This window comes from Xanthomonas hortorum pv. cynarae, from assembly GCF_002939985.1.
GTDB lineage: Bacteria > Pseudomonadota > Gammaproteobacteria > Xanthomonadales > Xanthomonadaceae > Xanthomonas > Xanthomonas hortorum_D.
In genome coordinates this window covers 1-57671 of sequence record NZ_MDFM01000006.1, presented here as the reverse complement: position 1 = coordinate 57671, position 57671 = coordinate 1, and the positions used below count along the sequence as shown (strand labels likewise).

The following is a 57671-nucleotide window of genomic DNA, read 5'->3' as shown; positions in this document are numbered from 1 at the left end:
GTTGTCGCGCCAGCCGGGCAGCAGGGCATCCAGCGGACCCGGTTCGATCACCGCACCGGAGAGGATATGCGCGCCGATGGTGCTGGATTTTTCGATCACGCACACGCTGATGGCCGGATCGAGCTGCTTGAGCCGGATCGCAAATGCCAACCCGGCCGGACCGGCGCCGACGGTGACGACGTCGTACTCCATCACGTCGCGCTCGACCGTCTCTGACGCATGTGCGCCGACTCCCGCTTCCGACATTGCTCCGCTCCCGTTGGCTCGATGGCTAACGCGCATTTTCCGGGATTCGATGTGACGGCGGCAAATCGGATCGATTCATCCGGATTGCGCGGTGCCTCTCAGCGTGTGCGTGCTAGCGTTTGCCGCATGAAGATTCGGGTTGCACTGCCGCAAGCGGAGATCGCCTGGTGTCGCGGCTGGTTACAGGCGGCGCAGGCCGATATGCTGATGCAGGCGCTCTTGCAGGATGTGCGGTGGGAAGTGCACCGCATCCGGATGTTCGGGCGGATGGTGGATTCGCCGCGACTGAGCAGTTGGATCGGCGATGCGGAGGCGAGTTATCGCTATTCGGGCACCCGGTTTGCGCCGCAGCCGTGGCTGGAGGCGCTGCAGCCAGTGCGCACGCGCCTGCAGGATGAAACCGGGCATCCGTTCAACAGCGTGCTGGTCAACCGCTACCGCAGCGGCAACGATGCGATGGGCTGGCACAGCGACGACGAACCGGAGCTGGGCGCGCAGCCGCTGATCGCCTCAGTGAGCCTGGGCGCGACGCGGCGGTTTGCGTTCAAGCATCGCGACGATGCGGCGTTGAAGCAGACGCTGGAGCTGGGCCATGGCGATCTGCTGCTGATGGGCGGCGATACCCAACGCCATTACAAACACGCCTTGCCGCGAACTGCGCGCCCGGTGGGGGAGCGGATCAACCTTACCTTTCGTCAGATCGCGATGCGCGTACCCGGTGATTAAGAGCGGCTAACAAAACGTAGCGAGCGGTCGGCTGGCGGTGAGTGCAGTGGTTTTGTCGTCCGCAACTTTGTGGATGCATTCAGAAGTGCAGGTCAAATGCTGAGTGAGTCGATGGCGAGGTGCCCTCACCGCTCGCGGGACACGCCGTGAACCCGTCCATGGGGGCTCGGTGGCGGCATCCATGCCGCCACACGGTCCCGCAATCGGTGAGGACAGCGCACCAGAAAGTGGGTCGGTAGCTTTGTGAAAGGCGGACCATCTCGCTGGTTGCATTAGCTTGCTGATGCGGGCCACAANCACGTTATGCATTGCTTGCACCCTTGCACACCGACCATCTCGACTGGTCCTTGCCCGCCCACCGTCGCGGGACCTTACGCGGCATGGATGCCGCGTAAGAGCTTACAAGGACGTACTTGCAGCGTGTCCTGCGATGGTGGGCGGGCAAGGGCCCTGCAGCCAGCGAGCAGATCAACCGCTTTGCAATTGATTTATCAGCACTGCCCAATCAATTCGAGACGCTGAGATTTCGCGTGTTGCGGTTGCTTAGCGATCTTCAAGCCTAGTCAATCTAGAGCGCGGTGCCCTCATCGCTCGCGGGACACGCCGTGAACCCGTCCCTGGGGGCTCGGTGGCGGCATCCATGCCGCCACACTGTCCCGCAAGCGGTGAGGACACCGCACCAGACAGTTGGTCGGTGGTCGCGTGCAAAGCTTCTGTCGCTTTGCGCTTACAACGAACGCTGCAAGTTCTGGCTATCCTGCTGACCGGTGATCAGCGTCCAACCCACCAGCTCGGTGGTGACCTGCGTCATTGCCTGCTCGAAAGCTGCGGCAACCGTTGCGGTGTCGGTACCCGTGGACGGGCGTGCAACCAGGAAGGTGCGCGAGGCCACCACGCGCTGATCGGCGGCGTGCAGCAGTTTGGCGTTGAGTTCGATGGTGGCCGAGGGCAGCGATTGGCCCGCATAGTCCGACTCGAAGCGGCGCAGGTCGATGACCAGCTTGTAGTCGGAGCGGATGCCGGTGCCGATGCGGGCGACCGCCGCGATCTTGCCGGAGTCTTCGAACGCGCGCACCACGCTGTCTTCCAGCATGTCGGTGGCCGGCTGTGCCCAGCCTGCGCCGTGATAGACCTGCAATTCACCCGGGGTGGGGCGCACGTTGATGCGCGGGCTGTCGATGACGCGCGCGGCGCTAGGCTTGGCAACCGAGAGTTGCCAGCTGACTTGCGGCCAGGACGGGTTCGGCGTGATCCGCACGGTGGGTGCATAGATCGTGGCCGGTTTCTGGTCGCCGCCGGTCAGCAGCGAGCAGCCGCCCAGCGTCAGCAACGAGACGCACAACAAGGGACGCAACAGGCGCATGGCAGTCATTTCGGTTCGAACTCCTTGGGTGCGTCGCGGCCGAGCAGGTAGCGCGCAGGATTATTGTCCAGTTTGTCGCTGACCCGGCGCAGGTCGCGGATCAGACCGCGCAATTCGGTCAGCGTGGGCCCAAGTTGGCCGAGGCCATCGTTGGCGAAACTATTGATGGCCGCGCGGTTCTCGCCAAGGATGTTGTCGGCGTTGCCGGCGGCCGAATCCAGCTTGACCAGGGTGGCATCGAGCTTGGCCAGGATGCCCGGCAACTGCTGCACCAGGTTCTGGTCCAGCCGCTTGATGGTGCCGTTGGTGGTGGTCAGGGTGGTGTCCAGATTGCGTGCGGCATCGCGTGCGCTGACGATCAGCGCCTGCATGCCTTCGTCGCGGTCGGCGATGCCGCTGCTGATCTTTTCCAGGTTCTGCAAGGTGGCGGTGATGCTGGCCACGTTCTTGTCCGAGAGCATCTGGTCCATGCGCTCGACGATGCGGTTGGCGGTGTCGGTGATGTTCTGCAATGCCGACGGCGTGGTCTGGATGATCGGCGCGTCGCTCTTGTCGATGGTGGTCAGCGAAGGTGCTTCGGGCGTGCCGCCGGAGAGCTGGATGATCGACGGGCCGGTCAGGCTGGTGATGGCCAGCTTGGCGCGCGTATCGCTCTTGATCGGCGTGGTGGAGTTCACCCGCACGTGCGCCACGACCTGGCGCGGGTCGTTCGGCGCCAGCGTCAGCTCGGTGATCGAGCCGACCGCGATGCCGTTGTATTGCACCGGGCTGCCGACCGTCAGGCCGGTCACTGCCTCGCGAAACACCACGCGGTATTGCTGCCAGGTGCGGTCGGAGGAATATTTGGCCGCCCACAGCCCGAACAGCAGCAAGGCCAGGCCTGCCACGATGGTGAAGGCGCCGATCAGGACGTAATTGGCTTTGGTTTCCATGCTCAGGCGGTCTCGGTGGAGTCGGTCTTGGCCGCGCGCGCGGCGCGGGCGCGCGGACCGTGGAAGTATTCCTGGATCCAGGGGTGGTCGAGCTGTTCGACTTCGGCCAGCGGTGCGTTGGCGATCACCTTGCGATCGGCCAGCACCGCGATGCGGTCGCAGATGGCGTACAGCGTATCCAGGTCGTGGGTGATCAGGAACACGGTCAGGCCCAGCGCCTGCTGCAAGGTCCGGATCAAACGGTCGAAGGCGGCCGCGCCGATCGGGTCCAGGCCAGCGGTGGGTTCGTCCAGAAACAGCAGCGGCGGGTCCAGCGCCAGTGCACGCGCCAGCCCGGCGCGCTTGCGCATGCCGCCGGACAATTGCGAAGGCAGCTTGTCCAGCGCATCGGCTGGCAGGCCAGCCAGCTTGATCTTCAGCAGCGCCAGTTCGAAATACCAGCGCTCCGGGAACTCGCCGTGATGCTCTTTCAGCGGCACCTGCACGTTCTCGCCAACGGTCATCGACGAGAACAGCGCGCCGTCCTGAAACAGCACGCCGGTGTTGCGGGTGATGTGCTGACGGTCGACAAAGCGGCCCGAGCGCGCATCCGCGCCCAGCACCTGGATGCTGCCGGCGTCCGGCTCCCGCAGGCCCAGGATGCTGCGCATCAGCACCGACTTGCCGGTGCCCGAGCCGCCGACCACGCCCAGGATTTCGCCGCGGCGCACATCCAGATCCAGCTCCTCGTGCACGACCTGGCTGCCGAAGCGATTGGTCAGACCGCGCACCGAGATCGCCAGCTGGTCGTCGTCGGTATCGATCTCGGTGCCGGGATTGGGGATTTGGGATTGGGGATTGGTCACAGCAGGCTTCTCCCGAGCGCGGAAAGGCCCGCGCTTGTGCTTTGAACGAATTCCGAATCCCGAATGTCGAATCTCGGCTTCATCACCACCCCATCTTCATGAACCACAGCGCGGCGATCGCGTCGAGGATGATGACCAAGGAAATCGTCTGCACCACCGAGGAGGTGGTGCGCTCGCCAACCGACTGCGCAGTGCCGCTGACCTTCAAGCCTTCCAGACAGCCGATCAGGCCGATCACCAGCGCAAACAGCGGCGCTTTGGACAGCCCGACCAGAAAATGCCGCAACTGGATGGTGTCGTGCATGCGCGCCAGATACATCTGCGGCGGAATATCCAGATCGAACGCACCCACCGTCACACCACCGGCCAGGCCGGCGATCATCGCGATGAAGGTCAGCAGCGGCAGGGTGAAGATCAGCGCCAGCAGGCGTGGAATCACCAGCAGGTCGATCGGGTCCAGGCCCAGGGTGCGGATGGCATCCACTTCCTCGCGCGATTTCATTGCACCGATCTGCGCGGTAAAGGCGCTGGCGGTGCGCCCGGCCAAGACAATCGCGGTCAGCAGCACCGCGAACTCGCGCAGGAAGGCGATCGAGACAAGCTCCACCACATAAATTTCCGCGCCGAAGTCGCGCAGGATGGTCGAGCCCAGGAACGCGATCACCGCGCCCACCAGATACGACAGCAGCACCACCAGCGGTACCGCGTCCAGGCCGACCTGTTCCATGTGGTGCACGGTGGAGGTCAGGCGGAAGCGGCGCGGCTCGTGGATCAGCCGCGCGATCTTGACCAGGTTCTCGCCCAGAAAGCTGTTCAGCTCCAGAATGCCCTGGCCAACGCCATGCGTGGTGCGGCCCAGACGGTCCAGCGCGGCGACAAAACCATAGTCGCGTTTGGGTTTGGGGCGCTCGTCGTTGAGTTCTTCGATGGTGCACACCAGGGCCTGGTGCTCATCGCGGAAATCGATCGCGTCTTCCTTCAAACCCATGCGGCTGGCGAAGCGCAGCAACTGCAGCACGCCGGCCGAATCCAGTTGCGCGATGCCGCGCGCGTCGATACGACGAATGCCATCGGGCACGGCCTGCAGCAGTTCTGCCTGCGGCAATGCGGTCGCCAGGACCCAACTGCCGGCAAGGCGGACCTGTGCGTGATCCTGCGAGTCTTGTTCGATGCGTGGAGGTTGCGGTTTGATCATGGGTGGCCTGTCCGTGGCGCCAGCATACCGCGCCCGGCGTGAGCGAATGTTGGGGACGCTTCGCACCTGTGGCTCCGGCATGGGCGATCGGGGCGCCGGCCACGCGCACTGCGGCATACACTGGCGGTCTCGCCAGACGGCGTTGCTCCGATCCGACCCGCTACGCATGTCCGCCGCCACCCTCGTCCAACCGTCCGCCAGCGCCACCTACGCGCAGCGCGTCGCCTTCGTTTCGGAAATCGCCGGGCGCCTGCATACCTACGGCACCACCGCGCAGCGGCTGGAGGCCGCGGTGGTCGGGCTGTCGCAGAAGCTGGGGCTGGACTGCGAGCCCTGGTCCAATCCCACCGGGATTATCTTGAGCTTCAGCGACCCGACCAAGTCGATCGGCTCCAGCGACATCACGCGGGTGATCCGGCTGGCCCCGGGCGAGAACGATCTGTACAAACTCAGCGTGGCCGATTACATCGCCGACAGCGTGGCCAATGGACGCATGAGCATCGCGCAGGGGCACACGGCGCTGCGTCGGCTGGACCGCGAGGTCGACCGGCGTGGCAAGACCATGCAGGTGCTGGCCTTCGGGCTGGCCGCAGCCGGCGTTGCCGGGCTGTGGAAATTGCCCTGGCTGGATATCGCCACCGCTGGCGCGATCGGTATGTCGATCGGGCTGCTGACCCAATACACCGATAAACGCCCGGCCACCAAGGAGGCCGGAGAAGCATTGGCCGGCTTGCTGGCCGGGGTGGTGGCGACGGTGGTCGGCTCGCTGCTCGGCCCGTTGAATCTCAATACGGTGATCATCGCCTCGCTGGTGGTGCTGCTGCCCGGCATGTCGCTGACCAATGCCTTCAACGAGCTGGCCAGCCAGCACTGGGTCTCAGGAACCGCGCGCCTGGCCGGCGCGGTGACCACGGTGCTCAAGCTCACCGTCGGTGCGGTGATCGCGGTGACGCTGACGCAGCTGGTCGGCTTGCAGCCACAGCTCGCCGCGGTGCGTCCGCAGGCCAGTTGGGTGGAATGGGCTTCGCTGCTGGTGGCCGCTTATGCGTTTGCAGTGTTGTTCAAGGCCAGTCGACGCGATTATCCCTGGATCATGGCTGCAGCCATGTCCGGTTGTGTCATTGCGCGTTATGCGGGGCATGCCTGGGGCGGCCCGGCCGGCGTATTCGCCTCGGCCATGGCATTGACTGCCGCCGGTAATCTATTTGGGCGGGTGGTGCAAAGACCCGGTGCATTGATTCGTTTGCCGGGCATCATCATGCTGGTTCCGGGTAGTACCAGCCTGCGCGGATTTCTCACCCTGGTGCAGCAACAGGATGTCAGTGTCGGGCAAGCGGCACTATTGGCAGTGACCAATATCGTGATGGCATTGATGGCCGGATTGCTGTTCGGCAATCTGTTGATTCCGGCCCGCAAGAATTTATGAGGTTCAGGAAACGCGCGCAATAAAAACGCCGGCAATGCCGGCGTTTTTATTGGTTTGAATCAAGCGGCCTTGGACTTCTTGGTGGCGCGCTTGGTGACAACTTTACGTGCCGAGGTCTTCTTGGCCGGGGTCTTCTTGCCGCCGACCTTGCTGATCAGAAAGTCTTCGACTTTCTTGCCGGCGGCGGTCAATTCGGCCAGCCAGCGCGGCTGCTTGCCACGGCCGGTCCAGGCTTCCTGGGGATTGGCCGGGTTGCGATACTTCGGCGGCACCTTGCCCAGCTTGCGGCCGGCGCGCGGGCCCGGCTTGGCAGCGGCAGCGGGGCGACCCGGACCAGCGCTGGCAGTGGCGGAAGCGCCAAACAATTCTGCAATGGAATAACCATGCGCTTTTGCGGCGCGGGTCAGCTGGGTGCGGACCTTTGCGATCGGGGTGCGCTTGGCAACCACCGTCTGCTGCTTCTTCGCATTCTTGATCAGTGCACCCAACTGCTTGGCCGACAGGCCGCTAAGATCGATCGACATCACTACTCCGGAAAATGAGAGAGAAAAGAATGCCGGTCCGTGGCAGCGCTGGCCATCATAATGTCAGAAAACCCGCGTGACAAATGCGCCGAAGTAATTCGGCGCCTTGTGTTCATCTGTTTGAAGCGGGTTCGGGGTGTTTGATCAACGTTCCAGGCGGGAGAATAACCCGGCCTTATCCAGGTTTTCTGCTGCCTCGGCGGTGCGGGCGCGATATTCAAATGTGCCGGCCGCCAATCCGCGTTCTGAGACAACCACTCGATGCGGAATGCCCAATAGTTCCATATCGGCAAACATGGCGCCCGGACGCAAGCCGCGATCGTCCAGTGCGGCTTCGATCCCTGCGGCAATCAATTCGTCCAACAGCGCGCCGGCTGCGGCAATCACCTGCGGGTCCTGTTTCGGGTTGATCACGCACACCACCACCTGCCACGGCGCCATCGGCGCGGGCCAGATGATGCCGGCCTCGTCGTGGTTCTGTTCGATCGCCGCAGCCACGATGCGCGAAATCCCGATGCCGTAGCAGCCCATCTTCATCACCGCGAGCTTGCCGTTCTCGTCGATCACGGTGGCCTGCAATGCCTGCGCGTACTGGCTGCCAAGCTGGAACACATGGCCCACTTCGATGCCACGGGCCAGCCGCAGCTCGCCGCCATCGGCTGCGCGCTCGCCTTCGACGACGTTGCGCACATCGGCCACCGTGTCCGGCTCGGGCAGGTCGCGGCCCCAGTTGACGCCAGCCAGGTGCGCGCCGGGCACATTGGCGCCCACCACGAAATCGGCCAGGGCTGCGACATCGCGGTCGGCTACCACGCGCACCGGGCGCGCGGTGTTCACCGGGCCCAGGAAGCCGGGCTCGCAGCCGAGGTGGTCGCGGATTTCGGCCTCAGTGGCCATCCGGTAACCGGCAAGCCCGGCGACCTTGCCCAGCTTGATTTCGTTGACCGCGTGGTCGCCACGCACCAGTACCAGCACAAAGCCGGCCTCGGTCATCACCGCCACCGACTTGACCGTGCGCTGCAGCGCGATGCCCAGCAACTGGGCGACGTCTTCGCAGGTCTTCTGGGTGGGCGTTGCGACCTGGCGCATCGCCTCGCCAGCTTCGGCGCGCGGGGCGGGCAGGGCGGCACTGGCAGTTTCCACGTTGGCGGCGTAATCGGAAGCCGTGGAGAACGCCAGCGAGTCTTCGCCGGAGGCGGCGATGACGTGGAATTCCTGCGAGGCGTCACCGCCGATGGCGCCGGAATCGGCCTGCACGGCGCGGAATTCCAGCCCCAGGCGGGTAAAGATGCGGGTGTAGGCCGCGCGCATGTTGTCGTACTCGCGCGCCATGTCCTCGTCGGTGAGGTGGAACGAATAGGCGTCTTTCATCAGGAATTCGCGCGCACGCATCACCCCGAAGCGCGGGCGGATTTCATCGCGGAACTTGGTCTGGATCTGATAGAAATTCAGCGGCAGCTGCTTGTAGCTGTTGATCTCCTGGCGCGCGAACTCGGCCGCAGCTTCCTCGGCGGTGGGGCTGTAGCAGAACTCCTGTTCCTTACGGTCCTTGATCTTGAGCAACTGCCCGCCGAACTTTTCCCAACGGCCGGTGGCGTCCCACAACTCGCGCGGCTGGATGGTGGGGAACAGCACTTCCACCGCCCCGGCGCGGTTCATCTCTTCGCGCACGATGGCCTCGACCTTGCGCAACACGCGCAGGCCCAGCGGCGACCAGGTGTACAGCCCGGAGGCCAGCTTGCGGATCATGCCCGCGCGCAGCATCAGACGGTGGCTGACCAGCTCGGCGTCGGCCGGGGTTTCCTTGGTGGTGTGCAGGTGGAACTGGGAAAGACGCATCGGGCTTCGCTTGGGCGGAAAGCCCATAGTTTGCCAGTGTCGCGCCCTGGCGGTCATCGGCGAGGGCGCTGCGCCGTCTCGGCAGGGCGGGAAAGACCGGTGCGTGACCGGTCTGGCCAAGTGTTCTTGGCCCAAAGAGGTGTGGCCGGCGTTTTGGCGCGGCCGGTGCTGAAATCGGCGTGTGCCCTGCGTAGACGGTGGTTGGTGCGCAGCGTCCACCCAATTGAGGGCGGCCACGTGTTTTGGACTCAGGTGCCCGGGCCGCTGCTGGTCGGGGCCGGCTTGCAATAGGCCTTGGCGGCCGCTTCGGCGAGGTTGCGCTGCGCGGTGCGGGCGTCCGGGTCCAGCGGGGTGCCGGGCTTGCCGTCGGCGCCAGCGCCCATGGTCACCTCGCCCTTGCCGCTGAGCAGCTCCAGGTTGCGACGTGCGGTGAGGCAATCGGCCGATTCGGGCGTGGCGGTCTCCGGCGCGGCGATGGCGGCGGTGCCGCTGCGCGCGTCGATCCGGCGCGATTCGTAGCGCTGGCCGGACGGCGGCGGGGTTTCGGTGTAGTGAGTCACGCCCTTGGCGTCCTTCCACTTATAAAGATCGGTCGCGCCGGCGCCGGCGCTGACCAGCATCAACAGGGCGCAAAGCCCGGACGACAGCTGCATGTGGCTTCCCCTGGATGATTCCCGCGGCGATTGCAGCATCCGCGGCCTACGCTGGCAAGTGATGCCGCCCGGCGTACGCGTCAAGGGCAGGGCGCGCTACCGCCGAACGGACCTCAGGCCCTACACTTGCCGGATGGATGAAATGAGACCGCCCCCGCGCTCGCGCACGATTTACCTGCTGCCGAACCTGTTCACCACCGCCGGGCTGTTTTCCGGTTTTTACGCCATCATCGCCGCCGCCAATGGGCAATTCGTCCAGGCAGCCATGGCGGTGTTCGTGGCTGCGGTGATGGACGGGCTGGACGGCCGGGTCGCGCGCCTGACCAATACCAGCAGCGAATTCGGCGTGCAGTACGATTCGCTGGCCGATCTGGTCAGCTTCGGCATGGCCCCGGCATTGGTGATGTACCACTGGTCGCTGTCGGCGCTGAAGTACGACAGCAACGTGATGGGCCGGGTCGGCTGGTCGGCTGCCTTTCTATATGCGGCCTGCGCGGCATTGCGGCTGGCCCGCTTCAACACGCAAGTAGGCGTGGTCGACAAACGCTGGTTCATCGGCCTGGCCAGTCCGGCGGCTGCCGGCTTGATGATGGCGTTCGTGTGGGCGTTTGCTGACGACAGCCTGGGCTTCGATGGCGAGCAGCTGCGCTATCTGGCGTTGGCGATCACGGTGGTTTCTGCCTTGTTGATGGTCAGCCGAATCCGCTTCTGGAGCTTCAAGGGCGGTGCGCGTGGGCCGCGTGCCGACCGCGTGCCGTTCCTGGCGCTGGCGATCGCCACGGTGGTGATCGCGCTGCTGGTGATCGACCTGGCCCGTTCGCTGCTGGTGATCGGTGTGCTGTATGCGCTGTCCGGCCCGGTGATGTGGCTGTGGCGGCGCTGGCGGCGCGTCCCCGAGCTGCCATGAGCCCGGCTGTGATGAGCAACCTGTCATGAGCGTGCTGTCATGAGGGAGATGGCGTCCGAGCCGATGTGGTCCGATCTGCAGGTCTCGTATCTGCAGGCGTTGGGGCACACCGTGTATCTGGACCGTGACACGGTGGATGCGCTGCCTGCGCTGGCCGATGTGGTAGAGCGCGCGCCGGTAGCCGCGCCGATGCGCGTCGAGCGGGCGGTGCAGGCGCCATCGGTGGCGCACGCTGCGGCGCCTGTCGCACGTCGCACCGCACCGGCTGCACCCGCCGAGGCGCCACGTGCGCCAAACACCGCGCCGTCGGCCGCGCCGCCGCGGCGCAGTCGTGTCGGCCTGCCGGATCGTTTGCAGATCGCGTTGCTGCGCGCTTCCGGCTGCAACCCCGGCGACCCGAACACCCAGGCCTTGATGGCCACCTGGCCGCTGGCCGAGTTGCGTGGCAACCCGGCAGCCAAGCGCGCGCTGTGGCCGCAGTTGCGTGCGCTACGGCGGCGTCAGGACCCGGCGTGAGCGCATTGAACGCACCCCTGCCCACAGCGCTGCGCGCGATGCGCGAGAGCGATCTGGACGTGGTGATGGAGATCGAGCATCGCGCCTATCCGTTTCCGTGGACGCGCAACATCTTTCGCGACTGCCTGCAGGCCGGCTACCCCGGCTGGGTGATGGAGCAGGGTGGCCAGGTCATCGGCTACGGCGTGATCAGCATTGCCGCCGACGAGGCGCACGTGCTCAACGTCTGCATCGCGCCAGAAGCCCAATCGCAAGGCCATGGCCGCGTATTGCTGCGCGCACTGATCAAGGGTGCCTGCGATCGCGGCGCGCGGCGTGCGTTTCTGGAAGTACGCCCGTCCAACCCCTCGGCGATCGCGCTGTATCACTCCGAAGGCTTCAACGAAATCGGGCGGCGCCCACGCTACTACCCCTCCAACACCGGGCGCGAGGATGCATTGGTGATGGCGATCGAGTTGTTCTTCGAAGGGTTCTCCTGAGCGCCATTGGCAGTTGCTGACCGCGTTCGTCGATGGACTGCGTTGGTGACGCTTGATGTGATGCGTGCTGATGGCCGCGTGCATCCATTGCTGTTGCGCTGCAGCTCACGTGCGCAATGTCCATCGCAGCAACAGGCTGCGCTTGCGATCGGGTGCCGTTGCCGCATGCCGCCACCGACGATGTCGCCGCCCGCAATCAATCGCTTGCCGTCGCTCTGACTCAGGCTGTCGCGTGGTTGCAATCGATGGCATTGCGATGTGCGCAATTGCTGCATCCGATTGATTGCCCGTCGTGCGCGTGGTCCAACGTGCAGCGTGGCGTGCCGCGTTGATCGATGGCGGTATTTTCGCCGTACTCCAATTTTCTTTTTTGGTTGCGCTGATCGCATAAGCCCGATCGCAGTGCACGCGTTGCGTTGTCGATACGTCGCATCGCAACACGCATAAACATCGAGGAAAACACACAGCACGTGATCGCAGCGGCACACCGTACTGGACCTGCGTCCATCTGCATAGCGACTCGAATCATGCTGCGCTGCAGTGTCCTTGTCGCTGTCTCTGCGTGTCTTGAGTGCAGCGTTTTGTCTTCTCTTGGATGTCCCGCAACCGTTTGCGTGACTGCGCGTGCACATCGATGCATCGGCTAGATACAGGCCATTGCGATGCTCCTAGTATCGGCTTCGCGGAACTGAACATTACAGATATGAAAAGTATGTTCCGCGCCTTTTAGACGAGGGGTGTGCCGCCGCGCGGCGCATCGAACCTATCCGAGGGAGACATCAAGATGAAGCCGAAATTTTCAACGGCGGCCGCCGCGTCGCTGTTTGTCGGGTCGTTGCTGGTCGTTGGCGTTGCCTGCGCCGATCCTGCACTGGAAGTTGCAACCACTGGTTGGGCAACACAGAACGGTGGGACCAAAGGCGGCTCCAAAGCGGCCGCTGCCAACATCTACACGGTCAAGAATGCCGTCGAGCTGAAGAACGCGCTGAAGGCCAGCGTGGGCAGCAACGGACGCGTCATCAAGATCAGCGGCATCATCGATGTCAGTGAAGGCAAGCCCTACACCAAGACCTCGGATATGAAGGCGCGCGCGCGTCTGGACGTGCCGACCAAGACCACGTTGATCGGCATCACCAGCAACGCGGAAATTCGTGAGGGCTATTTCTACGTCAAGGCCAACGACGTCATCATTCGCAATCTCACCATCGAAAATCCGTGGGATCCGGAACCGGTCTGGGATCCGGACGATGGCAGCGCCGGCAACTGGAATGCCGAGTACGACGGCTTGACGGTGGAAGGTGCCACCAACGTGTGGGTGGACCATGTCACCTTCACCGATGGTCGCCGTACCGACGATCAGAACGGCACCGCCAATGGCCGCCCCAAGCAGCATCACGATGGCGCGATGGACGTCAAGAAAGGCGCCAACTTCGTGACGATTTCCTACTCGGCGTTCAAGTCGCACGAGAAGAACGATCTGATCGGTTCCAGCGACAGCGCCTCCAGTACCGACAGCGGCAAGCTCAAGGTGACCATCCACAACACCTTGTTCGAAAACATCTCCGCACGTGCGCCGCGGGTGCGCTTCGGCCAGGTGCATCTGTACAACAACTACCACGTTGGCAGCACCACCCATCCGGTCTACAAGTTCTCGCACGCGCATGGTGTGGGCAAGGAATCGAAGATATTCTCCGAGCGCAATGCGTTCGATATCAGCGGTGTGAGCGGCTGCGACAAGATCGCGGCCGATTACGGCGGCAGCGTGTACCGCGATCAGGGCTCGCTGCTCAATGGCAAGGCGCTGACCTGCACGTGGAATACCAACATCGGTTGGACGCCGCTGTACACCTACAACCTGCTGTCGGCCGACAAGGTCGCTGCAGACGTCAAGGCAAAGGCCGGCGCAGGCAAGCTGTAACGCGTCTGCGCCAGGCAATGCTGCGATGACTGCAGCATTGCATGAGCTCCTACAACGCCCGCAGCGATGCGGCGTTGTGCGTTTGCGCGATGTCTTCATTGATGTCTCGATGTTCCGCGACATCGGCTGCGTCTGCAACGCAATGAGAGTGCGGGGTATTGCCGAGCTACATCGGTGTGGGCGCGGACGCCTGGATCAAAGGTTATCTCCTATTGAAGGGCAACGATGTCATCATCCGCAACCTCAATATCGCGAAAATCCCTGGGATCCGGAACCGTTTTTGGGATTCGACCGATGGCAAGCTGGGTAACTGGAATTCGGAGTTCGATGGCCTGGCTGTCTAAGGTGCGATGTGGGTGCATCGATTGCAGAGCGACAAGGCTGTGACTTCGTAGCTTAGCCCTTGCCCGCCCACCATCGCGGGACACGCTGCAAGTACGTCCGTGTAGGCTCTTACGCGGCATCCATGCCGCATAAGGTCCCGCGACGGTGGGCGGGCAAGGACCAGCCGAGATGGTCGGTGTGCATGGTGCAAGCAATACACGATGCATGGTGTTCGGATAACTGTGGGTTCGGTTAGCGTTTCCAACGCAAGCCGAGCAACCAACAAGCTTTTTAGAAAGCAACCGACCAACTTCCTGGTGCGGTGTCCTCGTCGGTTGCGGGACCGTGTGGCGGCATGGATGCCGCCACCGAGCCTACATGGACGTACTTGCGGCGTGTCCCGCGAGCGGCGAGGGCACCGCGCGCTCGACCATCTGATCGGTCGTTTCTTCGAATACCGACTGCGGTCGCCTGGTAGCGGCGCAGTCAGGTGATCTATTGCGCTAGATCTTGGCGCGTTGCTCGCGCAAACCGGTCAACTGCGTGGTCCAGTCGTTCAAGCGCGCGCGTTCCTGTTCGACCACTACGGCCGGTGCGTTTTCCACGAACGTGGCGTTGCCGAGCTTGCCATTGCACTTGCCGATTTCGCCTTCCACACGCTTGATTTCCTTGTCCAGACGCGTGCGTTCGGCATCCATGTCGACCAGGCCTTCCAGCGGCACCAGCAGCGTGAGCTCGCCGACGATGGCGGCGGCCGATGGCGGTGCCTCCTGACCGGCGTCCAGCCAGTCGATCGTCTCCAACCTGAGCAGGAACGACAGCTGCGAGGCAAAGCGGGCAACGCGGGTGCGATCGTCCTGCGTGCCGGCCTGCAACAGCAGGCGTACCTGCTTGGAGGGCGGCACGTTCAACTCGCTGCGCACGCGGCGCAGCGCCGACACCATCGACTTCAGCCACTCGACATCGGCCTCCGCGCTGGCATAGCCGTGGGTGTCGATATCGCCGGCCTGCGGGAACGCCTGCAACGAGATCGTCGCGGCGGTGATGCCCAGGCGCGGTGCGACCTGCTGCCACAGTTCTTCGGTGACGAACGGCGTGAGTGGGTGCAACAGACGCAGCAATGCTTCGAGTACATAGAGCAGAGTGTGACGCGTGCTGGCGGCATCTTCTGCGTGCTCAATCGCTTCCGGCGTGCTGCCTGCAGCGGCCAGCGTGCTGTCCTGCACCGCGCCGTTGAGTGCGGGCTTGGCCAGTTCAAGGAACCAATCGCAGAACGCGTTCCAGGCGAATTCGTACAGCGACTGCGTGAGCAGATCGAAACGGTAGTTGGCGTAGTGCGCGTGGGTTTCTGCGGTGACCTTGTCCAGGCGCGCCAGGATCCACTGCTCTGCTTCGGTGCGCGGCTGCGGCACGCCGTTGAAACGCGCGCCCTCGGTGTTCATCAGCACAAAGCGCGTGGCATTCCACAGCTTGTTGCAGAAGTTCTTGTAGCCTTCGGCGCGGCCCAGGTCGAACTTGATGTCGCGGCCATGCGTGGCGAGCGCGGCGATGGTGAAGCGCAGTGCATCCGCACCGTGGGCGATGATGCCGTCCGGGAATTCCTTGCGCGTGGCTTTTTCGATCTTGGGCGCATCCTTGGGCTTCATCAGGCCGGTAGTGCGCTTGGCGACCAGCGCCTCGATGCTGATGCCGTCGATGATATCGAGCGGATCCAGGACGTTGCCCTTGGATTTGGACATCTTCTGGCCTTGCGCATCGCGAATCAGGCCGGTGATATAGACATCGCGGAACGGCACCTGGCCGGTGAAGCTGTCGGTGGCCATGATCATGCGCGCCACCCAGAAGAAGATGATGTCGAAACCGGTGACCAGCACCGACGACGGCAGATAGCGCTCGAAACCGCGCTCAATCTGCGCATTCGCGTCCGGCCAGCCCAAAGTAGAGAACGGCCACAACTGTGATGAGAACCAGGTCTCTAGGACGTCGCTGTCCTGAGTGAATCCATTCGCCAGTATTTGCTCCAGACGGGCTTTCTCGGTTGATGAGATCACATCTTCGCGCTGATCGAGCGCCGCCTGGAGGATCAGCTTCTGTTGCTCATTGATCTGGTGCTCAAGTTTCCCGCGTACTTCCGCTTCGCTTCGGCCGACGTGAGCTTTGCCGGTGTGGTCGAACCACGCCGGAATGCGGTGGCCCCACCACAGCTGACGGCTGATGCACCAATCCTGGATGTTCTCCATCCAATGGCGATAGGTGTTGATCCAGTTCGGCGGCACGAATTTGATCTGGCCGCTTTCTACCAGCTCCAGGCCACGTTTGGCCAGTGCGTCCATTTTCACGAACCACTGGTCGGTGAGATAGGGCTCGATCACCTGGCCGGTACGGTCGCCGCGCGGTACCTGCAGTTTGTGCGGTTTGGTTTCGGCCAACAGCCCCGCGTCTTCAAGATCCGCGAGGATCAACTTACGGGCGTCGTAGCGGTCTAGTCCCCGATAGTTCTCGGGAATGACTTCCAATCCGTGAGCGTCCCTGACGCCCAATGCGAAAGGCGCAGTGCGATCGGAGCCCTGAATGACGTGCTGACCTGAGCCACCAATGATCTTGGCTTCCGGAGTCAAAATATTGATCAACGGCAAATCATGCCGCACGCCCACCGCGTAATCGTTGAAATCATGCGCAGGCGTGACCTTGACAACGCCGGTGCCGAAGGCACGGTCGACGTAATCGTCGGTGATCACCGGCACTTGCCTGCCGGTCAGCGGCAGCACGATGCGGGCGTTGTGCAGCGTGGCGTAGCGCGCATCGTCCGGGTGCACCATCACGGCGGTGTCGCCCAGCATGGTTTCCGGGCGCGTGGTGGCCACCACCAGATAATCGCGGGTTTCGCGCAGCGTCTCGTTGCCGTCGGCATCGTGCTCGACGTGCTCGTAGGTCACGCCATCGGCCAGCGGATAGCGGATCGACCACAGGAAGCCGTCTTCTTCGACGTTTTCCACTTCCAGATCGGAGATGGCGGTTTTCAGTACCGGGTCCCAGTTGACCAGGCGCTGGCCGCGATAGATCAGGCCCTGCTCGTACCAGCGCACGAACGCCTCATTGACCGCGGCCGAGGGTTGCGGGTCCATCGTGAAGGTGCTGCGCGACCAGTCGCTGGAGGTGCCCAGGCGACGCATCTGGCGCTCGATGGTGTCGCCGGATTCGGCTTTCCATTCCCACACCTTGGCGATGAAGCCCTCGCGCCCGAGCGAGTCGCGGGTTTCGCCGTTGCCTTCCAGCGCCAGATTGCGCGACACCACCATCTCGGTCGCGATGCCGGCGTGGTCGGTGCCCACCTGCCACAGCGTGTCGAAGCCGCGCATGCGGTGATAGCGCACCAGCGCATCCATCAGCGTCTGCTGAAACGCATGGCCCATGTGCAGCGTGCCGGTCACGTTCGGCGGCGGCAGCAACACCGTATACGGCTCCCCCTTGCCAGACGGCACGAAATAACCGGCGGCCTCCCACTGCGCGTACAGGCGCGATTCGAAGGAAGAGGGGTCGTAGCTGGAGGCGAGGGTGGTCATAGAGGGGCTGGGATTCGTTGATTCGGGATTCGGGATTTGTTGATGCGTGGTGCCAGCAGAGATCATTGGCAATCCATTGCATCAACCTCAGCGGTGGCGCTGTGGAACGGAGATTGGCTGTTGGGATGCGTCGTTGGAAAGGACTTGTGGATGCGCGCAAAACCGCTCCTGCGAATCCCCAATCCCAACTCCCCAATCCCAGCCCCTCTCACATGTCGTACTTGGTCAGTGCCAGGCCCAGGGCCTTGTACTGTTTCCAGCGTTCGCGCAGCGGTTCGCGGGCGGCGGGGTCGGCGGGGACCACTTCCAGCACGCGGTCGCAGGCGCCCAGGTAAGGATCGTCGCGCAGGTTGATCACCAGCGGGCGCGAGGGCGCGGTGAACTCGGGGGCGGCAATCAGCACCGGGGCGAGTTCATCCTCTTCGTCGGTGCCGGCGATCTGATGCGGGATATAGGCCTCGTCGTCGAACGCCCACAGCAGGTCGTCCAGCGCTTCGGCCTGTTCGGCATCGCGCGCCAGGATCAGCGTGGACAGATTGGCGTCGTAAGCCTTGCGCGCCAGCTCACAGACCAGCCGCAGCGGTTCGTTGAGGAAGCGCGGTTTGGCGATCAGGTAGAAGTCGGCACGGGGCATCAGGGCAGGGATTCGTTGAGGGGGATTCGGGATTGGCAACAGCAGGTCATGGCCGTCCGCGTGCTGCTACGGCCGGCGGGATGCGTGTGCTTTGCACGCATCCCGAATCTCCACTCCCCAATCACGCTGCGCCGCTTGCGGCGCGGTCCAGCAACCACTGCGTCAGCAGCCCGACCGGGCGACCGGTGGCCATGCCGCGCTTGCCTTCGTCGCTGGCCACGCCGGCGATATCCAGATGCGCCCAGCGTTGGTTTTCGGTGAAGCGCGACAGGAAGCAGCCGGCCGTGATCGCGCCGCCCCAGCGGCCGCCGATGTTGTAGACGTCGGCGAAGGTGGAATCCAGCAGGCCCTGGTATTCGTCCCACAGCGGCAGGCGCCAGGCGCGGTCGAACACGTGCTCGCCGGCGGCCAGCAGTTCGTTGGCCAGATCGTCGTGCTTGCTCATCAGGCCGGCGGTCTGGTGGCCGAGCGCCACCATGCAGGCGCCGGTCAGCGTAGCCACGTCCACCAGTGCTTCGGGGTTGAAGCGCTCGGCATAGGTCAGCGCATCGCACAGGATCAGGCGGCCTTCGGCGTCGGTGTTGCCGACCTCGATGGTCTTGCCGGACATGCTGGTGATCACATCGGAGGGGCGATAGGCATTGCCGTCGATGGCGTTTTCCACCGCCGGCACCACCACCACCAGGTTGATCGGCAGCTCGGCCTTGACCGTGGCGACGAAGGTGCCGATGACGTTGGCGCCGCCGCACATGTCGTACTTCATTTCCTCGATGCCGCCCTGCGTCTTGAGGTTGACGCCGCCGGTGTCGAAGGTGATGCCCTTGCCGACCAGCACGTAGGGACGCGCGTCGCCGCCGCCGTTCCACTTCAGCACGATCAGGTGCGGGCGGTTGGCCGAGCCACGCGCCACCGACAGCAGCGAGCCCATGCCGAGCGCTTCCATCTGCGCCTCGTCCAGGATCTCGGCTTCGGCGCCGGGGAACTTGCCGGCGAATGCGGCGGCGGTCTCGGCCAGGTAGGCCGGGGTGCAGTAGTTCGGCGGCAGGTTGCCCAACTCGCGGGCGAATTCCACGCCCTCGGCGGTGGCCACGCCAACCGCCAGTGCGCGGGCGTCGTCGCCGGCAATTGCCAGGGTGGTCAAGCCGGTCTCGTCGACCGTCTTCTTGCCCAGCGTGGCGGTGTAGCGGTAAGCGGCGTGGTCGCTGACGACGATCGCCTGGCGGATGTTCCAGGCGCTATCGCGCGCCTTGATCGGCAATTCGGTCAGGGTGAGCAGGGCGGTGCCGACCGGGCCGGTCTTCAGCGCGCGGGTCGCATCGCCGATCGCCTTGAGGTAAGGCGCCACGCCGAACTTGCCGGCATCGCCCAGCCCGACCACCAGTACGCGCGGGGCGGCCACGCCGGGCAGGTCGTGCAGCAGGCTGGTGCTACCGGTCTTGGAGGCCACATCGCCGCGTGCGACCAGTGCCGTCAAACGGCCCTGGCTGGCGCTGTCCAGCGCCTGGGCGGCGGGCGAAAGGGTCTTGTCGGCGAACACGCCAACCACGATGCAGTCGACGTGGGCGCTTGCCGGCGCGTCTTGGTTCAGGGTGAATTGCAGGGCCATTGATCAGATTCCGTAGGCAAATCCGTACAATCGCGGACTGTTTACGCCAACCTGACTAGGCTGGCGACGCCGCGAACGAATCCGAGAGTTTAAAACAAGCCCACCCCATGCCGAAGCTCGATCGATACCTGCTTAGCGATTTCACCCAGAGCTTCCTGGCCACCTTGATCGTGCTGCTGGTCGTCAGCGTGGGCGGTGTGCTGGTGGATATCCTCGGCAATATCGCCGATGGCCGCATCCCTGCTCGCTTGTTGCTGTCTCAGGTGGGCCTGCAATTTGTGGCCTACCTGCCGATCATCCTGCCGTTGGCGCTCATGCTCGGCCTGCTGCTGGCACTGGCGAGGCTGTACCGCGATTCAGAAATGGCCGTGATCACCGCCATTGGCGTCGGCCCGCGGCGCATGTTGCGCCCGATCCTGATGCTGGTGGTGCCGGTGGTGGTGCTGATCGGGCTGTGCTCGCTGTGGCTGGGCCCGTGGGCCAGCCGTACCGCCGAGACCATGCTGGAAGACGCCAACCGCAGCGTGCTGATGGCCGGCCTGGAGTCGGGCAAGTTCACCCCGCTGTCCGGCGGTGGGGTGGTCTATCTCACCACGATCTCGGCCGACGGCAAGGGCCTGGGCAAGGTGTTCATGCAGCGCCAGAAGGACGACCGCATCGATGTGGTCACCGCCGAGCGTGGCGCGATGTTCTTCGAAGGCAAGGCCAACCGCTACCTGCGCCTGGAGGACGGTTACCGCATCGAAGGCCCGGCCGCCGGCAACACCCTGGACTACCGTTTGATGAAGTTCGCCAGCAACGACGTGGCCCTGCCCGACCGCAGCCAGGTGCACGACGCCAACGATCCGGAAGTGATGTGGACCACGCAGCTGCTGTCGGACGAACGCCCGGCCGCGCGCGCGCAGCTGCATGAGCGTCTGGCGCCGCCGCTGCTGGCACTGGCGTTCGCGCTGCTGACCCTGCCGCTATCGCGCAGTGCGCCGCGGCAGCAGCGCTACGGCCGGATCATGCTGGCGTTCCTGGCGTACATGGTGGGTACCAACCTGATGATCATCGGCACCCAGTGGATCGCCAACGGCAAGACGCCGGCCGCGCTCGGCCTGTGGTGGCTGACGCTGCCATTGCTGGCAGTGGCGATCTGGGCGTATGCACGCGATGGCCGCGTGCGTCGGCCGAGGGCGCGCGCATGAGGCTGATGCCACGGGTACACGATTGGTACGTCGGGCGCGCGGTGCTGTTCACCGTGCTGCTGACCTGGGCCGTGCTGCTGGGGCTGGATCTGGTCAACGCGTTTGCCAGCGAGGCCAAGAACATTGGCCAGGGGAGCTATACCTTTGGTCATGCGTTCGCTTATGTGGCGTACACGGTGCCGCGGCGGGCCTACACCTTGTTCCCCACTGCGGCGGTGATCGGTGCGTTGATGGGGCTGGGCCAGTTGGCGGCCACCTCCGAGCTGACCGCCTTGCGTGCGCTGGGCGTGTCGCGCAAGCGGATGTCGGCCTCGGTGGTCGCGGCGATGGCGTTGCTGACCGCCGGCATGGTGATCAGCGGCGAGACGGTGGGGCCGTGGGCGCAGAACCAGGCCGATACCCTCAAGACCAGCGCCCGCTACAACAGCGATATGGCAATGGCGCGCTATTCGGGCCTATGGGCGCGCGAAGGCGACACCTTCCTCAATGCGCTGAGCGGCGAAGAGAAGCTGCTCGACGGCGGCGGTACCGCGCTGGATCTGCACGATGTGCGGCTGTATCACCTCGATGCCAGCGGCCGCCTGCAGCAGCTGACCTATGCGGCATTGGCAGAAAATCGCAATGGCGCCTGGACGCTGCGCCAGGTGCGCCGCGATACCTTCCAGGAGCGCTCGGTGCAGCGCGAAACCTTCCCCGAGCTGCCGTGGCAATCGCAGCTCAGCCCGGCGGCGCTGGCGGCCGGGCTGGCCAAGCCGCGCAACCTGTCCGCGCGCGATCTGGAACAGAGCATCGAGTACCGCCGCCGCAATGGCCTGGACGCGCGCGACTACGAAGATCAGTACTGGAGCCGCTGGTTCTATCCGCTCAACGTGTTGGCGCTGTGCCTGGCGGCGATTCCGTTCTCGTTCGGTTCGCTGCGTAGCGGCGGTCTGGGCAAGCGGCTGTTCCTGGGCATCCTGTTCGCGCTGGGCTTCTGGCTGCTGCAGCTGTTCTTCGGCCGCATGGCCGGTGCGCTCAAGCTGGATTACCGCATCGCCTATGCACTGCCGCCGATGGTGATGCTGGGGGTGTCGGCATGGTTGTTCCGGCGGCGCAGTAGCTGACGCGGATGCGTCTATTCAGCGTCTTCGGTACCGTGCTTTGCTTGCTGTATGTGGCCGTGACGGCGTTGTGCGTGTGGGCTGCCAGCGATGCGGGTGGCGATCCCAAAGGCCATTTCGTTCTGCTGCAGCTGCCGCTGACAGCGCAGCTGGCGGTACTGGACGCGCTGGGTGCTGATGCCTGGTTGACCAATATGCCGTGGGTGACCGGTTATTCATTGCTGGTGCCGCCATTTCTGGCGGTGTTGTATCTGTTTGGCTATGCCGTGCAGTGGCTGATCGAGCGCCCTTCGGCAGGCGGTAAATAAGCCGAAGGCTGCATCGATTCACAGCAGTTGAATTGCGCGCTACGCGGGCGAGAACCTGGTATGCGCTGAGCATGACGGCCGCACGCCAATGCTGCCCTGTCATGCAGCTAAGCAGGCCGCAGTGCCTGATCGTTTCATCGTTTTGGTGCGCGATGCAGCCTGGTCCCGCTGGCACGGTCGTGCCACGCCAGTCCATCACGATCCACCCACGCCCACCAGAATCCCAGTCCGCCCAGGGCCAGCGACAACGTACCCACTGCATAGCGGATCCATAGCGCGCGCCACGGGGCTTGCGGGCCGATCAACGACAGCCGCCACGGCCGCATGCCCAGGGTCTGGCCGCCGCGCCGCCAGCTCACCGTGGCGTAGATGCCGGCGGCGATCCAGCAGCACAGCCACAACAGCCATTGCCAGCCGCTGAAAGGGGCGATGTTTTCGCGTGCGGGATGCCCGGCAAGCGTGAAGCCCAGGGTGAAAGCGGCGGAAATCAGCATCCATAGCGCCAGCACCGGCCAGGCGTCGTAACACATGGCCAGCAGCCGCCAGCCGACCAAGCCAGGGGCGCGTGCAGTGCGAGGCGAGGGAATCGAGGTCATGCCGCGAGCATAGCCGGCACGGGCGATCGAGCAACGCCGCGTTGCGGCAGCGCCGTGCTGAAGATCGGATCCTGCGCGACAGGCTCTATGCTGTTGCGATGTCTGCCAGCACTCCTGCCGAACGTCGCCAACTCGCCCAACAGCTGCCGCCCCTGCAGGCAGCCGATGCTTCTGCCATCGAGCGCTTCCTGGATCGTTTCTGGGCCGAGAACGGGGTGGCGCGGCAGACCCTGGACAGCTATCGGCGCGATCTGGAAGGGCTGGCGCGTTGGCGCGACGGGGCCGGCGGTGGGCTGCTGGGCGTCGATCGGGCTGCGGTGTTCGACTATCTACGCTGGCGCTCCGAGGCGCGCTATTCGCCACGCAGCACGGCGCGGTTGTTGTCGACGCTGCGGGCGTTCTATGGCCTTTGTCTGCGCGAGGGCCTGCGCAGCGACGACCCGACCGCGCTGATCGATCCGCCCCACTTGCCGCGCAGCTTGCCCAAGGCGCTGACCGAAAGTCAGATCGAGGCGCTGTTGGCCGCTCCCGACATCGACAGCCCGCTGGGCCTGCGCGATCGCGCCATGCTGGAGCTGATGTATGCCGCCGGCCTGCGCGTCAGCGAGCTGGTCAACCTGCCGGCGGTGGGGGTCAATCTGCGACAGGGCGTGCTGCGGGTGACCGGCAAGGGCAGCAAGGATCGGCTGGTGCCGCTGGGCGAGGAATCCCAGCATTGGCTGGAGCGCTATCTGCACGAGGCGCGCCCACTGCTGGCCAGCCACAAGCCGGTGGCTTCGGTCGATGGGCAGGTGCCGCTGTTCGTCGACGCCGCGCGTCAGCCGCCCAGCCGGCAGCAGTTCTGGGCGCTGGTCAAACGCTATGCGGCGGTGGCCGGGATCGACCCGGACACGGTCAGCCCGCACGGGTTGCGCCACAGCTTCGCCACTCATCTGCTCAACCACGGCGCAGACCTGCGCGCGCTGCAGATGCTGCTCGGCCATAGCTCGTTGTCGACCACCCAGATCTACACGCTGGTGGCGCGCCAGCATCTGCAAAAGCTGCACGCCAAGCATCATCCTCGCGGGTGAACGAGTACTGCGGCAGGCCGGTGGTGATGCATCTCGCCAGGTAAGGGGTTGCCAGCGAGCCGGTCAATACGCAATCGCCACGACGCGCGCGCCGATCCCCGCAACGAACCGGCGCTCCGGGTCGCCAATAAACTGATCCGGGCGTTGCCTTGCTTCATCTGCGCTGTGCGAGAATCCAGGTACCCCATTCCACTGGATGCGTGAATGTATCGTCTTGCCATCGCCGCGCTGCTGGGCGCGATCAGTCTTACCGCCTGCGCACAATCGTCGCAGCCTGCGGCAAGCAATGCCGGCGCCAAGCCAGCCGCCGCGCCTGCCGCCACCGGCAATGTGGATCAGCGTGTGAGCACGGCGCTCAAGGCGCTGGACCCGGACTTCAAGCCCGACTACATCGGCGCCGCGCCGTTCCCCGGTTTCCGCGAAGTGGTGGTGGGCGGGCAGGTGCTGTACGTCAGCGACGACGGCCGCTACCTGATGCAGGCGCAGCCGTTCGACATCCAGAACAAGCAGTTTGCCGCCAGCGCCGGTCTGCTGGCCTATCGCCGCAAGCAGCTGGAAACCATCCCCAAGGCCGACCGCATTGTGTTTGCGCCGGCGAATCCGAAGTACGCGGTCACCGTGTTCACCGACGTGGAGTGCGGCTACTGCCGCAAGCTGCACAGCGAGATCGCCGAGCTGAACAAGCAGGGCATCGCGGTGGAATACGTCGCTTTCCCGCGCATGGGCCTGGGCAGCCAGGACTACAAGGACATGGTGGCGGTGTGGTGCTCGGCCGACCGCAAGCAGGCGCTGACCAATGCCAAGTCCGGTCAGTCGGTGAGTTCCAAGGACTGCAAGAACCCGGTGTCGATGGAGTACACGCTGGGCCAGCGCCTGGGCGTCAACGGCACTCCGGCGATTTTCGCCCCTGACGGCACCCAGCTCGGTGGCTACCTGCCGCCGGCGCAGCTGCGTGAGGCGCTGGAAAAGCGCGCCGTCACCACGGCGGGCGGAAGCCGCTGATGTCTCTGCAAGCGGCGTTGTGATGCCGCTTCGGCGCTGGTGGCTTCGACCGCCAGCGTGATCGCTCAAAAGGCCGGGGTGCGCATGCATTCCGGCCTTTTGCGTTGCAGGGCGGGTGTTACCCAGCCGATCACCGCCGGCCCACGCTCGGCCGGGCGCTGAGTCCCTCAACCTCCGTTACAATCTGCAGCCCCGTTTCTGACACGGTTCCCCGGACATGATGGTCCTCGAGGGCGCTTCCGCCCTTTCGCCGTTCCGCCGCGCTCGGCTCGAAACCCGCCTGCAAACCCTCGTCCCCGCGCTGCGCATCACTGGCGCCTGGCACGTGTACTTCATCCGCGTCGAGGCCGGGCAAGCGCCCGATCAGGCCACCTTGCAGCGGATTCTGCAGGCCGAAGCGGCGCCCGCGCCGCGCGCCGAAGACGCCTCCTCGCGCTATGTGGTGCCGCGTCTGGGCACGCTGTCGCCGTGGTCGAGCAAGGCCACCGAACTGGTGCGCGGGGCCGGGCAACCGATCCAGCGTGTGGAGCGCGGTACCCGCATCGACCTGGCCGGCTGGCCGGACAACGCGGCAGACCAGGCCGCCGTGGCCAAGCTGCTGCACGACCCGATGACCCAATCGCTGCTCGGTTCGGCCGCCGCTGCCGAGGCGTTGTTCAACGAGCCGGATCGTGGCCAGTTGCAGCACGTGGCGCTGGATGCGCTGGAGCAGGCCAACCGCACGCTGGGCCTGGCCCTGGCGCAGGACGAGATCGATTACCTGCGCGAACGCTTCGCTGCGCTGGGCCGCGACCCGACCGACGTCGAGCTGATGATGTTCGCCCAGGCCAACTCAGAGCACTGCCGGCACAAGATCTTCAACGCCAGCTGGAGCATCGACGGCAAGTCGCAGGAACGCTCGTTGTTCCGCATGATCAAGCACACCCACCAGCAGACCCCGCAGCACACCTTGTCGGCCTATAGCGACAACGCCGCGGTGGTGGAGGGCGTGCCGGCCGCGCGTTATCGCCCGGATCCGGCCAGCGGCGAATACCGCAGCGAAGCGGTAGTGCCGTCGGCATTTGCGATCAAGGTGGAAACGCATAACCACCCCACCGCGATCGCGCCGTTTCCTGGCGTGGCGACCGGTGCGGGCGGCGAGATCCGCGACGAAGGCGCCACCGGCCGCGGCGGCAAGCCCAAGGCAGGTCTGACCGGCTTTACGGTGTCGCATCTGCGCATCCCGACCCTGCCGCAGCCGTGGGAGGCGCCGCGCGCGCTGAACCCGCGCATGGCCCCGGCGCTGGACATCATGCTCGAGGGCCCGCTCGGCGGCGCCGCGTTCAACAACGAATTCGGCCGGCCGAACCTGCTCGGCTATTTCCGCAGTTTCGAGCTCGCCGAAGGTGAGGGTCTGACCCGCGCCTACGACAAGCCGATCATGCTGGCCGGCGGCCTGGGCGCGATCGACCGCACTCAGGTCGAGAAGCTGCGCCTGCAGCCGGGCGATGCGGTGATCGTGCTCGGCGGGCCGGCGATGCTGATCGGCCTGGGCGGCGGTGCGGCCAGTTCGGTGGCGGCCGGCGATAGCGCCGAGGCGCTGGATTTCGCCAGCGTGCAGCGCGAAAACCCGGAAATGGAGCGCCGCTGCCAGGAGGTCATCGACCGCTGCGTGGCGCTGGGCACGGACAACCCGATCCGCTGGTTCCACGACGTGGGCGCGGGCGGCCTGTCCAACGCCATCCCCGAGTTGCTGCACGACTCCGGCGTGGGCGGCGTCATCGACCTGGGCCGCGTGCTCACCGACGACCCCTCGCTGTCGCCGCTGGAACTGTGGTGCAACGAATCGCAGGAACGCTATGTACTGGGTGTGCCGCAGGCGCGCCTGGATGAATTCGCCGCGATCTGCGCCCGCGAACGCTGCCCGTTTGCGGCAGTGGGCGTGGCAACGGCCGAGGAGCGGCTGGTGGTTGGGTATGGCGTGTTTGGGGACGCGATTGGGGATTCGGGATTGGAGATTCGCAAAAGCGATTCGTCAGTTGCCGGGTCCGCCGTTGCCTTCAACCAATCCCCAATCCCGAATCCCCAATCCCAGCTCCCGATCGACCTGCCGATGGACGTGCTGTTCGGCAAGGCGCCGAAGATGCATCGCGATGCGGTGCATCCGGCCGCGCCGCAGTGGCCGGTGCTGCAGACCGCCACGTTGGACTTGCAGCAGGCCGGTTTGCGGGTGCTGGCCCATCCCACGGTGGCGTCCAAGAGCTTTCTGGTCACCATCGGCGATCGCAGCGTGGGCGGCTTGACCGCGCGCGAGCAGATGATCGGGCCGTGGCAGCTGCCGCTGGCCGATTGCGCGATCACGATGGCTGGATTCGAGACGTTTGCCGGCGAAGCGATGTCGATCGGCGAGCGCACCCCGCTGGCGTTGTTGAACGCTGCGGCGTCGGCGCGCATGGCGGTGGGCGAGGCGATCACCAACCTGTGCGCCGCACCGGTGCAGACGCTGGACAGCATCAAGCTCTCGGCCAACTGGATGGCCGCCGCCGGTCACGCCGGCGAAGACGCCTTGTTGTACGACGCGGTGCGTGCGATCGGCATGGAACTGTGCCCGGCACTCGAATTGAGCGTGCCGGTGGGCAAGGACTCGCTGTCGATGCAGGCGCAGTGGCAAGAGGCCGGGATTGGTGATTCGGCATTCGGGATTGGCGAAACCCTAGAGCCTTCTGCTGTTACGAATCCCCAATCCCCAATCCCCAATCCCATCGCCCACAAGAGCGTTTCACCTGTCTCGCTGATCATCACCGCGTTCGCGCCGGTGGGCGATGTGCGGACGCAGCTGACGCCGTTGTTGCGCAGCGACGAAGAGAGCGAGCTGTGGTTGATCGGGTTGGGCGGCGGCAAGCAGCGCCTGGGCGGGTCGGTGTTGGCGCAGGTGTATGCCGACGATGCGGGGCTGCCGGCCTTCGGTGGCGAGGTGCCGGATCTGGACGATGCGCAGCGGCTGCGCAGTTTCTTCGAACTGATCCGTGCGGCGCGCGAGAGCGGCTTGCTGCTGGCGTATCACGATCGCAGCGATGGCGGTGCGTTTGCGGCGCTGTGCGAAATGGCGTTCGCCTCGCGGCAGGGTCTGGATATCACGCTCGATGCGTGGGGCGACGATGCGTTCCGCAGTCTGTTCAATGAAGAACTGGGCGCAGTGGTGCAGATCGCCAGCGAGGATCGCGCCGCGTTCGCCGATCTGGTCGAGCGGCATGCCTTGACCGAATGCGCGCAACGCATCGCACGCCCCACCGGTGCGCCGCGTATCCGCGTGAGCGGGCAGGGCCGGGTACTGGCTGAGTGGCGTTGGGAAGCATTGTTCGATGCCTGGTGGTCGGTGACGCACGCCATGCAGAAACTGCGCGACAACCCGGACAGCGCCGACGAAGAGCGCGTGCTGGCACGCGATTTCAAGGCGCCCGGATTGCGCCCCAAGCTGGTGTTCGATCCCTCCGAAGACGTGGCCGCGCCGTTCGTGGCGACCGGTGCGCGGCCCAAGGTGGCGATCCTGCGCGAGCAGGGCGTCAACGGGCAGATCGAGATGGCCTACAACTTCGAGCGCGCCGGTTTCCGTGCGTTCGACGTGCATATGAGCGATCTGATCGAAGGCCGTGTGGACTTGGCGCAGTTCTCCGGTTTCGCGGCCTGCGGCGGTTTCAGTTACGGCGACGTGCTGGGTGCCGGACGCGGTTGGGCGACCTCGATCCTGGAGCGGTCGGCCTTGCGCGATGCGTTTGCCGACTTCTTCGCGCGCAGCGACACCTTCGCGCTGGGCGTGTGCAACGGCTGCCAGATGCTCAGCCAGCTCAAGGACATCATTCCCGGTGCCGAGCACTGGCCGCGCTTTCTGCGCAATCGCAGCGAGCAGTTCGAAGCGCGCACGGCATTGCTGGAAGTGGTGGAGTCGCCGTCGCTGTTCCTGCGCGGCATGGCCGGCTCGCGGATTCCGGTGGCGGTGGCGCATGGCGAAGGCCGCGCCGAGTTCGACACCGTGGTGGATCAGGCGGCCGTGCGTGTGGCCTTGCGTTTCATCGACGGCGATGGCGCGGTGGCATCGCAGTACCCGCTCAATCCGAACGGTTCGCCGGACGGCATCACCGGCCTGACCAGCACCGACGGCCGCGCCACCATCCTGATGCCGCACCCCGAGCGCACCCCGCGCACGGCAAACCTGAGCTGGCACCCGGCCGACTGGGGCGAGGACTCGCCGTGGTTGCGGATGTTCCGCAATGCGCGCGTGTGGTGTGGTTGATGCTGTGCAGCTCCGCGGCGTGAGTTAGAGCGCCCGAAGCAACCGCTTGATTCGACGGCCGTGTGCAGCGATGCACACGGCCGTTGTCGTTTCTGCTGCTGCGTGCATGCATCTGCACGCGGTTTTCGCGGGTTGCTTGATCCTGCCCGCGACGCGCGTCGTCCGGAAGAGCGCATCGAAGTCCGATCGAGCCGCGCATGGCCAGACTCGCTTTCAAGCGATGCAAGCCGGCTTGTCTGCGGCAGGCGCATGCAAGGTTTCCTCATTCCATCGAGCGCCCGTGCATCGGGACTGCGCATGTCCGGCGTGCGTTGCAGCCGAGGCATGACCTTTCGCTATTGATAACTCCCGATCAGTGCAGCTGCAGTCGCGCATGATCGCGTCGCGGTCGGGTACGTCGCTACTACATTTTTTTGAATGTCGATACGTGGTTTACTTTAAGTAACTATAAAAAATACTAGGTATTTAGTCGGTGCGTTCGATGATGTCCCTTGTGTGACGTTAATCTCATCTGAATTTTTGGTTTTTCAATAGATTCATCCAACGTTATGAATCTCTGATTCGCAAGGTTTCCGCTGCAAATTCACGTCTCTATCGCTGATTCTTTTGCGCGGGATTTTCCCGATGCAGGAGGTAGGCGAGTGCGTTTTCGATAAACCTCAGGGGGACCGTGCGACGCAGTCGTGCGGTGGTCGGTTTCTACATACCAGGCCAATGGGGAGTAAGGCGTTAATGAAGCGAATTCAATTGAATGCCGGTGGTGAGCAGTGTGCTCATCGCCGAACGGCGCGACGTGTCTGCGATTTGATAAACCCACCCTGCAGTCGAGTGCATCTGCACGCGAGCGGTGGGTTGGCGGCGGCGATGATGCTGGTACTCGTCGGCATGGTCGGAGTTGCCGAGGCCGCATCCCCGCAAGCGACCGCGATCACGCGCTGCACGGTGGCCAACGGTCAGCAGCATTGCGACACCGGGACTGCAACAGCGGCCGGTAACGCAGATCCCGCAGCCGCGACCACGCAGACCTCGGCCATACCGAACGCCGACACGGATGTGCCGGCGTTCGCAGAGGGCCAGGACGCCCTGGCGCTGGGCAACGCAAGCAATGCCCTGGGCGATGGAACCAGCGCACTCGGCGGCGGAAGCCTGGCACTGGAGCGCGATGCGACGGCGATCGGGCATGACGCCTCGGCTGCAGGAGCATCGGCAACCGCCATTGGCGGCGTCGCGACGGTGTACGACTACGATGAATTTGGCTTCGTGGTCGGTCGAAGCGAAAAAGCGACGCAGGCGTCCGGTGAAGGTGCGACCGCCGTGGGCGGTGGCGCCATCGCGGCAGATCCACTCGCCAGTGCGTTGGGCAGTGGCGCTAGTGCCGACGGTATCCAGAGCACGGCACTGGGGTATCGCGCGCAGACCTTCAACGATGGCGCCACCGCAGTCGGTGGGTTGTCCGCGGCGAGTGGTTTTCTCTCCACCGCCGGTGGCTACAGTTCGCGTGCCAGCGGAGATGCGTCCACGGCCTTTGGTTACCGGGCGCGCAGCGAGGGCAGCAGCAGCATTGCGGTCGGCGATACCGCATTGGCCAGTGGCGTGCAGAGCGTGGTGGTCGGTGGCATCAGTAATTTCGGCTCGATCACCGCCGCTACCGGACTAGGCGGCATCGCACTCGGCGCAGGTGCGCAGAGCCAGTCCGATTATGCGATTGCGATTGGCTACGACTCCAACATCTTTCCAAATGCGCCTGGCAATACCGATTCTGTGGCGATCGGCCACAGCGCCGGTTCGTTTGCGCCACGCACGGTGTCGCTGGGTGGCTTCTCATTGGCGATGGGCGATGGTGGCATTTCGATCGGTCACGACAGCACCGCCTACACTGAAAACAGTATCGCGTTAGGGGCGCGTGCCGGCACCTCGTGGTTCAACGGCAACAACACCGCGATCGGTGCAGATTCCGAAACCAATGGCATCGATGCGGTGGCAATCGGCTATGGCGCGCGCGTAGGCGATTTTGTCGACGATGCCTGGAATCGCTCGGCATCCAGCGCCGTGGCATTGGGAGCGCGTTCCTACGCGTACCGTAGCAACACGGTCTCGGTTGGCGATGTGCAGGCGGGGCTGACGCGTCAGATCACCAGCGTTGCGGCAGGCACCGAGGCCAACGATGCGGTCAATCTCGCCCAGCTCGACAGCGTGCGTGCCGTGGCCGACCGTCTCGACAGCACGCTGGCGATTGGCAAAACCGATGGGGATGAAACCGCTGCCTACGTGGACGGCCTGAATGCGATCGCGTTGGGGAGCGCAAGCAACGCGATCGGCGATGGCGCCAATGCGCTGGGCTCGGGCAGTCTGGCGCTGGGCCGCGATACGGTCGCTGTCGGGCACAACGCCAGCGCGGCCGATGCATCGGCGGTGGCGGTGGGCGGTGTTGCCTCTGTGCCGGTATTCGATGCCTCTGGCTCGATCGTGGGCGCGCAGGAACAGGCCACCCTGGCACAGGCGCGCGGTGCGGTGGCGCTGGGGAGCGGGGCGGTTGCCGCGCGCACTTTCGCCACCGCGGTCGGCACGGGGGCAGTGGCCAGTGGCGAGCAGTCGATGGCGGCGGGGTTCAGCGCACGGGCGCAGGACGATGTTGCCACCGCTGTGGGCGCGTTCTCGACAGCGCGCGGTTCGGCGGCGTCGGCCTTCGGCTTCGGTGCGCTGGCAAACGCGAGTCTGACCACCGCGGTGGGCTTCAATGCCTCCAGCATCGGCGAGAGCAGCGTGGCCGTGGGCAGCCTGGCGGTTGCCGCCGGCGAGCGCAGTGTGACTGTCGGCGGCATGTCGCTGATCAGCTCCAACTTGCGGCCTGCAGGCGCCCTCGGCGTCGGTGGCGTTGCCATCGGCGCAGGTGCGCGCAGCGACGGCGATTACGCCATCGCGCTGGGCTACAACGCCAATGTCTTCCCCAACGGCAACAATGCCGACGCGGTGGCGATCGGTCATAGCGCTGCCTCGTTTGCGCCGCGCACCGTGTCGGTGGGGACGCTGTCGTCTTCCGAGGGCGCCGAGGCGATTGCAGTCGGCTACGACGCGCGTGCCGTTTCCAGCAGAAGCATCGCGATCGGCAGCGGTGCCACGACGTCGATCTTCTCTGGCGACAATATCGCGTTGGGAACCAATGCCAGGGCCGAGGCGCCCGACGCGATTGCGATCGGGCGCGATGCCAGCGTGGGCGTGTTCATCGGCGATACGGGCAGTGCCGCAATGGCCTTGGGCGTGCAATCGACGGCACTGGGCAACAACAGTGTGGCGATGGGCTACAACGCCTTTACCCGGCAAAGCGGCAGCAACGCGGTCGCACTCGGTGCCAATGCCGGTGCCAGCGGTGCCGATTCGGTGGCCTTGGGCGCCGGCTCGCGCACCTACGAGGCCAACGTGGTGTCGGTGGGCAACGGCAATGGCCGCGGTGGTCCTGCCACGCGTCGCATCGTCAATGTGGGTGCTGGTGCAATCGCCACTGGCAGCAGCGATGCGATCAACGGTGGGCAGTTGTTCGGTGCCTTGAGCAACGCGGCCAGCTTCCTCGGCGGTGGTGCAGCGATCGGCGCGCAAGGCGTGTTCGTTGCGCCGACCTATGTGATCCAGGGCAGCAGTTACAGCAACGTCGGTGCGGCATTGACGGCGTTGGACAGCAAGGTCAGCGAGCTGGATGCCCGTAATGCAACGGCGACAACGGGCGTTGCCGCACGTTCCTCCGCTGCGCGCGTCGCACGGGCGACAGCAACGGCGACGACGGTTGCACCAGTTGCGCAAACCTCGACAGTCGCCAGCAGTCTTGAAGAGGCGGCGACAGACGATGGCGTGCAGTCGACGCTGATGGCTGCCGACCGGACGACCGACAGCGCGCTGTCTTCAGCGGCTGCAACGGCAAGCGGGCTTGCCGCAAGCGATGGCGTGCAGGGCACGCCGACCGCAGCAGTGGTCGGCAGCATCACGCCGGCCGCAACGTCCACCGCTGTTGGCACGGCGGCAGTGGCCAACCATGTGACCGGTACTGCGATCGGCGGCAGCGCATATGCGCATGGTCCCAACGACACTGCGATCGGCAGCAATGCACGCGTCAATGCAGATGGCAGCACGGCGGTCGGAGCCAACACGCAGATTGCGGCGGTGGCCACCAATGCGGTGGCGATGGGCGAAGGCGCGCAAGTCAGTGCGGCTTCCGGCACGGCGATCGGCCAGGGCGCACGTGCCAGTGCACAGGGTGCGGTTGCACTCGGCCAGGGTTCGGTCGCCGATCGTGCCAACACGGTGTCGGTGGGCAGCGTCGGCGGCGAGCGCCAGGTGGCCAATGTGGCGGCCGGTACGCGTGCCACCGATGCGGTCAACAAGGGCCAGCTGGACAACGGCGTTGCCGCTGCCAACAGCTACACCGACAGCCGCTACAGCGCGATGGCCGACAGCTTCGAAAGCTACCAGGGCGATATCGAAGACCGCCTGCGTCGGCAGAACCGCCGTCTGGATCGTCAGGGCGCGATGAGTTCGGCGATGTTGAACATGTCTGCCAGCGTGGCCGGTATCGCCTCGCAAAACCGCGTCGGTGCCGGCGTCGGTTTCCAGAACGGCGAGTCGGCGTTGTCGGTGGGGTACCAGCGAGCGATCAGCCCGCGCGCCACGGTGACGGTTGGCGGCGCACTCAGTGGCGACGACAGCTCGATCGGTGTGGGTGCCGGTTTCGGCTGGTAACGCGCAGCAAGAACCACGCTGCAAGAGCGCGCTGTTGCATGCAATCCCGCCGCCTGTTGCCGGGCGGCGCGCTTTCTCCGTCATGGCCTTTCGCACTTACCTCGAAGGAATTCCATCGTGATCCAGAGCTCTTTTTCTCGCACCCTCGTGCTGGCCTGCTGTGTCTTCGCGTTGCCATTCGGCATCGGTGTGGCAATGGCCACCACCCTCGACCCGGCGGCGGCCAGCGCCCAGCGTCAACAGGCCATGCGCAATGCGCCGGTCGACAGAATCATCGTCAACTACCGCAGCGGGCGCGTGACCGCGCGCGACGTTGGCCGCACCGCAACGACGGCGATCACTGCAGCCGCATCGCGCGCCTCCATCCGCCTGGCGCCGGCCGCACGTGCCGGGACAACGGCCGCGCCAACCTACCTGCGTAAGCTGGCGGCCGGTGGCGAACTGGTCAAGTTGCCGACCCGGCTCAGTCGCGCCGATGCCGACCGTCTCGTGCAGGAACTGGCAGCCGACCCTGCGGTTGAATCCGCGCAAATCGATCGGCGCATGTATCCGCTACAAACTACCGGCGGTGCCTTGCCGAACGATCCGCTGTTGCAGACCAACCAATGGCATCTCATCGACCCGGTGGGTGGCATCAACGTAGCGCAGGCCTGGGCAACGACACAGGGCGAAGGTGTGGTGGTGGCGGTGCTGGATACCGGCATCCTGCCGGACCATCCCGATCTGGCCGGTAACCTGCTTGCCGGCTACGACTTCATCACCGACCCGTTTGTGTCGCGTCGCGCCACTGCCGAGCGTAGCCCCGGCGCACTGGATCGCGGCGACTGGATCGCCGAAGACGGCGAGTGCGGGCTGTTTTCGCTGGCCGACGACAGCACCTGGCACGGCACGCATGTGGCAGGCACGGTTGCCGAAGCCAGCAACAACGGCATCGGCGGCGCAGGCGTTGCCTACAGAGCGAAGGTCTTGCCGGTGCGCGTGCTCGGGCATTGCGGCGGTTACACCTCCGATATCGCCGACGCGATCGTCTGGGCGTCTGGTGGTCACGTTGATGGCGTGCCGGACAATCGCGACCCTGCCGAAGTGATCAACATTAGCCTGGGCGGCGGCGGGGCATGCGATTCGGTCACCCAGGCCGCGATCAACGGTGCGGTGTCGCGCGGCACCACCGTGGTGGTTGCCGCGGGCAATGAAAGCTCGGACGTATCGACGTCGAATCCTGCCAATTGCGCCAATGTGATCGCGGTGGCCGCCACACGCTCCACCGGCGGGCTGACCGACTACAGCAACTTCGGCCGTCAGGTCGACCTGGCCGGACCCGGTGGCAGCTCGATGTTCTTCGACACCAACGACGGCCCGATCCGCAGCTTCATCTGGCAGACCTTCTACACCGGCAAAACCACGCCCACCTCCGGGCAGTTCACCTATGGCGGCACCACGTTCGCAGGCACCTCGATGGCATCGCCGCATGTGGCCGGAACTGCCGCACTGGTGCAGAGCGCGCTGATTGCCGATGGCAAGCCGCCGTTGTCGCCGGCAGCGCTGGAAGCCTTGCTCAAGCGCACCGTGCGCGCTTTCCCGGTGCCGATTCCGCCGGCGACGCCGGCTGGCACCGGGATCGTGGATGCGGGTGCCGCGGTTGCGCGCGCCTTGCGGCGGTGCACTCCGGGCGATGTGGGCTGCCAGGTGGATGCGCAACCGCTGCGCAATGGCGTGGTCCAGAGCGGCATCTCCAATCTGGCCGGCGATGCCGGCGTGTTCACCTTCGAGGCGAGCGCGGGTGCGGTGCTGAGTTTCATCAGCTTCGGTGGCAGCGGGCAGGCCGCGTTGTACGTGGCGTTCGGGCGTGAGCCCAGCGCCACCGACAACGACGGTGCCTCAACGCGCAGTGGCACCAGCCAGACCGTGCGCTTCACCGCGCCACGTGCCGGCACCTACATCCTCAAGCTCGACGGCACCGAATTCGACGGGGTGAGCCTGCTGGCGCGTCAGTGATCTGACGCATCAGGGCGTACCGGCAGCATTCCGTCATTTCCCTGGCGCAATTGGGCTGAAAAGCGGCCGGTACCGCGCCTGCGTGGCACCGGTTTGCCAGCGTGGGGAGCGCTGGTCTGCCCGCTGACGCATTTCGCGCCTGATTTTTGCGCAACCAAGCCCGCTGGCGACCCGCCAGCGGGCTTTTTTGTCTGCCTTGGACATGCGTATTCAGCTTCGAAATGTCTCGCGAGACATGATCTAGGTCGCTGTTTTCCAAAGATTTATCAAAAAAATAATAAAAGCAAACAGAAGTGTGACGAAAAACACGCTTAACTTCGCTTTTCGTCAAAAACTTGACGCCCGATTTGAGCGCTGTTAACACTCCGCTCAGTTATATGGTTGGGTAGCGTTCACTTTTTGACTATCCAGGGTGCAGGCGTAAGCCGCCCACCGCCGTTAGGCACATGGCGCCAATCACCAGGGGAATCGCATGGCTGGAAGGCCTCGCGATGGTGGGTATTCGCCAACAAAACCAGTCCAAAACTTCAGGAGTCGTGCGTCGATGAATCGGATTTATCGCAAGGTCTGGAACAAAGCGTTGGGCGTGTGGGCCGTGGCATCGGAACTGGCCAGCGGTGACAGCCCGGGTGCAGTGACCACTGCCGCATTCATCGACCGCCGCCAGAGCCGTTGCCTGGTCGCCGCGATCGCTCTGGCGCTGGGTAGCGCCGGGATCGCCATTCCTCTTTCCGCGATGGCGCAGTCGGTCGAAGTCGGCGACGGCGCAGCGGCATCCGCTACCAGGACCACCGCCATCGGCAGCAACAGCCATGCAAGCGCCACCGGCGCCGTGGCAGCCGGCGCCGATAGCAGCGCCAGCGGTGTGAACAGCAGCGCGATCGGGCGCCAGACCAATGCCATCGGCGAGAACGCGGTGGCCATCGGCTACAACAGTTTCGTGCGCCAGAGCGGCGAAAACGGCGTGGCGCTCGGCGCCAATGCTGGCGTGACCGGTGCCAACTCGGTGGCGCTGGGCGCAGGCTCGCGTACCCACGAAGACGACGTTGTATCAGTGGGCAGCGGCAATGGACGCGGCGGCCCGGCCACGCGCCGCATCACCAATGTCAGCGCCGGCGTCAACGCCGCCGACGCGGTCAACCTGGCGCAGTTGCAGGACGTGGCCGATGTGGCCGACGAAACCGCAACGTTCTTCAAGGCAACCCCCGGCGAAGACAGCGTCGGCGCGTATGTCGAAGGTGACAGCGCACTGGCTGCCGGCGATGCGGCCAATGCGGTGGGCACGGCGACAACCGCGTTGGGAACCGGTGCCAATGCCGTGGCCGACAACGCCACCGCCGTGGGCGCCAATGCGCTCGCCTCCGGTCGGAACAGCGCAGCATTCGGCCACAACGCACAGGCCAATGGCGCGGGCAGCGTGGCCGTTGGCGGCGCTGCGGTGGACGAAGATGGCCAGCCGCTGATCACCAACGGCGGGGTGCCGGTGGAGACCGGCGCCACCAGCGCCAGCGTCGGTGGAACCGCAGTGGGCGCCAGCGCCAATGCCGATGGATTTGCTGCATCGTCGTTCGGTGTCGGTGCGTATGCCGCCGGTGCGCAGTCTTCCGCGTTCGGTGCGGTTGCCAATGCGGCCGGCGATTACGCCACCGCGGTGGGCACGCAGACCAGCGCCAGCGGCACCAGCAGCACTGCGGTCGGCGGTCCGGTCGATCTGATTCCGGGCCTGGGTTTCTTCGTACAGACCCAAGCCAGCGGCGAAGCGTCCACCGCGCTCGGCGCCGGTGCGATCGCGTCGGGTACCTACACCACGGCGGTGGGCACGCTCAGCGAAGCCTCCGGCACCGAAGCCACGGCGGTGGGTTACTTCGCCTACGCACCTGGCGAAGGCGCCACTGCGGTTGGCCCGGAATCCTGGGCCAGCGGTGAATTGAGCACGGCGCTGGGCTATTACAGCACCGCACGCGGCGCAAATTCGGTCGCGTTGGGTGCCAACTCGGTGGCCACGCGTGCCAATACCGTGTCGGTCGGCGCGGCCGGCGATGAGCGGCAGATCACCAGCGTCGCTGCCGGCACCGAAGGCACAGATGCGGTGAATCTCGATCAGCTCTCTGCCGTGTCCGAGGTTGCCGACACCACCGCGCGCACGTTCGTCGCCACGGGTGACGGCACCGCGATTGCCGAAGGCATCGACAGCGTTGCGGCCGGTTCCAATGCATCGGCAACCGGCGACTACAGCGCTGCATTCGGTTCGACCAGCTCCGCAACGGCACAGGGCACCACTGCGATCGGTAGCGGCGCGATCGCCGCTGTCGATAATGCAACCGCGCTCGGTTTCAACAGCACTGCAGTGGCCGATTACGCCACTGCGCTCGGCGCTGACAGTAGCGCATCGGGCGAGTTCGGCACGGCGATTGGCGGCGCAAGTCTGGCAACCGGCAGCGGCGCCACCGCGCTCGGTTACGAGAGCATCGCCAACGGTGCCGATTCCACCGCGCTGGGTGCGGGGAGCGTGGCGTTTGGCGACACCAGTACCGCCGTCGGCGGAGCGAGCGTGGCATTCGGCGAGGACAGCGCTGCCTTCGGTTCCAATGCCGCTGCCGGCGGTACCGCATCCACCGCCATTGGTGCTGGCAGCAGTGCTTTCGGTGAGCGCACTGTCGCGCTGGGTGGATCCAGCAATGCATCGGGCGATGACAGCGTTGCGCTTGGTTCGAGCAGTCAGGCGTCTGCGTTGGGCACCACTGCGATCGGCAACAACGCCAACGCCAGCATCGCCAATGCCACCGCAGTCGGTTTCAACAGCAGCGCCGGCGACGATTACGCCACCGCGCTTGGCGCCGACAGCAATGCCTCGGGTTACTTCGGTACTGCTGTTGGCGGTACCAGCATCGCCAATGGGCGTGGCGCGACCGCGATCGGTTACGAAAGCATCGGCAACGGCACTGCATCGACCGCGCTGGGCTTTGCCAGTGTGGCGTGGGGGAATGGCGCAACGGCAATCGGTACCGAAAGTCTGGCCTACGGCGACGACAGCACTGCCTTGGGCCCGAATGCATTTGCAGCCGATACTGGATCGCTCGCAGCCGGTACCTATGCCAACGCCTACGGCCGCCATGCGATCTCCATTGGCGGTGAATCCGACGCCTTTGCCGATAACAGCATCGCATTGGGGTGGGAAGCCATCGCTGAGGGCGCGCAGAGCGTGAGCATCGGCAACGGCGCCCTCGCGTCTGCCGACAACAGCGTGGCGCTGGGTGCAGGTGCGGTCGCCGATCGCGCCAACACGGTGTCGGTGGGCAACGCCGGTGGCGAACGTCAGATCACCAATGTCGCCGCCGGTACCGAGGGCACCGATGCGGTGAACCTGGACCAGCTCAACGCGGTCGGTGAAACCGCGGAAACCACCGCGCGTCTGTACACCGGCACCGGCGCCGGCACGGCCGATGCGCAGGGCGAAAACGCCACTGCTGCCGGTTCCAACGCCACTGCCGAGGGCGATTACAGCAGCGCGTTCGGTTCCAGCAGTCAGGCGATCGGTACCGGTGCATTGGCAGCGGGCAGCGGCGCCAGCGCCACTGCGCAGTTTGCCACTGCATCGGGCTACAACGCGGCGGCCAGCGGGTTTGGCAGCGTGTCCACCGGTGCCTACAGTCAGGCCAGCGGCGACTATGCGGTGGCGGTGGGCGGCGAGAGTGCAGCAGCAGGTGCGCAGAGCACCGCGTTGGGTGCAGCGGCAGATGCGTCTGGCGATGGATCGCTGGCGGCCGGTGCGTTGAGCGTGGCCGCTGGCAGCGAAACCACGGCGCTGGGTTATTTCGCCAGCGCCAGTGGCGACTCGGCCACGGCAGTGGGCGCGGAAAGCATTGCCGATGGCACCAGCGCGGCCGCCTTCGGCTTCGGCGCCGAGGCCAGCGCCAATTACTCCACCGCACTGGGCGGCTATTCCAGCGCGACCGGTTTCAACAGCACCGCGCTGGGTAATTTCAGCACCGCCAGCGGCTCCAGCAGCGTGGCGGTGGGTGGCGATGCAACCGCATCGGGCACCTACAGTCTGGCGGCCGGCCAGGGCAGTGTGGCCAGCGGCTACAACAGCGTGTCGGTCGGTGGCGCATTGCTCGGCCTGTTGCCGACCGAAGCCTCCGGCGACTTTTCCACCGCACTCGGCGGCGCCGCATGGGCACCGGGCCTCAACAGCACTGCGCTGGGCAATTTTGCCGAATCCACCGGCGAAAGCAGCGTGGCGCTGGGCGCCGATTCGGTGGCCGATCGCGATTTCGCAGTGTCGGTGGGCAGCACCGGCAACGAACGTCAGATCACCAACGTGGCTGCCGGTACGCAAGGCACCGATGCGGTGAATCTGGACCAGCTCACCGCAGTGGCCGAAACCGCTGAATCCACCAGCAAGTACTTCAAGGCCAGCGGCAGCGATGACAGCGACGCCGGTGCCTATGTGGAAGGCGACAACGCATTGGCCGCAGGCGAGGGCGCCAATGCCACCGGCACCGGTACCACCGCATTGGGTGCAGGCGCGCAAGCGGTTGCCGACAACGCAACGGCGCTCGGCGTAAGCGCCTTGGCCAGCGGAATCGGCGCAGCGGCGCTGGGCAACAATGCCCAGGCGACCGGCGAAAACAGCAGCGCCATCGGCAGCAACGCGTTGGCCAGCGACATCGGCGCCACTGCAAACGGTGCCGGCGCGCAGGCGATTTCGACCTATACCACCGCGCTCGGCAGCGAAGCGGTGGCCTCCGACAACCAGGCAACCGCGGTCGGTTTCCGCAGTGCTTCTTCCAATGTCGGCAGCACTGCGTTGGGCGGGTACAGCGAGTCCAGCGGCAGGCTGTCGTCGGCACTGGGCTATGGCGCGGTTGCGTCCAGCGACTACAGCACGGCAGTCGGTGCCGCAGCGCTGGCTTCTGGTGCCAGCGCCGTGGCGGTGGGTGAATTCAGCGAAGCCACCGGCGAAGAAAGCGTGGCCGTTGGTGGCAGCACGTTCTTCGGGTTCATCCCGGCGCGTGCTTCCGGCACCGGCGCTGCTGCATTCGGTGCGGGTGCGTGGGCCACGGCCGACTACACCACCGCGATCGGCTGGAATTCGTATGCCGATGGCGTCAACGCCACCGCATTGGGTCAAAGCGCCGCAGCACTGGCCGACAACACGCTGGCATTGGGCGGCGGCAGCCGTGCCGATGCGATCGGTGCCAGCGTCGTCGGTGTGGACGCGTCGGCGACCGGCATCAACAGCACCGGTGTCGGTCGTCAGGTCAACGTGATCGGCGAAAACGCGGTGGCAGTGGGCTACAACGCGTTCGTGCGCCAAAGCGCGGTCAACGGTGTGGCGCTCGGTGCCAATGCCGGCGCAACCGGTGCCGATTCGGTGGCGTTGGGCTCGGGTTCGCGCACCTACGAAGCCGACACAGTGTCGATCGGCAGCGGCAATGGCCGCGGCGGTCCGGCAACGCGCCGCATCGTCAATGTCAGCGACGGCCAGGCCGCCACCGATGCGGTCAACAAGGGCCAGTTGGATTCCCTGGCGGCCGATGTGCAGACCACCAATGGCATGGTGCAAACCACCGGCGAAGGCGTGGCCTCGGCAACCGGCGATCGCAGCAGTGCGGTCGGTGCAGGCGCCAGCGCCAGCGGGGCGCGCAGCGTTGCCATTGCCTCCGGCAGCCGGGCGTCGGCGACCGGTGCCAGTGCGCTGGGTGTGGACAGCAGTGCCAGCGGCGTCAACAGCACCGCAATGGGCCGTCAGACCAATTCCATCGGCGAAAACGGCGTGGCGCTGGGCTACAACTCCTTCGTGCGCCAGAGCGGCAGCAATGCGGTCGCACTCGGTGCCAATGCCGGTGCCAGCGGCGCCGATTCGGTGGCCTTGGGCTCCGGTTCGCGTACCTATGACGCCAATGTGGTGTCGGTCGGCAGCGGCGATGGCCGCGGTGGTCCGGCCACGCGTCGCATCGTCAACGTGGGCAGCGGCGCGATCGCCACTGCCAGCACCGATGCGATCAACGGCGGGCAGTTGTTCCAGTCGCTCAGCAATGCGGCCAGCTTTCTGGGCGGTGGTGCGGCGATCGGTGCGCAAGGCGTGTTCGTTGCGCCGACCTATGTGATTCAAGGTGCCAGCTACAACAACGTCGGTGCTGCACTGACCGCGTTGGACAGCAAGGTCAACGAGCTCGATGCACGTGGTGGTACCGCAACGGCCAGCACGGCCGCACGCACGGCGTCGCTGCGCACTGCATCGGTGCCTGCGGTTGCGGCGGCTGCGGCGACTGCGCAGATCGATGCTGCAGCTGTGGTCGCAGATGCCACGGCAAGCGTGCAGGGCACGCCGACCGCAGCAGTGGTCGGGAGCATCACGCCGGCCGCCACGTCCACTGCAGTGGGCACGGCGGCAGTGGCCAACCACGTGATCGGTACTGCAATCGGCGGCAGCGCGTATGCGCATGGCCCCAACGACACTGCGATCGGCAGTAACGCACGCGTCAATGCCGATGGCAGCACGGCGGTGGGCGCCAACACGCAGATTGCGGCAGTGGCGACCAATGCAGTGGCGATGGGCGAAGGCGCGCAGGTCAGTGCGGCATCGGGCACGGCGATTGGCCAGGGCGCACGTGCCAGTGCACAGGGTGCGGTTGCACTCGGCCAGGGTTCGGTCGCCGATCGTGCCAACACGGTGTCGGTGGGCAGCGTCGGCGGCGAGCGCCAGGTGGCCAATGTGGCGGCCGGTACGCGTGCCACCGATGCGGTCAACAAGGGCCAGTTGGACAACGGCGTTGCCGCCGCCAACAGCTATACCGACAGCCGCTACAGCGCGATGGCCGACAGCTTCGAAAGCTACCAGGGCGATATCGAAGACCGCCTGCGTCGGCAGAACCGTCGCCTGGATCGTCAGGGCGCGATGAGCTCGGCGATGTTGAACATGTCTGCCAGCGTGGCCGGTATCGCCTCGCAAAACCGCGTCGGTGCCGGCGTCGGTTTCCAGAACGGCGAATCGGCGTTGTCGGTGGGCTATCAGCGTGCGATCAGCCCGCGCGCCACGGTGACGGTCGGCGGCGCACTCAGCGGCGACGACAGCTCGATCGGCGTGGGTGCCGGTTTCGGCTGGTAACGCGCTGCTGCATGAAACGCAGCGGCGCCGAGTTGCGCCGCTGCGGTAGAGCAAGGCCTGAGGGGGCGGGTAAGGACCGTGGCTGGGCCGGCCAACGGATTCGCATGGAGTGATGGCCGTACCAGGAGTGGCTGACGAAACGCAGCGTGCCGTCCGCGGTTGCGCAGCAGTTTCGAGGGTCGTTCCAAGCCTGACTTGACTGACGAAACACACGAAGAGGACTTCACCGTGATCGACAAGAATTTCCGTTTCAACCCGCTGACCGGCGCCATCTTGATGATGGCGCTCGGTGCATCGGGCACCCTCGCTGCCGCCCCGCAACTGCTGGTCAAGGAACCGACCCAGGCAGCAGCGGCCGGCGACGCATTCAGTAGCCGCCTGATCGTGCGCTACAAGGACAACACGGCCGCTGCGACCGATCGCGCCAGCAAGCTCGGCGCCGTGCAGGCCGCTGTCGGCCGCGTTGGCGCCAGCAGTGGTGCGCGCGCCAGCGCAGCCGCCGCCAAGGCGACGTATGTGCGCAAGCTCGGCATCGGCTCGGACCTGATCAAGCTGTCCAGCACGCTGACCGCCGCACAGGTGGACAAGGTGGTGGTGGAGCTGAAGAACGATCCGTCGGTGACCGACGTGCAGATCGATCGCATGCTGCGCCCGGTCGAGATCAAGAAGAGCGTTGCCGCGACCGACGTGAGCCCGCAGCTGGTGCCCAACGACCCGCTGTATGCGCAGTACCAGTGGCACCTGAGCAACCCCAACGGCGGCATCAACGCGCCTGCCGCATGGGACCTCTCGCAGGGTGCCGGCGTGGTGGTGGCGGTGCTGGATACCGGCATCCTGCCCGGCCATCCGGATTTTGCCGGTAACCTGCTGCAGGGTTACGACTTCATCACCGATGCCGAAGTCTCGCGTCGCCCGACCGACGCCCGCGTGCCCGGCGCGCTGGATTACGGCGACTGGGAAGAAGCCGACAACGTCTGCTACGACGGCTCGGTGGCACAGGAAAGCTCCTGGCACGGCACCCATGTCTCGGGCACCGTGGCCGAGGCGACCAATAACGGCGTAGGCATGGCGGGCGTGGCGCCGAAGGCGACCATCCTGCCGGTGCGCGTGCTCGGCCGTTGCGGCGGCTACACCTCCGACATCGCCGATGCCATTGTGTGGGCCTCCGGCGGTGCGGTGGATGGCGTGCCGGCCAACACCAACCCGGCCGAAGTCATCAACATGAGCCTGGGTGGTGGCGAACCCTGCGATCCGGCCACCCAGGTGGCGATCAACGGCGCGGTGTCGCGCGGCACCACCGTGGTGGTGGCGGCCGGCAACAGCGGCGAAGATGCGGCCAACCATTCGCCGGCCAGCTGCAACAATACGATCACCGTGGGCGCCACGCGCATCACCGGCGGCATCACCTACTACTCCAACTACGGCAGCAAGGTCGACCTGTCGGGTCCGGGCGGCGGCGGTAGCGTGGACGGCAATCCGGGCGGCTACATCTGGCAGGCCGGCTACACCGGTGCGACCACGCCGACCTCGGGTACCTATACCTATATGGGACTAGGTGGCACCTCGATGGCGTCCCCGCACGTGGCCGGCGTCGTGGCGCTGGTGCAGAGCGCGTCGATCGGTCTGGGCGATGGCCCGCTGACCCCGGCCGCAGTGGAAACCCTGCTCAAGCAGACCAGCCGTCGCTTCCCGGTGACCCCGCCGGCCAGCACCCCGATCGGCAGCGGCATCGTCGATGCCAAGGCCGCGCTGGAAGCGGTGCTGGTGGAACCCTGCGACCCGGCCACCGAGAGCTGCGCACCGACCGCCATCGCGCTGACCAACAAGGCGCCGTTGGCTGGGCTGAGCGGCGCTGCCGGCAGCTCCACGCTGTACAGCTTCGACGCCAAGGCCGGCGCCGTGCTCAGCTTCATGACCTACGGCGGCACCGGTGATGTGTCGGTGTATGTCAGCTTCGACGCCGAGCCCACCGCTACCTCCTACGATGCCAAGTCGACCCGCCCGGGCAACAGCGAAACCGTGCGTTTCACTGCACCCAAGGCAGGCACCTACTACATCAAGCTGGTCGGTGCGAAGGACTACGCGAAGCTGACGCTCGTTGCACGACAGTAAGCGTTGAAATAGTGTGACCGATGCCCCCGGCCAATCACCGGGGGCATCGTTTTTCAGGGCGATTCAGATGGGTGCGGTTGATCGTCGCGGCAAACTGCTACAGTCGGCGCCGAACCAGTGGAGACGAGTGTGAACGCGGTTGCCGTCGATCCAATTGAGCATCGAAGTGCGGAGACGCGCATCGTCGAAGCGTTGCTTGAACGCCGTCGTCTGAAGGACACCGATCTGCTGCGCGCGCGCCAGTTGCAGACCGAATCCGGCATGGGCCTGCTGGCCTTGCTGGGCCGTCTGGGCCTGGTGTCCGAACGCGATCATGCAGAGACCTGCGCCGATGTGCTCGGCCTGCCGTTGGTGGACGCACGCCAACTCGGCGATACCCCGCCGGAAATGCTGCCCGAAGTGCAGGGCCTGTCGCTGCGCTTTCTCAAACAATTTCATCTGTGCCCAATCGGCGAACGCGACGGCCGGCTGGATCTGTGGATCGCCGACCCGTACGACGATTACGCGATCGATGCGGTGCGTCTTGCGACCGGATTCCCGCTGTTTCTGCAGGTCGGGTTGCGCTCTGAAATCGACGATCTGATCGAGCGCTGGTATGGCCAGGGCCGCAGCGCGATGGGCACCATCGTGGAAACCGCCGATGGCGATGCCAACAGCAGCGACGACATCGAAGCATTGCGCGATCTGGCCTCCGAAGCGCCGGTGATCCGGCTGGTGAATCTGGTGATCCAGCACGCGGTGGAACTGCGCGCATCGGACATCCATATCGAACCGTTCGAAAGCCGGCTCAAGGTGCGTTATCGCGTGGACGGTGTGCTGGTGGAAGGCGAAAGCCCGCCGGCCAAACTCACCGCCGCGGTGATCAGCCGCGTCAAGATCATGGCCAAGCTCAACATCGCCGAACGCCGGTTGCCGCAGGACGGCCGCATCATGCTGCGCGTGCAGGGCAAGGAGCTGGATCTGCGCGTCAGCACCGTGCCCACCGCGCATGGCGAGAGCGTGGTGATGCGTTTGCTCGACCGCGAAACGGTGGTGTTCGACTTCTACAAGCTGGGCTTTACCGAAGACTTTCTGCCGCAGTTCCGCAAGGTGCTCGAGCAACCGCACGGCATCATGCTGGTGACCGGCCCGACCGGTTCTGGCAAGACCACCACGCTGTACACCGCGTTGAGCCAGCTCAACACCTCCGACGTGAAAATCATCACTGTCGAAGACCCGGTGGAATACCAGATCGAAGGCATCAACCAGATCCAGGCCAAGCCGCAGATCGGGCTGGATTTCGCCAATGCGCTGCGCAGCATCGTGCGTCAGGATCCGGACATCATCATGATCGGCGAAATGCGCGATCTGGAAACCGCGCGCATCGCGATCCAGTCTGCGCTCACCGGCCATCTGGTGCTGTCCACGCTGCACACCAACAACGCGGCCGGCGGCATCACCCGTCTGCTCGACATGGGCGTGGAAGACTACCTGCTCACCTCCACCATCAACGGCATTCTGGCGCAGCGCCTGGTGCGCAAACTCGACCTGCCCAATGCCGAACGCTACCTGGCATCGCCGGAGGAAATTGAGCGCTTCAACCTGCGCCGCCTGCAGCCGGAGGGCGAGATTTACCTGTATCGCCCGCGTGCCTCGGCAGCGGCGCCGACCGGCTATCTCGGCCGCACCACCATCGTCGAATTCCTGGTGATGAACGATGAGCTGCGGCGCGCGGTGATGCGTCGCGCCGGCATGGGCGAGATCGAGCAACTGGCCCGCAAGGCCGGCATGCGCACCATGTACGAAGACGGCCTGTCCAAGGCCTTGCGCGGCGAAACCACCATCGAAGAAGTGTTGCGCGTGACGGAGGATGCGTGAGAGTCAATGGAGCGGCAGTGAGCATCGGATGCTCAGGATCGGAAGATGAGCAGGGCAAGGTCCCGGCAACGCGTCGCGCACGCGCACAGCTGCGCCCACTCGCGCCAACGCAGCGCGGCATCGCGCTTTTACCGATTCCTGATTCCCGATTCCCCACTCCCGGCCTTCCAGCCTGATGCCCCTGTACCGCTACAAAGCGCTCGACGCGCACGGCGAAATGCTCGATGGCCAGATGGAAGCGGCCAGCGACGCCGAAGTTGCGCTGCGTCTGCAGGAGCAGGGCCATCTGCCGGTGGAAACACGCCTGGCCACCGGCGAAAACGACTCGCCGTCGCTGCGCATGCTGTTGCGCAAGAAGCCCTTCGACAACGCCGCACTGGTGCAGTTCACCCAACAGCTGTCCACGCTGATCGGTGCCGGCCAGCCGCTGGACCGTGCGTTGTCGATCCTGATGGATCTGCCCGAAGACGAAAAAAGCCGGCGCGTGATCGGCGACGTGCGCGACACCGTGCGTGGCGGCGCGCCGCTGTCCTCGGCACTGGAACGTCAGCACGGGCTGTTCTCCAAGCTGTACATCAACATGGTGCGCGCCGGCGAAGCCGGCGGCAGCATGCAGGACACCCTGCAACGCCTGGCCGATTATCTGGAGCGCAGCCGCGCACTCCGGGGCAAGGTGATCAATGCGCTGATCTACCCGGCGATTCTGCTGGCGGTGGTCGGCTGTGCATTGTTGTTCCTGCTCGGCTACGTGGTGCCGCAGTTTGCGCAGATGTACGAAAGCCTGGATGTGGCCTTGCCGTGGTTCACGCAAGCCGTGTTGAGCGTGGGCTTGCTGGTGCGCGACTGGTGGGTGGTCTTGATCGTGGTGCCGGGCGTGCTCGGGCTGTGGCTGGATCGCAAGCGGCGCAATGCGGCGTTTCGTGCCGCGCTGGACGAATGGCTGCTGCGGCAGAAAGTCGTCGGCAGCCTGATCGCACGCCTGGAAACCGCGCGGCTGACGCGCACGCTGGGCACCTTGCTGCGCAACGGCGTGCCGCTGCTGGCCGCGATCGGCATCGCGCGCAATGTCATGTCGAATCTGGCGCTGGTCGAAGATGTCGACGCCGCTGCCGACGACGTCAAGAACGGGCATGGCCTGGCGATGTCGCTGGCACGCGGCAAGCGCTTCCCGCGGCTGGCCCTGCAGATGATTCAGGTGGGCGAAGAGTCCGGCGCGCTGGACACGATGTTGCTCAAGACTGCCGACACGTTCGAGCTGGAAACCGCCCAAGCCATCGACCGCGCGCTAGCCGCCCTGGTCCCGCTGATCACGCTGGTGCTGGCCTCGGTGGTAGGGCTTGTCATCATCTCGGTGCTGGTACCGCTGTATGACCTGACCAATGCCATCGGATAACGTGGCGGTGGATTCACAACAACTTTCCGGTGACCGCACGACACCCATGCGGGAACCATTGCAGTGCCCGCCGTGTCATCTTCTGGCGGCAGCATCTTTCATCGACGTGCAAGGAAATCGTTCATGATCAAGCGCTCCATTACCCGTAGTCCATCGCGTGCAGCCCAGGCCGGCATGAGCTTGCTGGAAATCATCATCGTCATCGTGCTGATCGGTGCGGTGCTCACCCTGGTCGGTAGCCGTGTGCTCGGTGGTGCCGATCGCGGCAAGGCCAATCTGGCCAAATCGCAAATTCAGACCCTGGCCGGCAAGATCGAGAATTTCCAGCTCGATACCGGCAAGTTGCCGGGCAAGCTCGATGAGCTGGTCACCCAGCCGGGCGGCAGCAGCGGCTGGCTCGGTCCGTACGCCAAGCCGGTCGAACTCAACGACCCGTGGGGCCACACCATCGAATACCGCGTGCCCGGCGATGGCCAGCCGTTCGATCTGATCAGCCTGGGCAAGGACGGCCGCCCCGGCGGCAGCAGCTACGACGCGGACATCAAGTACCAATAAGCCTTCCGCCATGCGCGTTGCGTGTCAGCCGTTGCGTCATCCGCATGGAGTGGTCGGTCCTGGTGGCAGACGCACGCGTGGCAGTTCGTTGTTGGAAATGCTGCTGGTCATCGCCTTGATCGCGATGGCCGGCGTGCTGGCCGCTGCCGCGCTCAATGGCGGGATCGACGGCATGCGCCTGCGCACCGCCGGCAAGGCGATCGCCTCGCAGCTGCGCTACACGCGCACCCAGGCGATCGCCACCGGCACGCCGCAGCGCTTTCTGATCGACCCGCAGCAGCGCCGTTGGGAAGCCCCCGGCGGCCATCACGGCGATCTGCCGGCGTCGCTGGAGGTGCGTTTTACCGGTGCGCGGCAGGTGCAGTCGCGGCAGGATCAGGGCGCCATCCAGTTCTTCCCGGATGGCGCCTCTACCGGCGGGCGCATCGACCTGCGCGTCAAGGACGCCACCTGGCGTGTGGACGTGGGCTGGATCACCGGCGAAGTGCGCTCCGGGCAATTGCGGACGCCGGCGCCATGAAGCGCCAGCGCGGTTACACGCTGATCGAGGTGATCGTCGCCTTTGCGCTGCTGGCATTGGCGTTGAGCCTGTTGCTGGGATCGCTGTCCGGCGCCGCACGTCAGGTGCGCGCGGCCGACGACAGCACGCGCGCCACGCTGCATGCGCAATCGTTGCTGGCCGCCCAGGGCATGGACAAACCGCTGGTGCCCGAGCAGCAACAAGGCAGCTTCGAAGACGGGCATTTTCGCTGGTCGATGGATGTGCGCCCGTACGACGAACCGCGGCGCAATCCGCAGGCGCCGGTTTCACCGGGCGCGCATACGTTGCTGCAACTGACCCTGGTGGTGCGTTGGGGCGAGCAGCCCAATCAGGTGCTGCAATGGCGCACCTTGCGGCTGGTCGCTGCGGCGCAGCCGGGTAGCGCCCCATGAGTCGCGCGCGCAACGGCGGTTTCACCCTGATCGAGGTGTTGCTGGCCACGATGTTGCTGGTCGGTGGGCTGGCATTGGCGTTCGCCACCTTGCGCTCGGCCAGTGCGGTGAGTCAGCGCGGCGAAGCGATCGCCCAGCGCAGCGAGCGCGTGCGCGCGGTGGAAGAATTTCTGCGCCGCCGGCTGGCGGCGGCCTTGCCGATCGCGATGGGCATCGACCCGCAAAGTCAGCAGCCGATGTTGTTTATCGGCGAACCACAGCGCATGCGTTTTGCTGCCGATGTGCCGGATTATCTGGGCCGCGGCGGTCCGTATCTGCATGACCTGTCGGTGGCCGGCGATGGCGAGCAGCGCAATCTGTTGATCGCGCTGACCATGCTGCAATCAGGCAAGTCGATCGAAGAGGGCACCGCGCTGCCGCCGGAAACACTCGCCGAAGGCGTGCAACAGGTGAGCTTTCGTTATCGCGGCATGGATCCGCAAAGCGGCCGTTTGAGCGCGTGGTTGCCGCAATGGGAATGGCACGACCGGCTGCCGCTGTTGGTGCGCATCGACATCCGCAGTGGAAATGCCGCGTGGCCGTCGTTGGTGGTGGCGTTGCCGCAATCCAGCAATCCGGGAGCGGGGCAATGAGCCGCATGCGCGGCGCCGCGCTGGTGCTGGTGTTGTGGCTGATCGCCTTGCTCACCGCGATGATCGGCGCATTCGCGCTGACCGCGCGGGTGGAAGCACTGCAGGGCAGCATGCTGCGCAATGGCGCGCAGGCGCAGGAATATGCGCGTTCTGGCCTGGAATACGCATTGTTTCGCTTGCAAAGTGCCGACACGCAGGCACGCTGGCGCGCAGACGGCCGGCGCTATCGTTGGCAGATGGACGATGCCACTGTGGAAATTCGTATCACCGACGAAAGCGGCAAGGTGGATTTGAATATGGCCGAGCCTGCATTGCTGGCGGGATTGGTGCGCGCAGTCGGTGGCGAGCAGGGCCGCGATGCGCGCATTGCCGGTGCCATCGTCGATTGGCGTGATGGCGACTCGTTGAGCCAGCCGGGCGGCGGCGCGGAAGATCGCGATTACGCCGATGCCGGGCTGCCGTATGGCGCAAAAGACGGCCCGTTCGAAACCCTGGGCGAGTTGCGCCTGGTGCTGGGCATGGATGGCGAGCTGTATCGCAAGCTGCTGCCCAACCTCACGCTGTACAGCGGCCGCTCGCGGCCTGAAGCGCGCTTTGCGCCGGGCCCGGTGTTGACCGCGATGGGGCTGGATGCGCGGCAACTGCTGGCCCAGCGTGATGCGCCGCCGGGTTTGCCGGGCAGCGAGGCGACGGTCGGTGGCTCGGACACTTATAGTATCGAGAGCCGGGCGCGACTGAGTCAGGGACGCGAGGCCGTATTGCGGGCGGTCGTGTCCATCAGTGCGTCCGCATTACCTGGGTCGGCCTATACCGTGTTGCGTTGGGAAGAGGGAGCAGCAGTGCAATGACCGCATGGCGGGATACCTTGGGTCGTATCGGCGTACGCGCCATGCCGGGAGCCGGAGGCTTCTGGCGTTGGTGGCAGCAATCGTTGCTGGCCTGGCTGCCGCAGCGCTGGCAATGGCAGTTGGGTCTGTCGCAGTCACGCATGTTGTTGCAACCCGAAGGCGAAGCGCTGCAACTGCTGCGCCAGCGCGACCACAGCAGCGAGACCATCGCCAGCCTGCCGTGGCCGGTGCAGCCGCAGGAAGTCAATGCCTTGCTGCCCACCGCACTGGAGGGCTTGCCGCGGCACTGGCTGTTGCCGGCCGCGCATGCCTTGCGGCGTCCGCTGCGCCTGCCGGCCGCCGCCGCCGCGCGTTTGCAGGATGTGGCGCGCTTTGAAATCGATCGACAAACCCCGTTCACCGCCGACCAGGTGTATTTCGACGCGCGCGTGCTGGATGTGCGCGAAGACGGCCAGCTCGATGCCGAACTGGTGGTGGTGCCGCGCCGCATGATCGATGGCCCGGACGGTGTGCCCGACGCATGGAGCAGCGCTTTGTCCGGCATCGATGTGACCGATGCGCATGGCCTGCCGCTAGGCGTGAACCTGCTGCCGCCGGCGCGTCGCCTGCGCCGCAGCGACCCGATGCAGCGCTGGAACCTGTTGCTCACTGCCGCCGCATTGGTGCTATTGGCAGTGGCCGGTTGGCTGCTGCTGGACAACCGCCGCCAGGCCGCCGACGACTTGCGTGCCAAGGTGCAGGCCAATGCTGCACGTGCGCGCCAGGTCGCTGCCGAACGTCAGCAATTGCTGGATCTGGTCGAAGGTGCCACCTTCTTCCAGCAGCAGCGCGCCACCCGCCCCACCTCGGTGGAAATCTGGGACGAGCTGAGCCGGCGTCTGCCCGGCGGCACCTATCTGGAAAAATTCTCGGTCGAAGGCGGGCAATTGCAGTTGATCGGATTGAGCAACGAAGCGTCCTCGCTGGTGCGTCGTCTGGAAGGCTCGCCGCTGTGGCGCACGCCCTCGCTGACCGGCGTGCTGCAGAGCGATGCCGGTCGTAATGTGGACCGCTTCACCATCACCGCCGAGCTGGCCGGTCCCGATGCCAAGGAGGCGGCCGATGCCACGCAGCGTTAAGCGCGATCGCTGGATCGCTTTGGGCCTGTTGCTGCTGGTGATCGGCGTGGCCTATCTGGTGCTGGTGCACCCGTGGTTCACCCAGCCGATGATCGCGGTGCAGGACGACCTGCAAGCGCTGCGCGAGCGCGAGCTGCGCGTGCGCGTGCAATTGCAGCAGGCGCCGGAAGTGAGCAAACGGTTGCGTCAGGCGCGCCAGACCTTGGAAAGCCGCCCCGGCTTCCTGCCGGAAACCTCTGCCGAGCTGGCCTCGGCCGGGTTGGTGCAGCGGCTGGAACGCGCGGTGGTGGAAGCCAGCCCCGGCAACCGCAGCTGCGCCATCAGCAACCGCTCGCCGTTGCAGCCGGAGAGCAAGGACCGCTTCACCCGCGTCGCGGTGCAGGTGCGCCTGCGTTGCGGCACCCCGGAACTGGCCTCCGTGCTGTACAGCCTGGAAAACGGCACCCCGCGCCTGTTCGTGGACAACCTCAACGTGATGGCGCAGCGCTACCAGCTCTCGCCCAACGAAAGCGGCAACGGCCTGGATATCGCCTTCGAACTGGCCGGCTATCTGCGCCCGGGCGCCAGCGCCGCACCGCTGAATAGCGATGCCGCACCCGCCGCCCCTGACGCCGCGGAGGCCAGCAATGCGCCTTGACCTGATCGGGCTACGCACCTGGCTGCTGGCCACCGTGGTCGGCTGGGCGCTGCTGGTATGCGTGCTGGCGGTGGCCGGCCTGGGCAAGCGGGTGGAGCTGCTGCCCGACGACCCGGCGCTGGTGCAGCGCCTGCCCACCCTGCCGGCACCGGCGCCGGAGCGGCTGGGCGCGTTCGAGAAATATTCGGAAATCGCCGCACACCCGGCCTTTGCCGAAGACCGCCTGCCGCATCCGTTCTTCCTGTCCGGCAACGACGGCAGCGGCGCCGCATCGACGGTGCGACTGACCGGCGTGCTGCTGACGGACAACTTCAAGATGGCCACGCTGACCCTGGATCCGCACGATTCGGTGCGGGTCAAACTCGGCGGCGATGCGGTCAAGGGCTGGCGCCTGCTGGCGCTGCAGCCGCGCAGCGCCACCATCGAAGGCCCGGGCGGCACCCAGACACTGGAACTGCAGGTGTTCAACGGCCAGGGCGGGCAACCGCCGACGGCCATTGCCGGCGCGCCCGCTGCACCCGGCGCCACGCCGCCGTTGCCATCGCCCGACGCCGCCGCGGTGCAGCCGCCGCAGCCTCAGCCTGCCACGCCTGCCCAGCAGCTCGGCGGGCAGGCACCGCCGACGGTGCCGCCGCAACGCAGCGATGGCGCCCAGGAAGCCCCACGCCCCTCCGACGATCAGATGCGTGCCATCCGCGAACGTATCGAAGCCCGACGCCGCCAGCTGCAACAGCAGCGCCAGAGCGGCTCAACCCCCGGTCAGACCCAATGAGTGAACGCATGACGCCGCGCCTGTTCCCCGTGTCCCTGCTGATCGGCCTGTTGGCCGGTTGTGCCACCACTCCGCCGCCGGACGTGCGCCGCGACGCGCGCCTGGATCCGCAAGTCGGCGCTGCCGGCGCCACCCAGACCAGCGCCGAGCAAGCTGCCGACGGCAACACCAGCGCCAAGCCGGTGCCGGTGATCCGTCGCGGCAGCGGCACCATGATCAACCAGAGCGCGGCCGCCGCGCCGTCGCCCACGCTGGGCATGGCCAGCAGCGGCAGCGCCACCTTCAACTTCGAAGGCGAGTCGGTGCAGGCGGTGGTCAAGGCGATCCTGGGCGACATGCTCGGGCAGAACTACGTCATCGCCCCCGGCGTGCAGGGCACCGTGACCCTGGCCACGCCCAATCCGGTCTCGCCGGCGCAGGCCTTGAACCTGCTGGAAATGGTGCTGGGCTGGAACAACGCACGCATGGTGTTCAGCGGCGGCCGCTACAACATCGTGCCGGCCGACCAGGCGCTGGCCGGCACCGTCGCGCCCAGCACCGCATCGCCGTCGGCCGCGCGCGGTTTCGAAGTGCGCGTGGTGCCGTTGAAGTTCATCTCCGCCAGCGAAATGAAAAAGGTGCTCGAGCCCTATGCGCGCCCGAACGCCATCGTCGGCACCGATCCCTCGCGCAACGTGATCACCCTGGGCGGCACCCGCGCCGAGCTGGAGAACTACCTGCGCACCGTGCAGATCTTCGACGTGGATTGGTTGTCGGGCATGTCGGTGGGCGTGTTCCCGATCCAGTCCGGCAAGGCCGAAAAAGTCTCCGCCGATCTGGAAAAAGTCTTCGGCGAACAGAGCAAGACGCCCAGCGCCGGCATGTTCCGTTTCATGCCGCTGGAAAACGCCAACGCAGTGCTGGTGATCACCCCGCAGCCGCGCTATCTGGACCAGATCCAGCAGTGGCTGGACCGCATCGACAGCGCCGGTGGTGGGGTGCGGCTGTTCTCCTACGAGTTGAAGTACATCAAGGCCAAGGACCTGGCCGACCGCCTGTCGGAAGTGTTTGGCGGGCGTGGCAATGGCAGCGACTCGAATGCATCGCTGGCACCGGGTTCGGATACCAGCGTGCTTGGCGGCGTGGCCGGCAATCGCGACAGCAGCATGGGTGGCAGCTCCGGCACCACTGGCGGCAGCATCGGCGAAAGCAACGATGGCAGCTCGTCCGGCAGCAGCTTCGGCGGCAGCAGTGGCAGCAGCAGTGGTGGCCTGGGCAACGGCAGCCTGCAGTTGTCGCCGCGCAGCAACGGCAATGGCGCGGTGACGCTGGAAGTGGCAGGCGACAAGGTTGGTGTCTCGGCAGTGGCCGAAACCAATACCTTGCTGGTGCGCTCCACACCGCAGTCATGGAATTCGATCCGCGACGTCATCGAAAAGCTCGACGTGATGCCGATGCAGGTGCATATCGAAGCGCAGATTGCTGAGGTGAATTTGACTGGTGCGCTGAGCTACGGCGTTAACTGGTACTTCGAAAACGCGGTGACAACACCGTTCAATGCCGATCGCAGCGGCGGACCTGCCCTGCCATCGGCTGCGGGCCGCAATATCTGGGGCGACATTGCTGGTAGCGTGACTGGTAACGGTGTTGGTTGGACCTTCCTCGGTAAGAACGCCGCCGCGGTTATTAACGCGCTGGATCGAGTCACTAATGTGCGCCTGCTGCAGACACCGTCGGTGTTTGTGCGTAACAATGCCGAAGCCACACTTAACGTGGGTTCGCGCATTCCGATCAATTCCACCTCAATCAACACCGGGCTGGGAAGCGATAGCAGCTTCTCTTCGGTGCAGTACATCGACACCGGTGTGATTTTGAAAGTGCGTCCGCGCGTCACCAAGGACGGCATGGTGTTCCTAGATATCGTGCAGGAAGTCAGTACGCCTGGTGCACGACCTGCAGCGTGTACGGCGGAGGCGACCACCACTGTCAATAGCGCCGCTTGCAACGTCGATATCAATACACGCCGCGTCAAGACCGAAGCAGCGGTACAAAGTGGCGATACGATGATGCTTGCAGGGCTGATCGATGACAGCACGAGCGATGGCAGCTCCGGTGTGCCGTTTCTAAGTAAGTTGCCGGTCGTGGGTGCCCTGTTTGGTAGCAAGACCCGCGACAACACACGCCGCGAAGTCATCGTGCTGATCACCCCGTCGATCGTGCGCAACCCGCAGGAAGCGCGCAATCTCACCGACGAATACGGTCAGAAGTTCAAGGCCATGGAGCCGCTGAAACCCAGCCAGAAGCCGCAATGAGTGCGGCACTGCCCGTCGTGCTGGTGCCGGTCGGCACCGACGACGAGGCCCTGGATGCCTGCCTGGGCGCACTGGATGCAGCCACACCCGCTGGCACGCGGGTGTGGCTGGCCGACGATGCGCAGGCCGGCCCGCGCGGTCGCGCGGTGATCGAACACTGGTTGGCGCGCACGCCGTTGCAGGCGCATCACACCCGCCGCCAGCGCATGCTCGGCGAGGTGGCGCATCTGGATGAAATGCTCAGCGGCTGCGGCGATGCCGATGTGGCGGTGCTGGGTGTGGATGCCTGCCCGCTGCCGGGGTGGCTGAATCAGCTCAACGCCTGCTTTGCGCGCGATGCGGCGATTGCCACCGCCACGCCCTGGAGCAATGTGGGCGAAGCCTGCGGCTGGCCGCGACTGGGCGAACTCAACCCCATGCCCGCCGCGCCGGACCGGCTTGCCGCCGCCTGCGCCGCAATGCCGCCACTGCACCCGGAACTGCCGTCGGCCACCGGCCACGCCGTGCTGCTGCGCGGCAGTGCGCGGCGCAAGGCCGGTGGTCTGGATGCCAGCAGTTACGGCTCGTGGTACGCCGCGCTGGTGGATCTGAGCCTGCGCATGGGCGGGCTGGGATGGCGCAATGTGCTGTGTGAAACCGCCTTCGTCGCCTCGCCGCACGAAGGCCGCCCGGCCGATGGCGACATGGATGCACTGGCCACCCGCTGGCCGGCCTGGCACGCACGCCTCGCCAACTTCCTGATGCACGACCCGCTGCGCGCGCAGCGCGACCAACTCGCACAATTGCTGGCCGACTTGCCGCCGCCGGATCCACAACGCAGGCTATTTGACGCGTAGAGCAGTTGCCAAAGCCGCATGCTCACCGCTAGGCGGGCGCAGCCGGTGTTCGGTGCGGCATGTACCACGCGTACAGTGCGGTTCCTTGAGCGCTGTCCCCTGCAAGCTGACGACTGCTCGCCGTGTGGTGAGTGCAGTGGTGTTGTCGGCCGCATCCTGGTGGATTCGGTCGGAAGTCCAGATCAAACGCTGAGTGGGTCGAGCGCGCGGTGCCCTCGCCGCTCGCGGGACACGCCGTGAATCCGTCCGTGGAGGCTCGGTGGCGGCATCCATGCCGCCACACGGTCCCGCAAGCGGCGAGGACACCGCACCAGAAAGTTAGTCGGCTGCTTTGTTGAAAACATGCACACCGACCATCTCCACTGGTCCTTGCCCGCCCACCGTCGCGGGACCTTACGCGGCATGGATGCCGCGTAAGAGCTTACAAGGACGTACTTGCAGCGTGTCCCGCGATGGTGGGCGGGCAAGGGCCCTGCAGTCAGGCCGCAGATCAGCCGGCCTTCAATAGACTGGCGTGACGTTAGTTTTGTTAGCCCGGCGGCTTCAACTCCGATTCGCAACACCAACGGTTGTGAAGTGGCCCAGGCGACCTGACTTGAGCGACTTCACCGCCAAGTG

Annotated in this window: 40 protein-coding genes, 1 other RNA gene and 1 pseudogene (1 of these 42 running past the window's edge); 30 read left to right on the top strand and 12 right to left on the bottom strand. The window is 65.5% G+C overall.

Annotated features, from left to right (window positions below; genetic code table 11):
* Positions 1-246, bottom strand: the beginning of a protein-coding gene (locus XcyCFBP4188_RS05815) for an electron transfer flavoprotein-ubiquinone oxidoreductase (RefSeq protein WP_006450373.1). It extends 1404 nt beyond the left edge of the window; the window shows 246 of its 1650 coding nt (coding positions 1-246); it begins with the start codon at positions 244-246; the stop codon falls past the left edge of the window.
* Between the two features lie 126 nt (positions 247-372).
* Between XcyCFBP4188_RS05815 and XcyCFBP4188_RS05810 the strand changes: the two genes are divergently transcribed.
* Positions 373-972 (top strand): alpha-ketoglutarate-dependent dioxygenase AlkB family protein, encoded by a 600-nt coding sequence (locus XcyCFBP4188_RS05810; protein ID WP_104591778.1) that lies wholly within the window; start codon positions 373-375, stop codon positions 970-972.
* A 727-nt stretch (positions 973-1699) separates the two neighbouring features.
* Here the strand turns inward: XcyCFBP4188_RS05810 and XcyCFBP4188_RS05800 are convergent.
* The 4 genes from XcyCFBP4188_RS05800 to XcyCFBP4188_RS05785 all read right to left on the bottom strand — a co-directional run bounded on the left by XcyCFBP4188_RS05800 (position 1700) and on the right by XcyCFBP4188_RS05785 (position 5424).
* Positions 1700-2344, bottom strand: a complete 645-nt coding sequence (locus XcyCFBP4188_RS05800) for an ABC-type transport auxiliary lipoprotein family protein (protein ID WP_006449065.1) — start codon at positions 2342-2344, stop codon at positions 1700-1702.
* Positions 2341-3267, bottom strand: a complete 927-nt coding sequence (locus tag XcyCFBP4188_RS05795) for an MlaD family protein (protein WP_006452289.1) — start codon at positions 3265-3267, stop codon at positions 2341-2343. Before XcyCFBP4188_RS05795 ends, XcyCFBP4188_RS05800 begins: the two co-directional genes overlap by 4 nt.
* A gap of 2 nt (positions 3268-3269) precedes the next feature.
* Positions 3270-4112: an ABC transporter ATP-binding protein gene (locus XcyCFBP4188_RS05790; protein ID WP_006452290.1), complete on the bottom strand. Its 843-nt coding sequence runs from the start codon at positions 4110-4112 to the stop codon at positions 3270-3272.
* Between the two features lie 82 nt (positions 4113-4194).
* Positions 4195-5424, bottom strand: a complete 1230-nt coding sequence (locus XcyCFBP4188_RS05785) for an MlaE family ABC transporter permease (protein ID WP_172839259.1) — start codon at positions 5422-5424, stop codon at positions 4195-4197.
* A gap of 49 nt (positions 5425-5473) precedes the next feature.
* Here XcyCFBP4188_RS05785 and XcyCFBP4188_RS05780 point away from each other — a divergent pair, with 49 nt between their 5' ends.
* The gene (locus XcyCFBP4188_RS05780) at positions 5474-6733 is read left to right on the top strand and encodes a threonine/serine exporter family protein (protein WP_104591777.1); all 1260 of its coding nucleotides are present in this window, start codon (positions 5474-5476) and stop codon (positions 6731-6733) included.
* A gap of 59 nt (positions 6734-6792) precedes the next feature.
* Here XcyCFBP4188_RS05780 and XcyCFBP4188_RS05775 read toward each other — a convergent pair whose 3' ends face one another.
* The 3 genes from XcyCFBP4188_RS05775 to XcyCFBP4188_RS05765 form a co-directional block, all read right to left on the bottom strand.
* A complete protein-coding gene (locus tag XcyCFBP4188_RS05775) occupies positions 6793-7257 on the bottom strand; it encodes an H-NS histone family protein (protein WP_006452293.1) in 465 nt (154 codons plus the stop codon).
* A gap of 144 nt (positions 7258-7401) precedes the next feature.
* Positions 7402-9096, bottom strand: coding sequence for a proline--tRNA ligase (locus XcyCFBP4188_RS05770; RefSeq protein ID WP_006452294.1), 1695 nt, complete (start codon positions 9094-9096; stop codon positions 7402-7404).
* Between the two features lie 248 nt (positions 9097-9344).
* Positions 9345-9749, bottom strand: coding sequence for a DUF4124 domain-containing protein (locus XcyCFBP4188_RS05765; protein WP_006452295.1), 405 nt, complete (start codon positions 9747-9749; stop codon positions 9345-9347).
* Positions 9750-9882: 133 nt separating this feature from the next.
* Between XcyCFBP4188_RS05765 and pssA the strand changes: the two genes are divergently transcribed.
* From pssA to XcyCFBP4188_RS05735, 5 genes and pseudogenes are all read left to right on the top strand, one after another.
* On the top strand, positions 9883-10656 hold the full coding sequence (gene pssA / locus XcyCFBP4188_RS05760; protein WP_023902531.1) for a CDP-diacylglycerol--serine O-phosphatidyltransferase: 774 nt from the start codon (positions 9883-9885) through the stop codon (positions 10654-10656).
* A gap of 39 nt (positions 10657-10695) precedes the next feature.
* Entirely contained in the window at positions 10696-11172 is a 477-nt protein-coding gene (locus XcyCFBP4188_RS05755; RefSeq protein WP_006452297.1) for a hypothetical protein, read from the top strand.
* A complete protein-coding gene (gene rimI, locus XcyCFBP4188_RS05750; RefSeq protein ID WP_023902533.1) occupies positions 11169-11651 on the top strand; it encodes a ribosomal protein S18-alanine N-acetyltransferase in 483 nt (160 codons plus the stop codon). The genes XcyCFBP4188_RS05755 and rimI overlap by 4 nt, the downstream gene beginning before the upstream one ends.
* Positions 11652-12435: 784 nt before the next feature.
* Positions 12436-13569, top strand: coding sequence for a pectate lyase family protein (locus tag XcyCFBP4188_RS05740; RefSeq protein WP_006452299.1), 1134 nt, complete (start codon positions 12436-12438; stop codon positions 13567-13569).
* 194 nt (positions 13570-13763) lie between these two features.
* Positions 13764-13910, top strand: a pseudogene (locus XcyCFBP4188_RS05735) (pectate lyase family protein); the annotation flags it as partial.
* A gap of 486 nt (positions 13911-14396) precedes the next feature.
* On the opposite strand, the gene XcyCFBP4188_RS05730 reads toward XcyCFBP4188_RS05735, so the two are convergent.
* The 3 genes from XcyCFBP4188_RS05730 to XcyCFBP4188_RS05720 all read right to left on the bottom strand — a co-directional run bounded on the left by XcyCFBP4188_RS05730 (position 14397) and on the right by XcyCFBP4188_RS05720 (position 19696).
* On the bottom strand, positions 14397-17456 hold the full coding sequence (locus XcyCFBP4188_RS05730; protein ID WP_104591776.1) for a valine--tRNA ligase: 3060 nt from the start codon (positions 17454-17456) through the stop codon (positions 14397-14399).
* 208 nt (positions 17457-17664) lie between these two features.
* Entirely contained in the window at positions 17665-18090 is a 426-nt protein-coding gene (locus XcyCFBP4188_RS05725) for a DNA polymerase III subunit chi (protein WP_006450365.1), read from the bottom strand.
* A 121-nt stretch (positions 18091-18211) separates the two neighbouring features.
* Positions 18212-19696: a leucyl aminopeptidase gene (locus XcyCFBP4188_RS05720; RefSeq protein ID WP_104591775.1), complete on the bottom strand. Its 1485-nt coding sequence runs from the start codon at positions 19694-19696 to the stop codon at positions 18212-18214.
* Between the two features lie 107 nt (positions 19697-19803).
* Here XcyCFBP4188_RS05720 and lptF point away from each other — a divergent pair, with 107 nt between their 5' ends.
* The 3 genes from lptF to XcyCFBP4188_RS05705 are packed head-to-tail and all read left to right on the top strand — an operon-like array spanning position 19804 to position 22294.
* Positions 19804-20886 carry an LPS export ABC transporter permease LptF gene (lptF, locus tag XcyCFBP4188_RS05715; RefSeq protein WP_104591774.1) on the top strand — a complete coding sequence of 361 codons (1083 nt, stop codon included), beginning with the start codon at positions 19804-19806 and terminating at the stop codon, positions 20884-20886.
* On the top strand, positions 20883-21989 hold the full coding sequence (gene lptG / locus XcyCFBP4188_RS05710; RefSeq protein WP_006448520.1) for an LPS export ABC transporter permease LptG: 1107 nt from the start codon (positions 20883-20885) through the stop codon (positions 21987-21989). The genes lptF and lptG overlap by 4 nt, the downstream gene beginning before the upstream one ends.
* A gap of 5 nt (positions 21990-21994) precedes the next feature.
* Positions 21995-22294 (top strand): hypothetical protein, encoded by a 300-nt coding sequence (locus XcyCFBP4188_RS05705; protein ID WP_074056645.1) that lies wholly within the window; start codon positions 21995-21997, stop codon positions 22292-22294.
* 134 nt (positions 22295-22428) lie between these two features.
* Here XcyCFBP4188_RS05705 and XcyCFBP4188_RS05700 read toward each other — a convergent pair whose 3' ends face one another.
* On the bottom strand, positions 22429-22890 hold the full coding sequence (locus XcyCFBP4188_RS05700) for an RDD family protein (protein WP_104591773.1): 462 nt from the start codon (positions 22888-22890) through the stop codon (positions 22429-22431).
* A 98-nt stretch (positions 22891-22988) separates the two neighbouring features.
* Between XcyCFBP4188_RS05700 and xerD the strand changes: the two genes are divergently transcribed.
* The 20 genes from xerD to XcyCFBP4188_RS05600 all read left to right on the top strand — a co-directional run bounded on the left by xerD (position 22989) and on the right by XcyCFBP4188_RS05600 (position 57204).
* Entirely contained in the window at positions 22989-23960 is a 972-nt protein-coding gene (gene xerD / locus XcyCFBP4188_RS05695; protein ID WP_006448517.1) for a site-specific tyrosine recombinase XerD, read from the top strand.
* Positions 23961-24164: 204 nt separating this feature from the next.
* The gene (locus XcyCFBP4188_RS05690; RefSeq protein WP_006448516.1) at positions 24165-24962 is read left to right on the top strand and encodes a DsbC family protein; all 798 of its coding nucleotides are present in this window, start codon (positions 24165-24167) and stop codon (positions 24960-24962) included.
* A gap of 217 nt (positions 24963-25179) precedes the next feature.
* Positions 25180-29232 carry a phosphoribosylformylglycinamidine synthase gene (gene purL, locus XcyCFBP4188_RS05685; protein ID WP_104591772.1) on the top strand — a complete coding sequence of 1351 codons (4053 nt, stop codon included), beginning with the start codon at positions 25180-25182 and terminating at the stop codon, positions 29230-29232.
* An 864-nt stretch (positions 29233-30096) separates the two neighbouring features.
* Positions 30097-33960: a YadA-like family protein gene (locus XcyCFBP4188_RS05680; RefSeq protein WP_228996011.1), complete on the top strand. Its 3864-nt coding sequence runs from the start codon at positions 30097-30099 to the stop codon at positions 33958-33960.
* Positions 33961-34077: 117 nt separating this feature from the next.
* Positions 34078-35955: a S8 family peptidase gene (locus XcyCFBP4188_RS05675; RefSeq protein WP_046933703.1), complete on the top strand. Its 1878-nt coding sequence runs from the start codon at positions 34078-34080 to the stop codon at positions 35953-35955.
* A gap of 544 nt (positions 35956-36499) precedes the next feature.
* Positions 36500-43069: an ESPR-type extended signal peptide-containing protein gene (locus tag XcyCFBP4188_RS05670; protein WP_046932666.1), complete on the top strand. Its 6570-nt coding sequence runs from the start codon at positions 36500-36502 to the stop codon at positions 43067-43069.
* Positions 43070-43297: 228 nt separating this feature from the next.
* A complete protein-coding gene (locus XcyCFBP4188_RS05665) occupies positions 43298-45181 on the top strand; it encodes a S8 family serine peptidase (RefSeq protein WP_104591804.1) in 1884 nt (627 codons plus the stop codon).
* A 129-nt stretch (positions 45182-45310) separates the two neighbouring features.
* Positions 45311-47038: a type II secretion system ATPase GspE gene (gene gspE, locus XcyCFBP4188_RS05660; RefSeq protein WP_074056651.1), complete on the top strand. Its 1728-nt coding sequence runs from the start codon at positions 45311-45313 to the stop codon at positions 47036-47038.
* Between the two features lie 175 nt (positions 47039-47213).
* A complete protein-coding gene (gene xpsF, locus XcyCFBP4188_RS05655; protein ID WP_104591771.1) occupies positions 47214-48431 on the top strand; it encodes a type II secretion system protein XpsF in 1218 nt (405 codons plus the stop codon).
* A 123-nt stretch (positions 48432-48554) separates the two neighbouring features.
* A complete protein-coding gene (gene gspG / locus XcyCFBP4188_RS05650) occupies positions 48555-48986 on the top strand; it encodes a type II secretion system major pseudopilin GspG (RefSeq protein WP_043888939.1) in 432 nt (143 codons plus the stop codon).
* Between the two features lie 10 nt (positions 48987-48996).
* Positions 48997-49506, top strand: coding sequence for a type II secretion system protein XpsH (gene xpsH, locus XcyCFBP4188_RS05645; protein WP_006450110.1), 510 nt, complete (start codon positions 48997-48999; stop codon positions 49504-49506).
* On the top strand, positions 49503-49919 hold the full coding sequence (xpsI, locus tag XcyCFBP4188_RS05640) for a type II secretion system protein XpsI (protein ID WP_006450111.1): 417 nt from the start codon (positions 49503-49505) through the stop codon (positions 49917-49919). The genes xpsH and xpsI overlap by 4 nt, the downstream gene beginning before the upstream one ends.
* Positions 49916-50551: a type II secretion system protein J gene (locus XcyCFBP4188_RS05635; protein ID WP_104591770.1), complete on the top strand. Its 636-nt coding sequence runs from the start codon at positions 49916-49918 to the stop codon at positions 50549-50551. Before xpsI ends, XcyCFBP4188_RS05635 begins: the two co-directional genes overlap by 4 nt.
* Positions 50548-51399 carry a type II secretion system minor pseudopilin gene (locus tag XcyCFBP4188_RS05630; protein ID WP_006450113.1) on the top strand — a complete coding sequence of 284 codons (852 nt, stop codon included), beginning with the start codon at positions 50548-50550 and terminating at the stop codon, positions 51397-51399. The genes XcyCFBP4188_RS05635 and XcyCFBP4188_RS05630 overlap by 4 nt, the downstream gene beginning before the upstream one ends.
* On the top strand, positions 51396-52517 hold the full coding sequence (locus XcyCFBP4188_RS05625; protein ID WP_043908357.1) for a PilN domain-containing protein: 1122 nt from the start codon (positions 51396-51398) through the stop codon (positions 52515-52517). The genes XcyCFBP4188_RS05630 and XcyCFBP4188_RS05625 overlap by 4 nt, the downstream gene beginning before the upstream one ends.
* Entirely contained in the window at positions 52501-53154 is a 654-nt protein-coding gene (gene gspM / locus XcyCFBP4188_RS05620; RefSeq protein WP_006450115.1) for a type II secretion system protein GspM, read from the top strand. The genes XcyCFBP4188_RS05625 and gspM overlap by 17 nt, the downstream gene beginning before the upstream one ends.
* On the top strand, positions 53144-53926 hold the full coding sequence (gene xpsN / locus XcyCFBP4188_RS05615) for a type II secretion system protein XpsN (RefSeq protein ID WP_104591769.1): 783 nt from the start codon (positions 53144-53146) through the stop codon (positions 53924-53926). Before gspM ends, xpsN begins: the two co-directional genes overlap by 11 nt.
* Positions 53923-56217, top strand: a complete 2295-nt coding sequence (gene gspD / locus XcyCFBP4188_RS05610) for a type II secretion system secretin GspD (protein WP_104591768.1) — start codon at positions 53923-53925, stop codon at positions 56215-56217. Before xpsN ends, gspD begins: the two co-directional genes overlap by 4 nt.
* On the top strand, positions 56214-57053 hold the full coding sequence (locus XcyCFBP4188_RS05605) for a glycosyltransferase family 2 protein (RefSeq protein ID WP_104591767.1): 840 nt from the start codon (positions 56214-56216) through the stop codon (positions 57051-57053). Before gspD ends, XcyCFBP4188_RS05605 begins: the two co-directional genes overlap by 4 nt.
* A gap of 59 nt (positions 57054-57112) precedes the next feature.
* Positions 57113-57204, top strand: a non-coding RNA gene (locus XcyCFBP4188_RS05600) — sX9 sRNA.
* Positions 57205-57671: the final 467 nt, after the last annotated feature.

Excerpts from the sequence above, each read along its gene's own strand:
- XcyCFBP4188_RS05720 (WP_104591775.1), bottom strand. The coding sequence starts at position 19,696 with ATGGCCCTGCAATTCACCCTGAACCAAGACGCGCCGGCAAGCGCCCAC.
- XcyCFBP4188_RS05725 (WP_006450365.1), bottom strand. The coding sequence starts at position 18,090 with ATGCCCCGTGCCGACTTCTACCTGATCGCCAAACCGCGCTTCCTCAAC.
- xpsF (WP_104591771.1), top strand. The coding sequence starts at position 47,214 with ATGCCCCTGTACCGCTACAAAGCGCTCGACGCGCACGGCGAAATGCTC.
- xpsH (WP_006450110.1), top strand. The coding sequence starts at position 48,997 with ATGCGCGTTGCGTGTCAGCCGTTGCGTCATCCGCATGGAGTGGTCGGT.
- XcyCFBP4188_RS05775 (WP_006452293.1), bottom strand. The coding sequence starts at position 7,257 with ATGTCGATCGATCTTAGCGGCCTGTCGGCCAAGCAGTTGGGTGCACTG.
- XcyCFBP4188_RS05670 (WP_046932666.1), top strand. The coding sequence starts at position 36,500 with ATGAATCGGATTTATCGCAAGGTCTGGAACAAAGCGTTGGGCGTGTGG.
- XcyCFBP4188_RS05770 (WP_006452294.1), bottom strand. The coding sequence starts at position 9,096 with ATGCGTCTTTCCCAGTTCCACCTGCACACCACCAAGGAAACCCCGGCC.
- XcyCFBP4188_RS05690 (WP_006448516.1), top strand. The coding sequence starts at position 24,165 with ATGTATCGTCTTGCCATCGCCGCGCTGCTGGGCGCGATCAGTCTTACC.
- XcyCFBP4188_RS05810 (WP_104591778.1), top strand. The coding sequence starts at position 373 with ATGAAGATTCGGGTTGCACTGCCGCAAGCGGAGATCGCCTGGTGTCGC.
- XcyCFBP4188_RS05700 (WP_104591773.1), bottom strand. The coding sequence starts at position 22,890 with ATGACCTCGATTCCCTCGCCTCGCACTGCACGCGCCCCTGGCTTGGTC.
- lptF (WP_104591774.1), top strand. The coding sequence starts at position 19,804 with ATGCCGAAGCTCGATCGATACCTGCTTAGCGATTTCACCCAGAGCTTC.
- XcyCFBP4188_RS05635 (WP_104591770.1), top strand. The coding sequence starts at position 49,916 with ATGAGTCGCGCGCGCAACGGCGGTTTCACCCTGATCGAGGTGTTGCTG.
- XcyCFBP4188_RS05730 (WP_104591776.1), bottom strand. The coding sequence starts at position 17,456 with ATGACCACCCTCGCCTCCAGCTACGACCCCTCTTCCTTCGAATCGCGC.
- xpsN (WP_104591769.1), top strand. The coding sequence starts at position 53,144 with ATGCGCCTTGACCTGATCGGGCTACGCACCTGGCTGCTGGCCACCGTG.
- XcyCFBP4188_RS05755 (WP_006452297.1), top strand. The coding sequence starts at position 10,696 with ATGAGGGAGATGGCGTCCGAGCCGATGTGGTCCGATCTGCAGGTCTCG.
- lptG (WP_006448520.1), top strand. The coding sequence starts at position 20,883 with ATGAGGCTGATGCCACGGGTACACGATTGGTACGTCGGGCGCGCGGTG.
- XcyCFBP4188_RS05630 (WP_006450113.1), top strand. The coding sequence starts at position 50,548 with ATGAGCCGCATGCGCGGCGCCGCGCTGGTGCTGGTGTTGTGGCTGATC.
- XcyCFBP4188_RS05795 (WP_006452289.1), bottom strand. The coding sequence starts at position 3,267 with ATGGAAACCAAAGCCAATTACGTCCTGATCGGCGCCTTCACCATCGTG.
- purL (WP_104591772.1), top strand. The coding sequence starts at position 25,180 with ATGATGGTCCTCGAGGGCGCTTCCGCCCTTTCGCCGTTCCGCCGCGCT.
- gspG (WP_043888939.1), top strand. The coding sequence starts at position 48,555 with ATGATCAAGCGCTCCATTACCCGTAGTCCATCGCGTGCAGCCCAGGCC.
- XcyCFBP4188_RS05785 (WP_172839259.1), bottom strand. The coding sequence starts at position 5,424 with ATGCCGCAGTGCGCGTGGCCGGCGCCCCGATCGCCCATGCCGGAGCCA.
- gspM (WP_006450115.1), top strand. The coding sequence starts at position 52,501 with ATGCCACGCAGCGTTAAGCGCGATCGCTGGATCGCTTTGGGCCTGTTG.
- gspD (WP_104591768.1), top strand. The coding sequence starts at position 53,923 with ATGAGTGAACGCATGACGCCGCGCCTGTTCCCCGTGTCCCTGCTGATC.
- XcyCFBP4188_RS05800 (WP_006449065.1), bottom strand. The coding sequence starts at position 2,344 with ATGACTGCCATGCGCCTGTTGCGTCCCTTGTTGTGCGTCTCGTTGCTG.
- XcyCFBP4188_RS05680 (WP_228996011.1), top strand. The coding sequence starts at position 30,097 with ATGATGCTGGTACTCGTCGGCATGGTCGGAGTTGCCGAGGCCGCATCC.
- XcyCFBP4188_RS05740 (WP_006452299.1), top strand. The coding sequence starts at position 12,436 with ATGAAGCCGAAATTTTCAACGGCGGCCGCCGCGTCGCTGTTTGTCGGG.
- XcyCFBP4188_RS05625 (WP_043908357.1), top strand. The coding sequence starts at position 51,396 with ATGACCGCATGGCGGGATACCTTGGGTCGTATCGGCGTACGCGCCATG.
- XcyCFBP4188_RS05780 (WP_104591777.1), top strand. The coding sequence starts at position 5,474 with ATGTCCGCCGCCACCCTCGTCCAACCGTCCGCCAGCGCCACCTACGCG.
- XcyCFBP4188_RS05765 (WP_006452295.1), bottom strand. The coding sequence starts at position 9,749 with ATGCAGCTGTCGTCCGGGCTTTGCGCCCTGTTGATGCTGGTCAGCGCC.
- xpsI (WP_006450111.1), top strand. The coding sequence starts at position 49,503 with ATGAAGCGCCAGCGCGGTTACACGCTGATCGAGGTGATCGTCGCCTTT.
- XcyCFBP4188_RS05605 (WP_104591767.1), top strand. The coding sequence starts at position 56,214 with ATGAGTGCGGCACTGCCCGTCGTGCTGGTGCCGGTCGGCACCGACGAC.
- XcyCFBP4188_RS05705 (WP_074056645.1), top strand. The coding sequence starts at position 21,995 with ATGCGTCTATTCAGCGTCTTCGGTACCGTGCTTTGCTTGCTGTATGTG.
- pssA (WP_023902531.1), top strand. The coding sequence starts at position 9,883 with ATGGATGAAATGAGACCGCCCCCGCGCTCGCGCACGATTTACCTGCTG.
- xerD (WP_006448517.1), top strand. The coding sequence starts at position 22,989 with ATGTCTGCCAGCACTCCTGCCGAACGTCGCCAACTCGCCCAACAGCTG.